Genomic DNA, 57,671 nt, shown 5'->3' with positions numbered 1-57,671 from the left:
CACCTACCTCGTCCGCGTCGCCGCGGGCGACCGCGTCTCGCACGGCCGACTCGTCGTGACCCGATGATCCGACCCCTCGCCCTCGCAGCGCTCGCGCTCCTCGCCGTCCCCGGCAGAGGCCAGACCGCCGGCACGGCTCTGGCGCCCGACGTGCGCGCGGCGCTCGCAGAGGAGATGACGTTTTCGCTCCAGAGCGAGGTTCTGGACGCGTGGTATCCACGCGCCGTCGACCGCGAGGCGGGCGGCTTCCTCAGCCGGTTCGACTACGCGTGGAATCCGGTCGGCGACCAACAGAAGATGATCGTCACGCAGTCGCGCCACGTCTGGACGACGGCGCAGGCCGCGATGTGGACCGACGACGAGGCCTACCGCGAGATGGCACTCCACGGCGTCGCCTTCCTGCGGGATGAGATGTGGGACGCCGAGAACGGCGGCTTTTACTGGCTCGTCCAGCGCGACGGCACGCCGATCCCCGAGGCCGACGGGCGCCTCGTCAAGCAGGCCTACGGCAACGCCTTCGCCATCTACGGCCTCGCCGCCGCTCACGCGGCCACAGGCCACCCGGAGCCTCTGGCGATGGCGCAAGAGGCTTTCCGTTGGCTCGATGCCCACGCCCACGACGCCGAGCACGGTGGCTACTTCAACTACCTCACGCGCGAGGGCGAGCCGCTCCGCCAGGGGCTCGGGCGCACGCCGCCGAAGGACCAGAACTCATCCATCCACATCCTGGAAGCGTTCACCGAGCTCTACCACGTCTGGCCCGATGCGACGCTCCGCCAGAGGATCGACGAGATGCTGACGCTCATCCGCGATACCATCACCGTCGAGCCCGGCACGCTCACCCTGTTCTCGCTCGCGGACTGGACGCCCGTCTCCTACCGCGACTCCACCGAAGACGTGCGAGAGGCCAACCGGTACTACGACCACGTCTCGTTCGGGCACGACGTGGAGACGGCCTTCCTCATGCTCGAAGCCGCCGAGGCGATCGGACTGGACTCCGGGCCAACGCTTCTGGCGGGCAAGAAAATGGTCGATCACAGCCTTCGCACGGGCTGGGACGCCGCCAACGCGGGCTTCGTCGAGGCGGGCTACTACTTCGCCGACGGCGAGCCTCTGTCGGTCACCGACCCGACCAAGAACTGGTGGGCGCAGGCCGAGGGCCTGAACACGCTCCTGCTCATGGGCGACCACTTCCCGGACGACCCGATGCGCTACCACGACCGCTTCTTGCAGATATGGGGCACCATCCAGGCCTACCTCGTGGACCACGAGCACGGCGGCTGGTACATGGGGACCCTCGACCGCCAGCCCGGGCTTCGCCGCGCGGACAAGGGCGGGATCTGGAAAGGGCCGTACCACAACGCCCGCGCGCTCATGAACGTCGCCCGCCGTTTGCAGAGCGTCCCCGCCGCCGATCCGCGTGTTCAGATCATGGGACGCCACCTCGCGCACCCGGACGGTTCGGTCTCGTTTGCTGCCTCTGGCGTCACGTTCGTCGTTCGCTTCCGAGGCACGCGCCTCGCCGCCCACATCGAAGACGAGTTCCGCTACGGGACGGAGCACAACTGGTTCACCGTGGTCGTGGACGGCGGGGAGCCGGTCCGATTCCAGACGCGGCCCGGCCAGCGCGAGACGGTGCTCGCAGAAGGCCTCGCCTCTGGCGAGCACACGCTCTGGTTGAGCAAAGCGACCGAAGGCCAGAACGGCCACAACCGGCTCGTCTCGTTCTCGGGCGCTGAGCTCTTGCCTGCCGAACCGCTTCCCGCCCGCCGCATCGAGTTCATCGGCGACTCCATCACGAGCGGCTTCGGCGCCGACTCGGAGCCCATCGCCTGCGGAGCGGGGACGTGGTACGACGCGACTCACGCGTGGATCGCGTACGGCCCGCGCCTCGCGAGGCGCCTGGACGCGCAGTGGATGCTGTCGTCCGTCTCCGGGATGGGCCTGCACCGCAACTGGAACACGCTCGCGCCGGTGATGCCGGACGTGTACGACGGCGTGTACATGGAGTACGCCACGGACAATCCGCCGTGGGACAGCACGCTGTACCGCCCCGACCTTGTCGTCGTCGCCCTCGGCACCAACGACTTCTCCGCAGGCGACGGCGAGACTACTCGCGAGGCTCTGGACGGCGCCGCCTTCGTCGCAGACTATGCGCGCTTCCTTGCCCGCCTCCGCGAGCGCTACCCCGACGCCCCGGTCCTGCTCCTCAACAGCCCCGTTTTCGAGGGCGCGCAGAAGGCGCAACTCGCAGGCTACCTCCGCGAGGTCGCCGCCCGCCGCGCGGCCTCTGGCGACCCGGCGGTCTCGGTGTTCACCTACGACGGCCGCTACGTCGCGGGATGCGACGGCCACCCCGGCGGCGCCGAGCACGTCCGCATGGCCGATGAGCTGGAGCCGGTCGTCCGCGAGATCACCGGCTGGTAGGCCGGCGCTAGAGGCGCAGCCCGCCAGAGGCCTCGGGCGCCTAGCCCGCCTCGGTTCGCTCGAATGCGGACACGGCCTCAGACCCGTTGTTCTGTCCCGTTGCCGAGTCGGCGCGGCGCAGCGATGTTCGCTGGAGCGGCGCGAAGGCGTGGTAAAGCGGGAGGGAGGCGACGCCCAGCGCGCCGGCGTCGGCGCCAGCGGTCGCGAGGCGGAGTTCGGGCGCGTCCAGGCCGCCGGGGACCACTCTGTCAGTGAGATGCACGCGGGCGCGCTCCAGCAAATCTCCTAGCAGGCGGTCCGGCCACCGGCCGCCCACGAACGTCGCCTCGGGGTCGAGGATAGCGCGGACGGTGAACAGGAGGTTTGCGAGCTGCTCCCCCGCTTCGTCGAACCACGCCTCGAAGGCGTCGTCCCCGGCCTCGTGGAGCGTGAGCAGATCGTCGGGGGTCGCGGCCTCGACGCCCGCTTCGCCCAGGCGCGCGTACAGGTTCGCGAGGTTGAACAGCTCGCCGACGTGCGTCGGCCCGCCAGAGGCGCGTTGAGGCGCGAGGTAGCCGATCTCGCCCGCGTTCCCCGTGTGGCCCTCGAACGGCGTCCCCTGCACCACGAGCCCGCCGCCGAGCCCGCTCCCGAGGTACACGTAGAAAAACGTCGAGAGGTGGCGCCCGGCGCCATACCAGTGCTCGCCCACGGCCGCGGCCGTCGCGTTGTTCTCGATAAAGACCGGCAGGCCCAGCCGGGCGTGGAGCTGCTCCGCCAGAGGCACGTCGTGCCACTGCGGGAACGCGATGGGGTTCACGAGATAGGTCCCGTCCGGTCCTGGCCGCATCGGCCCTGGGATCCCGACCCCGATGCCCCAGATCTGGCCATGACGCAGGTCGAGCTCTTTCGCGAGGGCTTCGGTCGTCTCGACACAGAGGTCGAGCGCGGCCTCTGGCGCCGCGAGCCACACCTCGTGGTGGATGCGCGCGCGCACGGCACCCGAAAGGTCCACGAGAACGGCGGTGAGGTGGTCCGTGTCCAGGTCCAGCCCGACAGAGAAGGCGGCGTCGGGGTTGACCTCCAGCTGGATCGGCGGTGCGCCGCGGCCCCCCGTCGCCCGAGCCGTCTCGATCACGAGCCCTGTATCGATCAGCTGGCGGACGAGGTTCGAGATCGTCTGCGCGGTCAGCCCCGTGCGTCTGGCTACGTCCGCCCGCGAGATCGGCGCATACAGCCGGATCGTCTCATGCACAATCTGGAGATTGTGGCGCTTGGCGTGAGAGAGGTTCGTTCCGGTGAGCATGTGTGGAAGGGGGGGGCAAAATCTAGCGCCCTCTCGCTCTGTAAATCGAGGGAGGGAGGGATTCTATTGATCAATCGTTTTGATTTATTGGTGCCGGCGCGCTAGCTTCGCCGGAAGCGCTTTCGCCACTCGTCCACCGCGTCCTCGCCGATGAACCTTCACCCCATCGATCTGACCATCATCGCCGCGTACATCGTGGTCACGGTGTTTATCGGCTTCTGGATCTCGCGGAGGGCCTCCAAGAGCATCCAGAACTACTTCCTCGGCGGAAACGAGATTCCCTGGTACGCCCTCGGTCTCTCGAACGCGTCTGGGATGTTCGACATCTCGGGCACGATGTGGCTCGTCTACCTCCTCTTCGTCTATGGGATGAAGAGCATCTGGATCCCCTGGCTGTGGCCGGTCTTCAACCAGATCTTCCTGATGGTGTACCTCTCGGTCTGGCTCAGGCGTTCCGGGGTGATGACGGGGGCGGAGTGGATCCGATTCCGGTTTGGGGATGGGCAAGGCGCGAAGCTGTCGCACCTCGTCGTGGTGCTCTTCGCGCTCATCAACGTCGTCGGGTTCCTGGCCTACGGGTTCATCGGGATCGGGCAGTTCGCGTCTGCCTTCCTCCCGTTCGAGCTGTCGGCCGACCCGACGTGGAACGCCAACCTCTACGGCCTCATCATCACCGCCATCGCGACGCTCTATGTGGTCAAGGGCGGGATGTTCAGCGTGGTCTTTACCGAGGTGCTCCAGTTCTGCATCATGACCGTGGCCTGCCTCTGGGTCGGCGCAATCGCGATGCAGCAGGTCGCGCCAGAGGCCCTCAGCGCGGCGGTGCCCGATGGCTGGGGGAACCTCTGGTTCGGCTGGAACCTGGACCTCGATTGGGCCGCCATCCTGCCCTCCGCGAACGAGAAGATCGCCGCGGACGGGTACACCCTCTTTGGGGCCTTCTTCATGATGATGCTTTTCAAGGGCGTCCTCGGGAGCATGGCCGGCCCTGCTCCCAACTACGACATGCAGCGCGTCCTCTCGGCCAAGACGCCAAAGGAGGCGGCCAAAATGAGCGGGCTTGTGAGCCTCGTCCTGATGGTGCCTCGCTACATGCTCATCACCGGCCTGACGGTCCTCGCGCTCGTCTTCTTCCGCGACGAGCTGGGCGCGATGGGCTCCGACGTCAACTTCGAACTCATCCTGCCCTTCACGCTCCGCGAGTTCATCCCGACCGGCCTGCTCGGCCTCCTCATCGCGGCGCTTCTGGCGGCGTTCATGAGCACCTACGCCGCCACGGTCAACGCCGCGCCTGCCTACATCGTCAACGACGTGTACAAGCGGTACATCAACCCGGACGCGTCCGAGAAGACGTATGTGCGGATGAGCTATCTCGTCTCGATCATCGTTGTCGTTATCGGGACTGGGTTCGGGTTCGTGGCGCAGAACCTGAACGAGATCGTGCAGTGGCTCGTGGGTGCGCTCTATGGCGGCTACGCGGCCTCCAACCTGCTGAAATGGCACTGGTGGCGGTTCAACAGCTACGGCTACTTCTGGGGCATGCTCGCCGGCATCGTCGCCGCGGGCATCGCCGCCCCGACGATGGGCCTGCTCGGGCTCGACTTCGGCGCCGCAACCCCGCTCTACGCCTTTCCGCTCATCCTCGCGCTCTCGCTCGTAGGCTGCATCGCGGGGAGCCTGCTCACCGAGCCCGACCCCCCAGGGGTGCTGAAGAACTTCTACCTCAAGGTGCGGCCGTGGGGCTTCTGGAGCCCCGTCCACGAAGCCGTCGTGGCGGAGCATCCTGAGATCCAGGCCAACGGCGGCTTCAAGCGCGACGCCGTCAACGTCGTCGTCGGCATCGTGTGGCAGACGGCGCTCGTCGCCACCGGCATTCTCATCGTGCTGGAGGACTGGAGCGGGCTCGCCACCTCGGTCACCGTCGTGATCGTGACGAGCGCCTTCCTCAAGGTCAACTGGTACGACAAGCTGGAGGACTACCCCGAGCAGCCCGGCCTCGACGACGCCTCCACCTCGGGCACGCCCGTCTCGGCCTCTGGCGGCCCGCAGCAGGCTCCGTTCGAGTCGCCCGTTCCCGCCTAACTCATCTTTGTATCCGCCCTCTCCAATGGCTTTCGGCTCTTCCTTCTCCTCTGGGGGTGACGGCGCCCCCTCACCCTCGCCCTCGCCAGAGGCCCGTCTCCGCGCGCTCCGCGACGCCCACGAGGCGCTCCTCGCGCGGCCCAACGAGCCCGAAGCGCTCGGCAACGGGATCTACACCCGCTACCGCTACCCCGTCCTCACCGCCGAGCACGCGCCTCTGGCGTGGCGCTATGACCTCGACCCCGAGACGAACCCGTTCATGATGGAGCGGCTCGGCGTCAACGCCGTGTTCAACGCGGGCGCCATCAAGCACGAGGGGCGCTACCTCGTCGTGGCGCGCGTCGAAGGCGACGACCGGAAGTCGTTCTTCGCAGTCGCCGAGAGCCCCAACGGCGTCGACGGCTTCCGCTTCTGGGACGAGCCTCTGGCGATGCCGGAGACCGACGACCCGGACACGAACGTCTACGACATGCGCCTGACCGCGCACGAGGACGGCTGGATTTACGGCCTCTTCTGCACCGAACGCGCCGACCTGGAGGCCCACGCCAGAGGTGACCTCTCGGACGCCATTGCGCAGTGCGGGATCGCGCGGACACGCGACCTGAGGACATGGGAGCGTCTCCCGGATCTGGTAACGCCGTCGCCGCAGCAGCGCAACGTGGTCTTGCACCCGGAGTTCGTCGGGGGAGAGTATGGGCTCTACACGCGGCCCCAGGACGGGTTCATCTCGGCAGGCTCGGGCGGCGGCATCGGCTGGGGCACTTCGCCGACGATGGACGGCGCGCGTGTGGACGCCGAGCGCGTGATCGACCCTCGCGTCTACCACACCATTAAAGAGGTCAAGAACGGGCAGGGTCCACCGCCGCTCAAGACCGACGCCGGGTGGCTCCACCTGGCGCACGGCGTCCGCAACACGGCCGCGGGGCTGCGCTACGTGACCTACCTGTTCATGACCGCGCTCGACGAGCCGTGGCGGATCACGCACGCCCCAGGCGGTCACCTCATCGAGCCGCAGGGCGAGGAGCGCGTCGGCGACGTCTCCAACGTCACGTTTGCCAACGGCTGGATTCTGGACGACGACGGGGCCGTGCTCATCTACTACGCCTCGTCGGACTCCCGCCTGCACGTCGCCACCAGTACTCTAGGCCGGCTGGTGGACTACGCGCAGCACACGCCGGAGGACGCGCTCCGCTCGGCGGCCTCGGTCGAGCAGCGCCTCGACCTCATCCGGCGCAACCGCGCCGTCCTCGACCGCTCGGAATGATGGACGCCCTCGCCCGACTCGCCTCTGGCGCTCGCGCCGAACTCGTCGACCACATCCTGCCGTATTGGGCCGACCGGACCATCGACCCCGTGCGCGGCGGCTTCATCGGGCGCATCGACGGCCACGACCGCCCCGAGCCCGGCGCCGCCAGAGGCGCCGTCCTCAACGCCCGCATCCTGTGGACCTTCTCTGCGGCGTGCCGCACGCTCCAGACGGACCAATGGTGTGACGAAGCCGACGAGGCCTACCACGCCCTCCGCGACCGCTTCCGCGACCCCGACCACGGCGGCATCTATTGGATGGTCAGCGCCTCTGGCGAGCCGACGGAGACCAAGAAGCAGGTTTACGCGCAGGCGTTCGCCATCTACGGCCTCGCGGAGTACGTCCGGCATTCAAAGGACGCGGAGGCGCTGGCCTGGGCTCAGGACCTGTACCGATTGATCGAGCGGCGGGCCGTCGACCCCGTGCGCGGCGGCTACCTGGAGGCGTTCTCTCGCGAGTGGGGACCTCTGGCGGACGTCCGCCTCAGCGAGAAAGACACCGACGCGCCGAAGACGATGAACACGCACCTCCACGTCCTGGAGGCCTACACCACGCTCTACCACGTCTGGCCCGACGCGGGCCTCGCCGCCCGCATCCGCGCGCTCCTCGACCTGTTCCTCGACCGCGTGATCGACCCCGTGACGGGCCACCTCGGGAGCTTTTTCGGCATGGACTGGACGCCGGCCTCTGGCGTCGTCTCTTACGGGCACGACATCGAAGCGAGTTGGCTGATGGACGAAGCGGCCGATGTGCTCGGCGACGACGAGCTCAGCACCCGCGTGCGCACCGCCTCGCTCCGTCTGGCTCGTCTCGCGTGCACCGAAGGCCTCGACGAAGACGGTGGCCTCTTCAACGAACGGGACGCCAGCGGCCACCTCGACGCCGACAAACATTGGTGGCCACAGGCCGAGGCCGTCGTCGGCTTCCTCAACGCGTACGCGCACACAGACGATCCCGCCTTTGCGCGCGCTGCGGCCCAGGCCTGGGCCTTTATCCAGCAGCACATCATCGACCGCGAGGGCGGGGAGTGGTTCTTCCGCGTTTCCCGCGACGGCACGCCCTACCGCGAGGAGGACAAGGTGGGCCCCTGGAAATGCCCCTACCACAACGCCCGTGCGTGCATGGAAATCATGCACCGGGTCCCGACGCCCGAGCCACTGGCGGCTCGCGCGCACCCTGCCTGATCCGATGGGCACGCCGCGACGATCCAAGCTCGTCTCCCCCCACGAACTCAGCGCGGAGGTCCGCCGCTGTCGCCAGCGGCAGGGCCTCTCTCGCGCCGATGTCGCGTCTCGATTGGACCTAGACGAGGCCGACGTGGTCCGCGCTGAGAGCCACCGCTGGGGCTCGATGATCCGCGTTCGCAAGGCCATCCTCGAACGCCTCGCGGGCTGCACGCTCGAAGGCCCGTATTACCGCGTCCGACCTCTCGATCCCGACGCCTCTTGATCCCCGCCTCTATGCTCCGCCCGCCCCTGGCGCTCGCCGCCCTCGCCGTCCTCCTGTCCGTGGCGCCAGCGGCCCAACCCGACGCGTTCGTCCGCGTCAAGGACGCCCACTTCGTCCGCGACGGCCAGCCGTACTACTTCGTCGGCGCGAACCTGTGGTTCGGCATGAACCTGGGCTCGCCAGAGGCCGGGGGCGACCGTGAGCGGCTCGTGCGTGAACTAGACCGGTTACAGGCGCTCGGCGTGACCAACCTCCGCGTGATGGCCGCCAGCGAAGGACCCGCAGGCGAGCCGTGGCGCGTGCATCCCGCCGTGCAGAACGCCCCCGGCGAGTACGACGAGAGCCTCTTGCGCGGGCTGGACTTCCTGCTCGCCGAGATGGGCAAGCGAGACATGACGGCCGTTCTCGTGCTCAACAACTTCTTCCACTGGTCGGGCGGGATGGCGCAGTACCACAGCTGGGCCTCCGGCGAGCCCGTCCCGTATCCCAACGCCGGCGAGCACACCTGGGACGAGTTCCAGATGTTCGCCGCCGAGTTCTACGTCGATGCCGAGGCTCAGGCGATGTTTGAAGCCTACCTGCGCCACGTCGTCCTCCGCGAGAACACCATCACCGGAGCCGACTACCGCGACGACCCGACGATCATGGCGTGGCAACTCGGCAACGAGCCGCGCGGCTTCCAGAACTCCGACGCTTACGTCCTCTGGGCCGACCGCACCGCCGCGCTGCTCCAGACGCTCGACCCCAATCACCTCGTCTCGCTCGGCGGCGAAGGCAAGCTCCAGAACGGCTACGAAGTGCCGCGGACCCAGTTCGAACGCGTCAGCTCGTCCCCCCACCTGGACTACCTCACCGTCCACATTTGGATCGAGAACTGGCAGTGGTTTCAGCCCAGGACCGACCCCGAAGGCACGTTCGTAGAAGCGCTCGGCAACGCGCTCGCCTACCTCGGGGACCACGCCGCCATCGCAGACCGGCTCGGCAAGCCTCTCGTCGTGGAAGAGTTCGGCGCCTCCCGCGATGGGCTCGATTACCGGCCCGAAGCCGCCACGACGTATCGCGATCGCTACTACCGCGCCCTGTACCAGGCCATTTACTCCCTCGCCGTCGCTGGGCGCCCCGTTGCTGGCAGCAACGTGTGGTCATGGTCTGGAGAAGGCAAGCCTCTGGCGCCAGGCGGGACGTGGGAGCCCGGCAACCCGCTCACCGGGGATCCGCCGCACGAGAACCAGGGGTGGTATTCCATCTACGCCGAGGATGACAGTACGCAGGCCGTTCTCAAACGCTATGCAGCTCTAATGCGGGCACTTGGAGCCTCTGATGAGAACCCCGCGACAGACCCTTCGGGACGGAATTAAACAGATCGCTTGCATTCGTCAATTTGATTGACATACTTTCTCGGAACCGCTTCCGGGTCCCGAGGCCCTGCATGCCCTAATGACTGCGACACTCTCCCGCACCCTCCTCGTCTCCGTGCTCATGCTTGCTTCTGCGCAAGCCTTCGCTGCGGTGCCCCTAGACGCCGCCGGTCGAGTCGTGGGAACCGTCTCCGATGCCGTATCGGGCGAGACTCTCATCGGTGCCAACGTCCTCGTGGTGGGCACCTCCCTCGGCGCCGCGACAGATCTCGACGGGCGCTTCTCGATCCCCAGCGTCCCTTCGGGTGAGCAGCGGCTCGTGGTGTCCTACGTTGGCTATCAAAGCGACACGCTCACCGTAAGCGTGCCCGACCGGGGTACCATCGAGGTAGAGGTCTTTCTACAGAGCGCCACGTTCGAGGGGGTGACGGTCACTGCCCAAGTTGCTGGCCAACTCGCGGCCATCAACGAGCAGTACCGGAGCCGGACGGTCGTCAACGTCGTCTCGGCAGACCGAATCCAGGAGCTCCCAGACAACAACGCCGCAGAATCCATCGGGCGCCTACCGGGCGTTGCAATTCAGCGCTCGGGCGGAGAGGCCAACTCCGTCTCCATCCGTGGGCTCTCGCCGGAGTTCAACAACGTTACCGTTAATGGTGTCCGCCTAGCAGGAACGGACGGCGGTAACCGGTCCGTCGACCTCTCGCTCGTATCGAGCAACATTCTCGACGGCATTGAGGTCCGCAAGGCGATCACTCCTGACATGGATGCCGACGCCGTGGGCGGAACGATCAACCTCCGTCTCAAAAATGCGCCCTCCCGCCCGGCGCTGGACCTCCTCGCCCAGGGTGGGTACACCGGTCTCCAGGGCTACCTCGGCAACTACAAGTTTGTGGGGACCGCTAGCAATCGGTTCTTTCAAGACCGGCTGGGAGCCATCGTCACGTTCAACGCTGAGGAGTATGATCGGAGCGCGGACAAGCTGAACGTGGGATATGGGCTCGGCTCGCTCACGGATGGGTCGGGGGAATCCGCACTCTACGTAAACGACCTCTCGACCCGTGAGGAGACGGTCCGGCGCGGGCGCACAGGAGGCAGCGTACTCCTCGACTACACCCTCCCGGGTGGACGAGCGACGGCCAACGCGTTCTACAACTCACGCAACGACGACGCGCGCTTTCGCTACCAAAACGTGGCAGACCGCCTCGCTTACAACCTCGAACGGCAGCAGAACGAGACGTCCCTCCTGTCTAGCGCGCTCGGCGTCGAGCAGGACTTCGGATGGATCCAGTACGACGCGACGGCCACGCTCAGCACATCACGCGCGAAGAGCCCGGAGAACTTCACGTGGGTGTTCAACAAGGAGGGGACGGGCTTCGGACAAGGAACCGAGGCGCGCTACAACGTCTTTCCAGAGGACGTCACGGTCCTCGTAGACTCGACCACTGAGCTCTCCCAGCTCTGGGTTGACGATAGCCGCCTGGACGAAGACCAGATGGGCGTTCAGGCAAACCTGCAGGCGCCATTCCGGCTAGGAGACTTCATCTCGGGATACGTCAAGACCGGAGGCAAGCTCCGTTGGCTGGATCGGACCTTTGACACCAACCGGTTCGGTCGTCAAGGGCTCCAGTATCCAGACGCGCAGCTCTATGAGTGCCTCGCGCAGGGGGTCCCTGACTTCGCCGATCAGTTCCGGAACGGGGATCGCCTACCCATCGGCTCTGTCCTGACGGACTACGATCGGGGTACCGATTTCTTCGACGGGGTGTACGGGCTCGGGCTGGTTCCTGACGAGGACAGGCTCATGGAGCTGACGCGAGCCCTGCAAAACCCCGACTTCTGCTCGGACCCGCGCGACGTACCCGGCGCTGAGGTCTACTTCGGCGAGTACATCCCGGAGTCGATTGGATCGCTAGGGCGCGACTACGAGGGCTCGGAAAACTACCAGGCAGGGTACGTGATGGCTGAACTCAATCTCGGCCCCTACCTCACGGTGATCCCGGGCATCCGCTACGAGAGAGACAACACCTCGTACACCGGGCAGGTCTTCCGCGCCGTCGCGACCGGGCAAGCTGGTCAGCCGCCGAGAGACTACGAGCGGATCACTCGGGATCGCACGTTCGACTACTGGCTGCCGATGGTCCATGCCGACATCCGGCCGACCGACTGGTTCTCGCTCCGACTGGCCCGCACCGAGACGCTCATCCGGCCCAGCTTCAGCCAGTACGCGCCGATCACGTCCATCGACATCTACAGTTCGTCTGTCGTCGCTGCGAACTCGCGCCTGAGCCCTGCTTCAGCGGTGAACTACGACGCGTCCGCGCAGGTCATCCGAGGCAACCTGGGCCTTGTCGGTGTCTCCGGCTTCTACAAGGAGATTGACAACCTGGTTGTTGGGGTCGGCATCCCGATCACGAGCACGCTTCCGCCGCCGGAGGGTACCAACGTGCCGGAGGCGTGGTACCAGACCGCACGCCCGACGCTCTACACGCAGATCAACAGCCCTGAGCCGACCACGTTTTACGGCTACGAGCTCGAATGGCAAACCAACTTCTCGTACCTACCCGGCCTGTTGAAAGGGATCGTCCTCAACCTCAACTACACGCGGGGTTTCTCAGAGACGACCTACTTCAGCTACCTCTTGGAGAGTGAGACGGTCTGCAACCCCCGACCATGCTCGCAGACGTTTTCGGTGAGCGACACCTCGCGGGTAGGACGGATGCCCGGTCAGGCCGCGCACATCGCGAATGTGACGCTGGGCTACGACTACAAGGGGTTCTCAACGCGGGTGTCCTACCTCTTCCAGAGCAACACGACGTCGTCCGTTTCCACGAACGACCCGCTGAATGATCGCTTCGTAGGGGACTACTCCCGCTTTGACTTGTCCGTCCGCCAGAAGCTTGACCTGGGTGTCGAGGTCTTCGTCAACCTGAACAACCTGAATAACAGGCCGGACGTCGCGTACACGAACCAGAACTCCACGACAGGTGAGTACTCGTTTACGGATCGAGGCCTCGCCAACCGAGAGCTCTATGGCTACACCGTAGATGTCGGCGCTCGATACCGGTTCTAACACCCCTCTCCCGTCGGCCCTCGGTCGGCTCCTCACTCAAACCCTCCACGGATCGACATGAGAAATCTCTACTCCTACGCCTTCGGGACCATCGTGATGATGGCTCTTGGGCTGACCCAAACGGCGAACGCGCAGTTTACGACGTGCCCGGCCAGCCCCGCAGAGTGCGTGGTCGAATGGGACGGCGATGGCGATTTTCTTCCTGACATCAACGCGCTACGCAACACGGTCGCAAACGACACCGACCGACCCGAAGACCGCGTTTACGTTCTCCGTCGCGGCGGGCTCTACTACAACGAGGATCGCATCGTCAACGACGGATTCGACCTTCGCCTCGATGGACAGACGGCGGACCAAGCCCGCCCAGAGGACAACGTTTGCGGGGCCTCCGGTACCGAAGACTGCGGACCTGCTACGCTGCAGCGATTCGTCCGAGATGACGGAACCGTTGACGCCGTCATGATCGAGAGCAGCAACGGCGGCGGACACGAGTTCTCAAACCTGTGGATCATGGGTCAGGACAACACGGGCATCACCGCCAACTATGAACCCATCGTTGTCAACTCTTCGGGCGCCATGCTTTCGTACGACGGCGTCATCTTCGATCGCAACGATTGGCATCACCTCGGCGTGAAGGGCGCGGATAACATCGTTCTGATGCAGAATTCCAGCTTCCGCAACCTTACTGAGAACACGCAGCGCTACGGCGGACGTGGGATCCGGTTCGAGGCGGGAGCAGACTCGGTTGTGTTCGAGAACAATACGTTCTTCAATATCACGTCGTTTCCTTTCCAGTCAGAGGCTGCGCCGATACGATCGTTCACGTTCAACCATAACACATTGGTTAACTTCGGTCTGGCATTTAACGCGGGCGGAATTTGGATTCGTTCCTTCGTGTCGAACAACATCATGGTCAACCCCTTCTGGCAAGGGGAGAGCGCGGACTTGTACAATGAGCCAAACCGCGCAGATCCATTCTCGGGCGTGTTCGGCGTAGCCGCGCTACCCCCTCGTTTTGGGTTCGAAGAAAACCGACGCATTGCTCTCGTAAACAATGCGCACTGGAGAAGCCCAGAGCTTGAAAACTACTACACGACATTTGACCCTGTCGTTCGGGCTCAGCCGTTGGTGAATGACTCGACCCAGAGCTTCTTCAACCTCTACCCTGGAATGGTTCGGCAGGGCAACATCAACGTTTCACCAAACCTCGCGGTGGCGCCTCTAACGAACGAGGTGTATACCACGATGCAGTCTTTTATCGAGAGCGTGACGAATGCGGGGCCCACTCCGTTCGCGATTCTCGATTGGGATCCAGGTCGTCTAGACAACCCATTGGCGATCAACTGGCCACTGCCGGAGGACTTCTCGTACACAACGCCAGCCCTCCTGACGGCAGGGACAGACGGCTTGCCGCTCGGAGATCTCAACTGGTTTCCCGCAGCGAAGGCCACTTACCTCGCTAACCGCACGCAGTACCTCACGGACATCGTCGACCTGACGGGTCCGCCTCCGGAAAACGAGATCGACGGCCTGATCGTACAGGCAGAGGCCGGTACGATCGGCGACAACGCGGCTGTGAACTCCGTAGAGGGCTTCACAAGCATTTTCGTCACCTCTGGCGGATTCATCGAGCACACCTTCACCGTTCCGACCGACGGCACGTATGGCCTGAACATCAACACGGATCTTCGGGGGAGCGACCCTCGAGGCGAGCGGTTCCTCCTCGACGGCCTGAACCTGGAGAATGACGACAACGCAGGTGAGCTCTTCTTCTGCACCTCGGCATGGACCGGTGGCACGTGTGATCATCCGATCGCCACGGCCGATGGGTTCACGGTGTACGAACTCCGCAACGATCATCTCATCAACGATGCCGTAGATGGGCTCGTCCTGACGGCTGGTACGCACACGCTGCGGATTGAGCCGGTCTGGGGCTACCAAGCCTTCGCCGAGATTGAGGTGGTGGATGCTGGTGGGACGGTGGTGGACACGATGACCCCGCCAGAGGCGATCACCGAAGGCGTCGAGGAAGTGTGCGAGGACGACACGCAGTACTGCCCGCAGGGCTTCAAGTCGGTAAACCTCGACATGGATGGATCGGTGACGCTGGCCTACCCCATCATCGAAGGGGGACAGAGCGTCACGGTGGTGTTCTTCTATGAGTCCGAGTCCGGAGCCTCTGGCGAATTGCTGATCGACGGGGCGAGCGCGGCCAACCTGACGTTCACGCCGAGCCCCGAGGGCAGCCGCGGGACGGTGACGGCCTCGCGGATCAACATCACGCCTGGCACGCATACGTTCACGCTCTCGACGACCACGGGTGATATCGACCTGGACTACGTTCAGTTCGCGGTCTTCGCCAACCCGAACTCCACGGGACTGGAGCCTCTCCCAGAGGGCTGGTCGCTGGGCAACTCGTTCCCGAACCCCGCCTCTGGCGCGGCCTCAATCCAGTTCCAACTGGGAGAGAGTGCTGACGTCCAACTCGCCGTCTTCGACGTGTTGGGCCGGAAGGTGGCGACGCTCGTGGACGGTCCCATGTCCGCAGGTCCGCATCAGCTCCGCGTCAACACCGCAGAGCTAGCGAGCGGCACGTATGTCTACCGCCTGACCACACCGGTCGGCGTGCAGACGCGCCGGATGACGGTCGTGCGGTAACCCGTGAGGAGTGGGGGGGCACGCCCCCTGCTTCCGTTGAACCTGGGACCCCCGCTCGGTGCGGGCGAGCGGCAACTGCCGCGACCGCCCTTTACCGGGCGGGGGTCTCTCTCTTTGCCTCTGGCGATGCGACTTCGTTCCTCCCTGTTCATTCTCGCGACCGCTCTTCTGGCTATCGCTGGGTGCGCCTCTGGCGGAGCCGCCCGAGGCGGCGCGGATGGCCCGCGCCCTGCAGACCCTGACGCGCTACCCCAAACGCAGGCGCTGTTTGCGAACCTGCTTCAGATCTCGCCCGACCACGTACTCTTCGGGCACCACGATGACCTCGCGTACGGCACGACGTGGCGTGGCGAGCCCGGACGCTCCGACGTGAAGGAGACCGCCGGATCCTATCCGGCCGTATACGGCTGGGACGTGAGCCGCCTCTTCCGCCGCAACCGGCTGGACCAGCCCGACCCCGAGCGCCAGGCTGAACTCCGCACCTGGATTCTGGACGGCCACGCCAGAGGCGGCGTCGTGGAGTTGTGCTGGCACATGGAGAACCCCGTCGCGCGGACCAACTCCTGGGACACGACGCGCGCCGTCTACGCCATTCTGCCCGGCGGCGAGCGCCACGACCTGTACCGGGGCGCACTGGACGAACTCGCGGCGTTCCTGAAAACGCTGACGCCAGAGGGTTCCGATGAGCCCGTTCCCGTCATCTTCCGCCCGTTCCACGAGCACACCGGCGACTGGTTCTGGTGGGGGCGCGCCCACAGCACGGTCGAGGAGTTCACCGGCCTTTGGCGCTTCACGGCCGAGTACCTCCGCGACGAAAAGGAGGTCCACAACCTGCTGTACGCCTACTCCACTGATGTTTTCGACAGCCGCGAGGAGTACCTGGAGCGGTATCCCGGCGATAACATCATCGACATCTTAGGCTTCGACGACTACCACAGCGTCAAGACCGTCGCCTCGCGCGACACGTTCGCGATGCGTCTGCGGACGGTCGGCGAGCTGGCAACGGAGCGCGGCAAGCTGGCCGCGCTGACCGAGACCGGCGTGGAGACCGTACCGGATTCCATGTGGTGGACGAACGTGCTCTTGCCCGCCATCAAGACCGACGCGATGACGCGCAGGATCGCCTACGCGCTCGTCTGGCGCAACGCCAACCCGGACGGCGACCGCGCGGACCACTTCTACGCGCCGTTCCCCGGCCACCCCAGCGCGCCCGACTTCGTCCGCTTCTACCAGGACGACTTCGTGCTCTTCGAGGACGAACTGCCTGACCTGTACACGCTCCCCGGGAGCACGCCCTAGCCCGCCGATGTTGCCTCGTTCCTTCTCTCGTGCTCTGGCGGTCCTCGCGCTCGCCGCGAGCCTCGCTGCCTGCGCCTCTACGCCGCCTCTGGCGCCAGAGGCCGAGGGCCCAGACCTCGTGGACCCGAATGCGACGGCAGAGACGCGCGCGCTCTATGCCAACCTCCAGCGGATCGCGCCCGACCGCGTCCTCTTCGGACACCAGGACGACCTCGCGTACGGCGTGGAGTGGGTGAACGAGCCGGGCCGCTCGGACGTGAAAGAGACCGCAGGCGACTACCCCGCCGTCTACGGCTGGGAGCTCGGCGACCTCGAACTCGGCAACGCTGCCAACCTCGACGGCGTGGATTTCCAGAACATGCAGCGGTGGATCCGCGAGGGCCACGCAAGAGGTGGCGTCATCACGCTCGCGTGGCACATGGCGAACCCCGTCTCGGGCGGCAACACCTGGGACACCACGCGCGCCGTCTACGCGGCTCTGCCAGGGGGGGAGAAGCATGAGGAATTCCGATCCTGGCTCGACACGTTCGCGTCCTTCGTGGACGGCCTCCGCGATGCCAACGGCCGACCCATTCCCATCCTCTTCCGCCCCTACCACGAGCACACCGGAAGCTGGTTCTGGTGGGGCCGCGACCTCTCGACCGTGGAGGAGTACACGGGCCTCTGGCGCTTCACCGTCGAGTACCTCCGCGACGAGAAAGGGCTGCACAACCTGCTCTACGTGTACTCGCCCGACGTCTTCCAGACTGAGGCGGAGTACCTGGAGCGCTACCCCGGCGACGACTACGTGGACGTGCTCGGCTCGGACGATTACCAGGCGCTCCGCTCCGATTCAACCGTCGCCGACATGACGCGCCGCCTCGGGATGGTCGTCCGCATGGCCGACGCCAGAGGCAAGCTCGCTGTGCTCAGCGAAACGGGCCTGGAAGGCGTGCCCGACGCGGATTGGTGGACGAACCGCCTCTTGCGCGCCATCGAGTCCGACCCCGACGCGCGGCGCATCGCCTACGCGCTCGTCTGGCGCAACGCCAACGCCGAAGCCCGCGCCGCCAGCGGCCAGAGCACGACGCACTACTTCGGCCCACACCCCGCCGGCGCCGACGCCGAGGACTTCCGGCGCTTCGCCTCACGCGACTTCGTCTGGCTCGAAGGCGACCTGCCCGATCTCTACGAGCAGTAGGTCCACCCCGCTGCTCTCGCCCGTACTCCCGCCCATCATGTTCCGCCGGATCCTCGCTTCTTTCTTCCTGACGCTTCTCGCCGCTGGCGCCGCGCCAGCGGCGGCGCAGAGCACCATCGCGTTCAACGACCAGGACTTCTGGCTAAGCGGCGGCAACGTGGCCTGGGTAGACTTCTCGCGCGACATCGGCCCAGGAAACACCGACCTCGCGCAGTTCGAGACCATCTTCCAAGAGCTTCACGCGAGCGGCGGCAACGCGATGCGCCTTTGGCTCCACACGACGGGGGACGCGTCGCCAGCGTACAGCGCTACCGAGACGGGCGTGATCACCGGGCCGGGCGAGGGGACCATCGAGGATCTGCAGGCCATCCTGGACCTCGCGTGGGAGAACGAGATCGGGCTCAAGCTCTGCCTCTGGTCCTTCGACATGCTCCAGTCCGGGCGCTCAGCGACCAAGCTGGCGCAGAACCGCGCGCTGCTCGAGAGCGCGGCCCTGACGCAGACGTACATCGACAACGCCCTCGTACCGATGGTGGACGCGCTGGAGGACCACCCGGCCATCATCGCCTGGGAGATCTTCAACGAGCCCGAGGGGATGACGCGCGAGTTCGGCTGGACGCCCGAGCGCGTCGGCATGGCCGACGTCCAGCGGTTCGTGAACCAGACCGTCGGCGCGATCCACCGCGCGGCCCCTGGAGTGCTCGTCACCAACGGCTCGTGGAGCTTCCGCGCTTCGTCTGACCGGCTCTCGCAGGAGGGCCAGCCGGACATGAACTACTACGCCGACGCCCGCCTCGTTGCCGCTGGAGGCGACCCCGACGGCACGCTCGACTTCTACAGCGTCCACTATTACGAGTGGGGGGGGACGGCGCTGTCGCCGTTCCACCACCCGGCCAACTACTGGGGGCTGGACAAGCCCATCGTGATGGCAGAGTTCTACCTCGGCGGGAGCAACGGAGGCGGTGACGGCAACAACGACGCCGTCTATGGGGTGCCGTACGGGGACCTCTACACGACGCTCTACGACACCGGCTACGCGGGAGCGCTTGGGTGGCAGTGGTTCAACTACCCCGTCAGCGCCGAAGGCGTCGTCAACTGGCCGCGCATCCTGGAATCCACCCAGACGATGTTCGATCTCCACCCCGAGGACGTGGACATCGACCCCGGCTTCCGCCTCCTGAGCTTCACGGCCTCTCCCGAGGGCATCGAAGCAAGACAAACGAGCACGCTGGAATGGTCCACGAGCAACGCGACGGTCACGCTCGACGGCAGCCCGGTCGACGCCTCTGGCGTACTCGCCGTCTCGCCAGAGGCCACAACGACCTACACCCTCGTCGCGACGGACGTGGACGACGCCACGAATACGGAGACAGCTTCCGTCACCGTCAGCGTGCTGGAGCCGAGCGAGGTCAACCGCGCCCTGAACGGTCCCGTCACGGCCTCCACCTACGAGACCTGCTGCGGCGTAGACCGCGTGCCTGAGGGCGCCGTGGACGGCGACCCCACCACGCGCTGGGCCAGCGCCTGGAACGACGGCGCCTCTGGCGGGACCGCCGACGAGCAACTCGACGACGACCCCAACGACGAGTGGATCGCCGTCGACCTCGGCCAGGCCTACGACATCGCGCGCGTGGTCCTCTCCTGGGAAGCCGCCTACGGCGCGTCGTACGACATCGAGGTGTCTTACGACGGCCACCTCTGGCGCTCGGTCTATGAGGAGCGCAGCGGCGACGGCGGGACGGATGAGATCACGTTCGCCACGCCCGCCAGCGGCCGCTTCGTGCGGATGCACGGGCTGGACCGCGTGACCATCAGCGGCCAGCGCTACGGGTTCTCGCTCTTCGAGATGGAGGTCTACGGGCTCGAATCCGCGCTCCAGCCGCCAGAGGTCGCGTTCGCCAACCCCGGCCTCCAGGCCATCTACGTGCCGGGCGTGAACCTTACCCTCACCGCCGAGGCGACGGACTCCGACGGAACCGTCGCGAGCGTCCAGTTCGTCCTCGACGGCGAGCCTCTGGCGACCGACGCCGCGGCGCCGTTCACCGCGGCGTGGAGCGGTGCCGAAGCGGGCGAGCACGTCCTCACCGCCATCGCCACCGACAGCGACGGGCTCGTCGTCTCGACGGGGGACTACCCCGTCCTCATCGCACCAGCGGCATCGTTCCAGCGCTACGAGGCCGAGGCCGCCCAGGCCTCTGGCGACATCGCGACCGTCAGCGAGTCCAGCGCCAGCGGCGGGAGCTACGCCGAGATGAACGGCGAGAACGGCGGCACGCTCGTCTGGACCGTGGACGCCGTCCGCGCAGGCCCTGCGACCGTGACAGTCGGCTACCGGCTGCCCTTCGGGGAGAAGACGCAGTACCTCGTCGTAGACGGCGATTCTACATCCGTCCGCTTTACCGGCCCGGACAACCAGTGGCTCCAGCGCCGCGTCACGCTCGACCTGGAGGCGGGCGCCAACACCATCCGCATGGAGCGCTTCTGGGGCTACATGCACGTGGACTATCTCGGCGTCGAACTGGCCGCTGTCGTCGGGACGGACGACGCGCCAGAGGCCTCTGGCGCTCCGCGCCTCGGCCCCGCTGCGCCCAACCCCTTCTCGGACGCCACGACGCTCACCTACCGCCTCGCAACGCCAGGGGCCGTCCGCCTCGACGTGCTCGACGTGACCGGCCGCCGCGTGGCCACTCTCGCCGACGGCCCGCAGGACGCGGGCGCCCACACCGTCCGCTTCGACGCCAGCGGCCTCAGTAGCGGCGTCTACCTCGTCCGCCTCCAGGCAGGCGACGCCGTCCAGGTCCGCCGCGTGCTCCTCACCCGCTAGCCTCTGGCGCCCCCGATCCCTCCTTCATGCATCGCTTCGCACCTCTCCTCATGACCCTGGCCGTGGCCGCCGCTCAGGCGCAACCCGCTGACTTCACCCCGTCCGACCGCGTCGAGTCGCTCCTCTCGCAGATGACGTTGGCGGAGAAGGTCGGCCAGATGACGCAGCTCACGCTTACGCCTCTCGCGGTGGCCCCGTCGCAAGGGAGCGGCCGGGTCGAGATGGACGCCGCCAAACTCCGCGAGGCCGTCGTCGACCGCGGCATTGGCTCCATCATCAACGTCCACGATGACGCGCTGCCCGTCGAGGGGTGGCACGCGCTGCTGCGAGAGATCCAGACCGTCGCGCTCGAAGAAGGGCGCCTCGGTATTCCCGTCCTGTACGGCATCGACAACGTCCACGGCGCCAACTACGTCGTCGGCGGGACCATCTTTCCGCACGGCGTCGGCATGGGCGCGACGTTCGACCGCGACCTCGCCGAGCAGGCGGGCATCGTGACCGCCTCGGAGAGCGCCGCCGCCGGGTTGACGTGGAATTTCGCACCCGTCATGGACGTAGGTCGCCAGCCGCTCTGGCCGCGTTTCTACGAGACGTTCGGCGAGGACCCCTTTCTCGCGGGCGAACTGGGCGCCGCGACGATCCGCGGTCTCCAGGCCTCTGGCGAGATCGCGGCCACGATGAAGCACTACCTGGGCTACGGCGGCCCGATCTCCGGCAAAGACCGGACGCCTATCGAGGGCTCCATGCGCGTCGTCCGCGAGCGGCACCTCCCGCCATTCGCCGCCGCCGTGGAGGCGGGCGCAATGACGGTGATGATCAACTCCGGCGAGATCGACGGCGTGCCCGTCCACGCCAGTCAGTACTGGCTGACCGACGTGCTGCGCGGCGAACTTGGCTTCGAGGGCGTGGCCGTCACGGACTGGGAAGACATCATCTTCCTCCACACCCGCCACCGCGTCGCTCCGACGATGAAGGACGCCGTGCGGATGGCTGTGGAGGCGGGCATCGACATCAGCATGACGCCCTACGACTACGACTTCACCGACCTGCTGGTCGAACTCGTGGAGGAGGGCACGATCCCTGAAAGCCGCGTCGACGAGTCCGTGCGGCGCATCCTCACGCTCAAGGAGAAGCTCCACCTCTTCGACGAGCCGCACCCCAACCCCGCCCTCGCGGGCGACGTGGGGACGGACGCGCATACCGAAGCGGCCCGCCAAGCCGCGCGCCAGTCCATCACGCTGCTCAAGAACGAGGGCGCCATTTTGCCTCTGGCGCCAGAGGCAAAGGTCGCCGTTATCGGCCCCGCTGCCGACGACCTGACGGCGCTCCACGGCGGCTGGAGCTACACCTGGCAGGGGACCGACGACCAGTTCTTCCCCGAGGGCTCGCCGACGCTGCTCGACGCCATCCGCACCCGGGCCGCTGGCGCGAGCTACGCCAGAGGCGCGACGTGGACCGACGCGGACGACGTGGAGGCCGCCGTCGCCGCCGCGCAAGAGGCCGACGTGGTCGTTCTCGCACTCGGCGAAACCGGCTACGCCGAGTGGGTCGGTGACATCGAGGACCTCGCGCTGCCCGACGCCCAGCTCGACCTCGCGCAGGCCGTCATCGCGACGGGCACGCCAGTCGTGCTCGTCCTTCTCGAAGGGCGCCCGCGGCTCATCAACCGCATCGCCAGCGGCGTGCAGGCGGTCGTGATGGGCTACTGGCCCGGCAGCGAGGGCGCCGAAGCGCTCGCCGAGACGCTCTTCGGCGAGGTCAACCCGAGCGGCCGCCTCTCGATGACCTACCCCGATGGCCCCAACGGCATCACTGCCTACGACCACAAGTACCCCGAGGCGCTTGGCGTCGGCTTCACCCGCATCCCCGACGGCTTCGTGCCGCAGTTCGAGTTTGGCGATGGACTCAGCTACACGACGTTCGCCGCCAGCGGCCTGAGCACGAGCGAGGCCGAGATCGGGACGGACGGCGAGGTGGACGTGGAGGTGACGATCACGAATACGGGCGACCGCGCGGGACGCCACGCCGTTCTCCTCTTCTCGCGCCAACACTTCGCGAGCCTCACGCCCCACGTTCGCCGCTTGCGCGACTTCTCAGACGTGGACCTGGAGCCGGGCGAGTCCGAAACCGTCCGCTTCACGCTCACGCCAGAGGACCTCGCCTTTATCGGACTGGACGGCCGGCCGGTCGTGGAGCCGGGCACGTTCAGCGTCATGATCGATGACCAAGAGGCCACGTTCGAGGTGATCGGCCCCGTCCGGTTCCTCGCCGACGTCCCGCGCCGATGAGCACGACCTCGCCCTCGCAGCCACAGAGCGCGCCAGAGGCCCCCGGCGCCACGCCCGCCGCCCGCTACCGGACGCCGTTTATCGTCGTCACGAGCCTCTTCTTTATCTGGGGGTTCATCACCGTGATGGTGGACGCGCTCGTGCCCCGGCTGAAAGCGGTCTTCGAGCTGAGCTACTTCGAGGCGGCGCTGGTGCAGTTCGCGTTTTTCGCGGCGTACTTCATCGTCTCCATCCCGAGCGGCAACCTCATCGCGCGGATCGGCTACAAGCGCGGCGTGGTCGTGGGGCTGCTCGCGATGGGGGCGGGGTGCCTGCTGTTCGTGCCGGCGGCGGGGATCCGGGTGTACCCGCTGTTCTTGCTCGCGATGTTCGTGCTCGCGGGCGGCATCACGGTTCTGCAGGTGGCCGCGAACCCGTACGTGGCCGCGCTCGGACCGGCGCGCACCGCCTCGTCCCGGCTCAACCTCGCGCAGGCGTTTAACTCGCTCGGGACCACCATCGCGCCGCTCGTAGGCGCGGCGTTCATCCTGGGCAACACGGTCCTCACCTCGGACGAGATCGGCGCGATGTCACCCCAGGCCAAGGCGGCCTACTTCGCGGCGGAGGCGGGGACGGTGCAGACGCCGTTCATCGTCCTCGCGGTCATCCTCGCCGCTATCGCCGTCGGCTTCGCGCTGTTCAAGCTGCCGACGATCCTGGAGGGCGACGGGCACATCGCGGGCAGCTACCGCGCCGCGCGGGCCTCTGGCGCGCTGATGTGGGGCGCCCTCGGCATCTTCGTCTACGTCGGCGCCGAGGTCGCGATTGGCAGCTACCTCGTCAACTACTTCCTAGAGTTGGACGTGGCCGCGCTGGTGCGGGAGAGCCCGGGACTCGCGGGTATCGCGGGCTTCCTCTCCGGCGGCGACTTCGAGACGTTCAACGTGGAGCGGCTGGCGGGCACGTTCGTGGCGCTCTACTGGGGCGGCGCGATGATCGGCCGGTTCGTGGGCTCGGCGCTCCTCCAGTTCGTCTCGCCCGGACGGCTTCTGGCGCTGTTCTCCGGCGCGGCCATCGCCCTGATCGCGCTCAGCGTCTCGTCCTCTGGCGCCGTCGCGATGGTGGCGATCCTGGCCGTCGGGCTGTGCAACTCCATCCAGTTCGCGACCATCTTTACGCTCGCCATCGACGGGCTGGGCGAGAACACCGCGCAGGGCTCGGGCATCCTCTGCACGGCCATCGTGGGCGGCGCGATCATCCCGCCGCTCTACGGGCTCCTGGCGGACTCGGCCGGCGTGCAGCCCGCGTTCCTGCTCCTCACGCTCTGCTACGGATACATCGCGGCCTACGGCCTCTGGCGCGCCCGCGCCACGCCCGAGGCGCCCATTCCAGAGGCGCATCTGGTAGCCACCACCGTCTGACCCATGCGCTACCTCGTTCTCCTGCTCTGCCTCTCCGCTGCCACCGCGGCGGATGCCCAGACCGACATCCGCCTCAACCAAGTCGGCTTCTACCCCGACGCGCCCAAAGTCGCCGTCGTGACGGCCTCTGGCGCCAGCGGCGCGTTCTCGGTTGTTCGTGAGGGTGACGGCGCGACGGTCTACACCGGCACGCTCGGCACGGCGCGGACGTGGTCGGCCTCGGGCGAGACGGTCCGGCAGGCCGACTTCAGCGCGGTGACGGCGCCGGGCAGCTACACGCTCTCGGTCGAGGGCGTCGGGTCGTCCTACGCCTTCGAGATCGCGCCAGCGGCGCTGGAGGGCGTGGCGCGAGCGGCTCTCAAGGGCTTCTACTACCAGCGCGCGTCGACGGCGCTGGACGCGCAGTACGCCGGGCCGTGGGCACGCGCGGCGGGCCATCCCGATACGTCCGTCCGGGTCCACGCCTCCGCCTCCACCGCAAGCCGCCCCACGAACACGTTCATCTCCGCACCGAAAGGCTGGTACGACGCGGGCGACTACAACAAGTACGTCGTCAACTCCGGCATCTCGGTCGGCACGCTGCTCTCGCTCTACGAGTGGGAGCCGGTGTACGTCGAGGCGTTCGAGACGGGCATTCCCGAGAGCGGCGACGCGGTCCCGGACCTCCTCGATGAGGTGCTCTGGAACGTTCGCTGGATGCTCGCGATGCAGGATGAAGACGGCGGCGTTTACCACAAGCTGACGACCGCCAACTTCAGCGGCGAGGTCATGCCCGCAAACGCCACCGCCCCGCGCTACGTCGTCCAGAAAGGCACGGCCGCCACTCTCGACTTCGCCGCGACGACGGCGCAGGCGTCCCGCATCGCCAGAGGCTTCGAAGACGACCTGCCCGGCCTCGCCGACTCGCTTCTGACGGCCTCGCTGGATGCATGGGCGTGGGCTCGCGCGAACCCGAACGTCCGCTACGATCAAGGCGCGCTCAACGCGGCCTTCGACCCCAACATCAACACCGGCGAGTACGGCGACGGCTCCTTCGAGGACGAGTTCGACTGGGCCGGGATGGAACTCTACGTCGCGACCCGCGCCGACAGCTTCCTCACGATCACGCGGCCCTTCGACCCGATCCAGCTCGGGCTTCCCTACTGGGGAGGCGTGCGCGAACTCGGCTACCACTCGCTTCTGGCGCACCGCGCCGAGATCGCGGCCGACGTGGACACGACGTCTCTTCGAAACGCACTCCTCGCCACCGCTGGGCCTCTGGCGTCGGCCGTCGCGAGCACGCCCTACGGCGTGCCGATGGGGCGGGACAGCTGGAACTGGGGCTGGGGCAGCAACTCCGTTGCGGCCAACCAGGGCGTCGCGCTGATGGTGGCCTACCGGCTCACCGGCGAGGCGCGCTACCTCCACGCCGCGGGTGCCAACCTCGACTACCTCCTCGGCCGCAACGCGACGGGCTATTCGTTCGTGACCGGCATCGGCGACAAGTCGCCTCGGAACCCGCACCATCGACCCTCGCGCGCCGATGGCGTGGCCGATCCCGTGCCGGGGCTTCTGGCGGGCGGCCCCAACCCGGGCCAGCAGGACGGCTGCACGACCTACCCCTCGGCTCTGCCCGCGCGCTCGTACACCGACGTCTGGTGCAGCTACGCCTCCAACGAGATCGCGATCAACTGGAACGCGCCGCTCGTCTTCCTCGCGGTCTCCGTCGAGGCCGCCCGCTCGGCCACGGGCGTGCCGGCGGCCTCGGAGCCCGTCCGACCGAGGCCGTCGCTCGACCTCGGCGTGGCGCCCAACCCCTTCGGCCGCGCTGCGTCCGTCCGCTTCTCGCTCGCCACCCCGGAGGTCACCACCCTCCGCGTGCTCGACGCGCGCGGACGCGAAGTCCTCCGCCTGCTCGACGGCGTCGCCCTCGGCTCTGGTGACCACACCCTCGACCTCGACGCCAGCGGCCTCGCCCCTGGGCTCTACGTCCTCCGTCTGCAGAGCGGGTCCCGCTCAGAGGCGACCTCCGTTTCCATCCTCCGCTAGCAGCGGACCCACCGTCCGGGCCTCTCGCGCCTGGTCACCCCACACGTCTCACCTCCATGCGTCTCGCGACTCTCTTTTCCTTCTTTCTCGCCCTCGCCTTTCTGGCTCCGCCAGAGGCCCACGCGCAGACCTACGCCTTCGAGGCGGAGGACGCCACGCTCTCCGATTCTGACCCCGACGACGCCGACCCCGGCGCCGAGGTCCGCGATGCCTCGACCGACACCAACGTCTCCGGCACGTTCACAGGCACGGGCTTCGTCGCGCTCCAGAAGGGCGTGATCACCGTCGACATCTCCAGCGTCCCCGCAGGCGAGTACGACCTCTCCGTCAACTACGCCTCGCCCTTCGGGCTCAAGTACGAGTACGTGGACGTGGACGGCGTGCGCTACGGCGATAGCGCCGAGTGCACCGAGTCCTTTACGTTCGCCGACACGGCCGTCTGGACGCCTCTGGCGCTGGCCGACGCGACGACCGGGACGGTCACCGTCGATGGTACGACGGGCACGCTCGTCATCACGGCGTGCTACGGCTACACCTACTTCGACTCCGTCACGCTGACCGCTCCCGGCAGCGGGGGCATGACCATCGCCGAGGCCCGCGCCGCTGGCGTCGACGCCGAGGTCACCGTCTCGGGCACGGTCACGCGAGCGGCGGGCGCTTTCAGCTACTTCCAGGATGAGACGGGCGGCCTCGCGATTCGCCAGACCTCTGGCGCGTTTTTCGATGACATCGCCAGCGGCACCATCACGCCGGGCACCGTCATCGAGGTGACGGGCACGATCTCGCAGTTCCCCAGCGATCCTCGCGGCGGCATCCTGCAGCTCAACGGACCAGACCTCACCAGCTACACGGTCGTCAGCCAGGGCGACGCACCGGACGCGCAAGAGGTCACGCTCCAGGAGCTTATCGACAACGGCGAGCAGTACGAGTCCGAACTCGTTCAGGTCAGCGGCCTCACGACCGCATCCACGGGCACGTTCGCAGCCGGGACGAGCTACGAGGTGACGGACGTGTCGGCGACCCTCACGGACGGCCTCCGCATCCCCAACGCGGACGACACGGCCATCGACGGGACGGACATCCCCTCTGGCGCGTTCACGGCCACAGGGATCGTCGGGCAGTTCACGCCCTCCAGCAACCCGGATCCTGCGGCGGGCTACCAGGTGCTCGTCATCGCCTCTGGCGACGTCGAGGCGGACACGCCACCCGTCGGCGGCTTCACGTTCGAGGCCGAAGACGGCGCGGTCTCCGACCCGCTCCCCGACGACACCGAGCCCGGCGCCGAGGTCCGCGACGCCACGACCGACACCAACGTCCCCGCCGATTACACCGGGACCGGATTCGTCGCGCTTCAGAAGGGCGCCCTCACCATCGACATCTCCGGCCTTGAGCCGGGGGAGTACAACCTCTCGGTCCGCTACGCCGCTCCGTTCGGCGACACGAAGTACGAGTACGTCGACGTGGACGGCGTGCGCTACGGCGACAGCGCCGAGTGCACCGAGTCCTTCGCGTTCCCCGAGGCGACGGCGTGGACCAACCTCGCGCTGACCGACGCGTCGTCCGGTACGGTAACGGTGGACGGCTCAACAGGTACGCTCGTCATCACGGCGTGCTACGGTTACACCTACTACGATTCCGTGACGCTCACGCCGCTCGTGGCGCCGGGTACGGAGACGCCAGCGGCCTCTGGCGGCATCGCGCTCGGCCGCGCCGCGCCGAACCCCTTCGGCACGTCGGCCCGCATTCCGTTCTCGCTGGAGCAGGCGGAGACCGTTCGCCTGACCGTCTACGACGTGCTCGGCCGCGAGGTCGCCGTCCTGGCAAATGGCCCGATGGCCTCTGGCGACCACGAGGCCGTTCTCTCGGGCGCGAGCCTGCGCAGCGGCGTCTACATCGTCCGCCTGACCGCGGGTGACGCGTCGGTCGTCACGCGCGTGACGCTCCAGAAGTAGCTCGATGACCCATTCCCCGACCGCTCCAGGATGCGATTGATCGTCCCCATGGGCGGTCGGGGCACACGCCTGCGTCCGTTCAGCCACACGACGCCAAAGCCTCTTCTGCCCCTGCTCGGGCGCCCCGCGATCGTCCACATCCTGGACGCCTTCGCGGGAGCGCTCGGGCGGCCGGTGGACGAGGCTGTTTTCGTGCTCGGCCCCGACGCTGCCTCTGGCGTCCGCGACGCGCTCGCGGCGGCCTGCGACGCCCACGGGCTCCGCGCCGCCTTCGCGGTCCAGCCCGAGCCGCTCGGCACCGCCCACGCCATCGCGTGCGCGGGCGACGCGATGGACGGCGAGATCCTCACATGCTGGGCCGACACGCTCTTCACCCCCGACAGAGGCGCCGCACCGCTCGCCTCTGGCGACGTGGACCTCGTGGCGTGGACCGTCCACGTGGACGACCCGCGCCGCTTCGGCGTCGTCGCGCGCGATGAGAACGGCCGCATCGTGCGGCTCATTGAGAAGCCGACGACCGCCGAGTGGACCGAGACGCTCATCGGTGCCTACTACGTCCGCGAGGGCGCCGCGCTGCGCACCGCCGTAGACGACATGCTCGCCTCTGGCGCGACGGGCGCGGGCGGCGAGTTCCAACTGACCGACGCCTACGACCGCCTCGTACAAAACGGCGCGCGCATGGCGACGGCGCCCGCGGCGCGCTGGCTCGACACCGGCACGCTGGCGTCCTACCGCCAGACCGTCCGCGCCCTTCTCGACGCGGGCGAGCACGAAACCGCTGCCTCTGGCGCCAGAGGCGAGTCCGTGATCGTTGCGCCGAGCTACGTCCACCCCGACGCCGACGTGCGGCGGTCCGTTATCGGGCCGTACGCCGTCGTCGAGGCCGGGGCGGTGATCAGAGACGCCGTCGTGCGAGACAGCGTGGTGATGCGCGAGGCCATCGTACGCCATTCGGCACTCTCCGGCGCCCTTCTCGGCGACCGGGCCTCCGCCTCTGGCGCGAATGGAGCGCTCGTCCTGGGCGACGATTCCGAGGTGCACGCCGATGGATAGCGCTCGCATCCAGCACGCCTTCCGCCAGAAGTTCGGCACCGAGCCCACGCACGTCGCCCGCGCGCCGGGCCGCGTCAACCTCATCGGCGAGCACACCGACTACAACGACGGGTGGGTGATGCCTCTGGCGCTGGCCCAGTCCGTCTGGCTCGCCTTCCGCCCCCGCGCCGATCGCCGCGTCGTACTCCACAGCCTGGATGTGGACCCGCCCGTCGACTTCTACCTCGCGGGCTTCTCGCGCGCCAGAGGTTGGGGCGAGTACGCGAAGGGCGTCGCCTGGGCGCTTCAGGAGGGCGGGCACGACCTCGGCGGCTTCGAGGGCGTGCTCGCGTCCGACGTGCCGCGCGGCGCCGGGCTCTCCTCCTCGGCGGCGCTCGAACTGGCGCTCGCGCGCGCCTTCTCCGTCGCCAGCGGCTTCGCGTGGGACGCGCGCCGGATGGCGCTCGCGGGCCAGAAAGCCGAGAACGGCTGGGTCGGCGTGGGCTGCGGCATCATGGATCAGATGGCCAGCGCGATGGGGGAGAGCGACCACGCCCTCCTCATCGACTGCCGCTCGCTGGACGCCACGCCGACGCCGCTCCCGCCTCGGACGGCCGTCGTCGTGCTCGACACCGGCACGCGCCGCGCCCTCGTGGACAGCGCCTACAACGAGCGCAGGGACACGTGCGCCCGCGCCTCTGGCGTCCTCGGCGTTCCCGCCCTCCGCGACGCCACCCTCGCCGACCTCGACGCCGCTAGGGGCCAGATGGACGCGACGACGTTCCGCCGCGCCCACCACGTGATCTCCGAGAGCGCCCGCGTGCTCGCCGCCGCGGGCGCCATGCGCGGCGGCGACGCCGACCGCCTCGGCGCGCTCATGCAGGAGAGCCACGCCAGCCTCCGAGACGACTACGAGGTCTCCAGCCCGGCGCTCGACGCCTTCGTCGAGGCCGCGGTGGCGCACGGTGCCTGCTACGGCGCCCGCATGACCGGCGCCGGATTCGGCGGCTGCGCCGTCGCCCTCGTGGACGCCGCCTCCGCCTGCACCTTCGCCGACGCTGTCTCTGACGCCTACCGCCAGAGGACCGGGCACGAGCCCGCCACCCTCGTCGCACGCGCCGCCCCTGGCGCGTCCGTCGAGCCCCTCCACACCCTCACGCCCGACCCCTCATGACCTTCGGACTGGTCGACACCCTCGTCTTCGTCGCCTTCGTGGCCGTCGTCGTCACCGTCGGTCTGCTGCGCAGCCGCAACGCCGACGGCTCGGGCGAGGACTACTTCCTCGCCGGGCGCGACCTGAAGTGGTGGCTCATCGGGTTCTCCCTCATCGCTGCCAACATCTCGACCGAGCAGTTCGTCGGGATGAGCGGCAACGCCGCAAGCCACGTCGGCCTCGCGATTGCGTCGTACGAGTGGATGGCCGCGATCACGCTTGTCGTCGTCGCCTTCGCGTTCCTGCCGTACTTCCTGCGTGCGGGCATCTACACGATGCCGCAGTTCCTCGAAGTCCGCTTCAACGGCGCCGCGCGCACCGTCATGGCCGTCGCCACGCTCGGCATCTACCTGCTGCTGTTGGGCGCGGTCACCTACTCCGGAGCGCTCACCATCCGGACGCTCGCGGGTGACGCGGGCTACGCGATAGGGCTCTTCACCCCGGCCCTCGTGATCGGCCTCATCGCGATGCTGTACGTGGCCGCTGGCGGCCTCAAGGCGGCCGTCTGGGCCGACCTCATCCAGGGCAGCGCGCTCCTCCTCGGCGGCCTGCTCATCACGTACTTCGCTTTCCAGGCCCTAGGCAACGCCGGCGCCGCGACGACCGTCACCGACGTGGCCACGGGCGCCATCGAGAGCCGGCCTCTGGCGAGCGGCGCAGGTGCGATGGAGCGGTTTTTGGACCTCAATGGCAACCGGCTCAACATGTTCTTGCCCGCGACCGACAGCGTGCTGCCGTGGACGGCGCTGCTGCTCGGGCTCTGGATCCCCAACTTCTACTACTGGGGCCTCAACCAGTACATCACCCAACGGACGCTGGGCTCGGAGTCGCTCGCCGAAGGCCAGCGCGGCATCGTCTTCGCCGCCGCGATGAAGCTTCTGCTCCCGCTCGGCATCGTCATCCCGGGGATGATCGCCTTCAACCTCTACGCCGACGGGATGGCCGCCGACGCCGGGCCGGACAACGCGAGCGTCCTCGTGCAATACGTCAAGGCCAACCCGGAGACCGGCTTCGTGGACGTGGACGAAAGCCCCACGCCAGAGGCCGTCGCCGCGCACGAGGGCGACCAATACCTCCTCGCGATCTACCCGACCGAGGACGCCATCCCGTCGGAGGCCAGGCGGAGACCCAACGTGATCCCCCTCACGCGCGCGACCTTCGACGCGACAGAGCCCGGGCCCTACGCCACGTTCGCCTCTGGCGACCTCGCCTTCGCGCACGTCAACGCGGGCATGGCGCAGGAGATCGCGGCCTTCAACGCGGCGCAGGAGGCGACCGCCAGAGGCATCGGCGCCGCCACGTCGTCCTCGACGCTCATCGCCTACAAGTACGACACGGCGCTGGCGCGGCTGCTGGGCGGCGTGCTGCCGCAGGGCGTCGGCATCGTCGGGTTCATCCTCGCGGCGCTGCTCGGCGCCGTCGTCTCGTCGCTCGCGGCGATGCTCAACGCGGCCTCGACCATCTTCACCATCGACATCTACCAGACGTACATCCAGCCGCAGGCGACGCAGAAACAGATCGTCCGCATCGGGCGGATCTGCGTGTTCGCCTTCGCGGCCGTGGCCGTACTTCTGGCGCCTCAACTCGGGAATCCGGCCGTCAGCAACTCCATCTTTACGATTATCCAGGAGGGCCAGGGCTTCATCTCGCCGGGCATCCTGGCCGTCTTCGTCGTCGGCCTGCTCGTCAAAAAGGCGCCGCGCGCCTCTGGCGTGGCCGGGTTGCTGACCAACATCGTGGCGTACGGACTGCTCAAGGTGGCCGTCCCCGAGGTGCAGTTCCTCAACCGCATGGCGATCTGCTTCGCTCTATGCGTCGCCGTGATGGGCGTCATGACGGTCGCGAAGCCTCTGGCGGAGCCGGTGCGGTTCGAGTCCAACGCGGGCATCGCGCTGGTCCAATCGCGTGGCGCGCTGTGGGCGGGCCTCGCCGTGTGCGCCGTCACCGTTGTGCTCTACGTCGTCTTCAGCCCCCTCGGCGTCGCGCGATAGGTCTCGCTCGATGCGGACGTTCGCCCCCAACTCCACCCGCTTCTCGTCTCTCCATCCTCATGAACCGACTCCTCTGCGCCCTCGCGCTCACCCTCGTGGCCTCTGGCGCCAGCGCCCAGGACAACGCCCCCAAGGCCGTTGGCCTGGCCCTCACGCCCCCGATGGGCTGGAACTCGTGGAACACCTTCGCCTGCGACATCGACGAAGACCTCATTCGTGAGACCGCCGACGCGATGGTCTCGTCCGGCATGCGCGACGCGGGCTACACCTACGTCAATATCGACGACTGCTGGCACGGCGAGCGCGACGAGAACGGCTTTATCCAGCCCGACCCCCAGCGCTTCCCCTCGGGCATGAAAGCGCTCGCCGATTATGTTCACAGCCAGGGCCTCAAGATTGGGATCTACTCCGACGCCGGGATCAAGACCTGCGCGGGGCGCCCTGGGAGCCAGGGATACGAATACCAGGACGCCCTCCAGTACGCCCGCTGGGGCATCGACTACCTCAAGTACGACTGGTGCAACACGGAAAGCCGCAACGCGCCCGAGGCCTACCGCACCATGCGCAACGCGCTCGCCGCCAGCGGCCGCGACATCTTCTTCTCCATCTGCGAGTGGGGCGACAACCAGCCGTGGACCTGGGGCAAGGACATCGGCCACATGTGGCGGACCAGCGGCGACATCATCAACTGCTGGGACTGCGTGGTCAGCCACGGCAACTGGAACTCGCACGGCGTCATGCGGATCGTCGACATGCAGGTCGAGCGTGGCCTCCGCGTCCACGCCGCGCCCGGCCACTGGAACGACCCCGACATGATGGAGGTCGGCAACATGCCGACCACGAACGAGGACCGGGCGCACTTCGCGATGTGGGCCATGCTCCACGCGCCGCTCATCGCGGGCAACGACGTCCGCACGATGACCGACGCCACACGCGACATCCTCACCAACGAGGAGGTCATCGCCGTGGATCAGGACCCTCTCGGCGTCGAGGGCTTCCCGCACAAGCGCGCGGGCGGCGTCGAGATCTGGTTCAAGCCTTTGGCGGACGGCGAGTGGGCCATGGCGATCCTCAACCGCAACGACGAGCCGGAGGCGGTGACGTTCGACTGGGTCGAGGAGGACGTGGAGGACGCGTTTTCGCAGAACCGCCCGCACTTCGACCAGAACACCTACGCCATCCGTGACCTCTTCCGCCACGCCGACGCGGGCACGACCGCCCAGCCTCTGGCGGTGACCGTCCCGGCTCGCGACGTGATGATGGTCCGTCTCACACGTCCCTGACCTCACGCGATGGCCCGCCTCCTCTTCGCGCTCGCGCTGCTGCTGCCTCTGGCGCCGCCCGCCAGAGGCCAGCATTCGGGTGCTCCGCACTCGGTCGCGCGCGAGTGGAACGAGGCGCTCTTGGAGGGCATCCGCGGCGACCTCGCACGCCCGACGGTCCACGCCCGCAACCTCTTCCACGTCTCCGCCGTGATGTACGACGCGTGGGCGGCCTACGACGCCACGGCGCAGCCGTACTTCCTGAACCAGCCGCGCGGCGGAACGGCCTGCAGGATTGGCGAGCCGCCCGTCGTTGGCGACGTGGAGGCCGCCCGCGAAGAGGCCATCAGTTACGCCGCCTACCGCGTGCTCACGCACCGCTTTCTCAACTCGCCCGGCGCGCTCGACACGCTCCCGTTGCTCGACTCGTTGCTCGTCGCCAGAGGCTACGATCCCGGCGTGGTGACCACCGATGCCGCCAGCGGCGCGGCCGGGCTCGGCAACGCCATCGCAGCGTGCGTCATCGCCTTTGGCATGGGCGACGGTGCGAACGAGGCGCTGGGGTATGGCTACGTGGACTACGCGCCCGTCAACCCGCCGATGGACGTGGCTCAGCCGGGCAACCCGACCCTACTCGACCCCAACCGGTGGCAGCCGCTCCGCTTCGAGACGTTCATCGACCAGAGTGGCAACGAGGTGCCGGGCGGGACGCCCGCGTTCGTCGGGCCGGAGTGGGGGCGCGTGCGGCCGTTCGCGTTGCGCGCAGACGACCGGACCGTCTTCGTCCGCAACGGCGCCGACTTCCCGGTCTACAACGACCCTGGCCCGCCGCCGCCGCTGGACACCCTGAACTGGCAGGGCACCACGCAGGCTTACCTCGACGGCTTCGCGCTCGTCGCGCGGTGGAGCGGCCACCTCGATCCTGCCTCTGGCGTGACGTGGGACGCCTCGCCCGGCGCGACGGGCGGGCTGACGGATGCGGACCTGCCCGACGGGTTCCCCGAGTACGCCGCATTCTACGATCCCGAGGGGCGAGGTCCGCTGGGACCCGGCCGGAGCCTCAACCCGCGCACGGGCCAGCCGTACGCGCCCAACCCCGTCCTGCGCGGCGACCTCACCCGCGTCCTCGCCGAGTTCTGGGCCGACGGCCCCGACTCCGAGACGCCGCCCGGCCACTGGTTCACGATCCTCAACACGGTCAACGACGACCCGCGCCTCGTCAAGCGCTTCGGGGGAAACGGGCCGGTGTTGGGCGAACTGGAGTGGGACGTGAAGGCCTACTTCGCGCTCGGCGGCGCCATGCACGATGTCGCCATCGCGGCCTGGGGAATCAAGGGCCGCTACGATTCCATCCGCTCCATCTCCGCGCTCCGCGCGATGGCCGACCGCGGCCAGAGCAGTGATCCCGACGCGCCGAGCTACCACCCCGCCGGGATGCCTCTGGCGCCCGGCGTCGCCGAGATCATCCCGCCAGAGGATCCTCTGGCGGGCGACAGCGCCCAGCACGTCGGCAAGGTGAAGGTGTGGGCGTGGCGGGGACCGGAGGCCGTAGAAGACCCCGAGACCGACGTGGCGGGCGTGGGCTGGATCCGCCTCGAAGACTGGTGGCCGTACCAGCGGCCGACGTTCGTGACGCCGCCCTTCGCGGGCTACATCTCGGGGCACTCTACCTACTCGCGCGCCGCCGCCGAAGTGCTAACGCGGCTCACCGGCGACCCGTTTTTTCCCGGCGGAATGGGCGAGTTCATCGCGCCAGAAGACAGCTTCCTCGTCTTCGAGGACGGCCCCAGCCAGACCGTCCGCCTCCAGTGGGCCACCTACCGCGACGCCGCCGACCAGTGCAGCCTCTCGCGCATCTGGGGCGGCATCCACCCGCCCGCCGACGACATCCCCGGCCGCCGCCTCGGCGCCGTCCTCGGGCCGCAGTCGTTCGACCTCGCCGCGTCGCTGTTCACGGGCACCGCTACCTCTGGCGAGCCGACGCCAGAGGCAGTCTCGCGGCTTCGCGCCTTCCCGAGTCCGATCCTCGCCGGGCGTGAGTTGACCATCGAGGCGGATGCCTCTGGCGCCCGCGTGGAGGTGTTCGACGTGCAGGGGCGCCGTGTGTTGGAGGCGTGGCTCGACGTCAGAGGCCGCGCGAGCTTCTCGACCGAGCCGCTGGCGGCGGGCGCCTACGTCGTCCGCATCGTGACCGCCAGAGGCGCCGAGTCGGCGCTGGTCCACGTGGTCCGATGATGCGCCGGACGCTCCTGTTCGTGGCGCTCGTCCTTCTCGCCAGAGGCGCGACGGGGCAGGGCTTCGAGTACCGGACGTTTCTTTCCGGGCTGGGCTCCGTTACGGGCGCGAACGGCGTCGCCGTGGCGGACTACGACCGTGACGGCGACCTCGACGTGTACATCGTCGTGCGCGAGGCGTATGACGCCGCCAACACGACGACGTGGAGCCGCCTCTTCGCCAACCGCGGCGATGGCACGTTTGTCGACCAGACGCGGGCCTCTGGCGTCGCGGGGAGCGCGGGCGTCGGGCTACCCAACACGGCAGGCAACGGTGCCAAGCTGGGCGCCGCCTGGGGCGACTACGACGGCGACGGCTGGCCCGACCTCTACCTCACGCACGCCGGTCCCAACCAACTCTACCGCAACAACGGCAACGGCACGTTCACCGACGTCACGGCTACGGCTGGCGTCGCGGGCGGCGCCACCCAACTCTCCACGAGCGCGCTCTGGTTTGACACCGATGGCGACGGCGACCTCGACCTCCATGTCGGCGTGTGGGAAGACTATCCCGGTGATGGGGCGCCGCGCGATCTCGCCAACCCGTACTTCGTCAACAACGGCGACGGCACGTTCACCGAGGCGGGCGCCGCCAGAGGCCTGGGCGATGTGGGCAAGACGTACACCACGCTACCCGTAGACGTAGACCACGACGGCGACGTGGACCTCTACGACGCCAACGACTTCGGCGCCAACCGGCTTTTCCTCAACGACGGAACAGGCACCTTCGACGAGGCGACAGCCGCATTCGGCCTGGAGAACACTGGCGAAGGCATGGGCCTCGCGCTGGGCGATCTGGACGGCGACGGTCGCGAGGACATCTTCCTCACCAACCGCGCGGACTCGCCCGTACAAACCAACGCGCTCTTCGTCGCGCAAGAGGCGGGCGGCTACGCCGGGCAGGCCGAGGCCGCTGGCGTCGCCGAAACCGGATGGGGCTGGGGCGCCGAGTTCTTCGACTTGGAGAACGACGGCGACCAAGACCTCTTCGTCGCCAACGGATACTTCGCCTCCGACACGCCGAACGCGCTCTTCGAGAACACCGGCACCTTCCCGCTTGCCGACATCGCCCCGGATCTGAGCGTGGATGACCTCCACCCCGCCAGGGGCCTCGTCATCTTCGACGCCGATGGGGACGGTCGCCTAGACGTGCTAATCGCCAACGTCTCGCGGGCGCCGCACTTCTACGCCAACCGCGCCTCTGGCGGCGCGTGGCTCTCCATTGCGCTGGAAGGCGACGTGCCCAACGTCGACGCTCTGGGCGCGGTGGTGGAGGTCGAAGCGGGAGGCCAGCGCTGGGTGCGGTCCCACCATGGCGCGCAGTTCCTCGGCCAGAGTCTGGCTCCGGTTCATGTCGGGTTGGGCGAGGCGGAGATCGTAGACCGACTCGTCGTGCGCTGGCCGGGCGGGGGAGAGGAGGCCGTGACTCAGCTAAGGACGAACCAGCGCGTCCGCATCCGGCAGGGCTACGGGCTGCTGGAAGGCGAGACGGTCGCCTCTGGCGAGGCGCCAGAAGCAGGCACAGGCTTGCGCATCGTCAACGCTTCGCCCAACCCCAGCGCGGGGTCTGTCTCTTTTGTCGTCAGCATACCAGCGGGCCTCTCTGCCGACTTTACAATCACGGACCTCCTCGGAAGGCAAATTCACACTTCTACCTCAGTCGGCAGGGGCTCTGGCGTCGTCACATGGGATGGCCGCGACGCTCGAGGCATGCTTGTGGCTGCAGGTGCATATGTGGCGAGCCTCTCTACGGCGGGGTTCCGACCATCGAGCATCCAGATTATTCGTAGCTCGAATTAGACCCATCCACCGGCCTGGTCTCGCCGCGCCCTTTGCTAAGCGTTCGAATGTGCGAGTGTTCGCCTTTGATAACCCATCGTGGTTGGCAGGGAGCGGCAGTCCTAAAGCCGTGGAGGCGGCCCGCCAGCAGGGCGAGGCCGAAGGGTTCTGTGTTGACCACAACGAGGACGCGCTATGTTCGCAGGCCGGGTACGCCGTGGTCGCGTTCCTGCAGGCCTTGAAGGCATACTGAGCGCCGAACTAGAGGCGGGGCTCGTCCAGGCCGGAGGTGGCTACGTGGGTCCCACTCCACGGCCAGCACCGAGTACAACGGGCCTTCTAGTCCGGCTCGTCGGGGAGGCGGAGCTTACCCGAAGGGGACCTCCGATCTTGTCGTCAATGTCGTGGACCGGGTTACCCGTGAACAGCGCACCTCCCGGCGCGGTGAGCGCGGACCGACGAGGGATACAACTACCGGGGGGCGACCGAGGGGGAAGAGGACGTGCTCGCGACACTTGACGAGACGACGGCAGGACGATGGGAAATGCAGCCCCGCCAGCGTCTCAGTCAAGCGCTCGTACTCCCGTGCCAGCGGACGGAACCGCGCCGGTTGGCCTCGGTGTGGTTCGAGGCGGTCAGCCGACTCCTGTGCTCCACCACAGCATCGCGTGGTGTGGACTCAGGAGATCTCGCGCCGCTTCGCGCCGTCGAATCCTGCCCGCGTGCTGTTGGGGGCGGGGTCTGACATTCATTGGGACGGTACTGTACGGTAGAGGCGGCGTGAGCCTCGGTTAGGCTGAGCCATCGGTCTCCGCCCGCTCGGTCTCGATCCGCCGGAGGTGACCCTTGACCGTGTTGTAGGCGAGCCCCGTCCGCCGCGCCATCTCCGCCTTCGCCACGCCCCCGTCGAGCATCTCTTCGAGTGTGCCCCGGTGCTCGTCGAACGTCGACGGCCGCCCGAGCACCTTTCCCTCGGCCCGCGCCCGCTCTAATCCGGCGATGGTGCGTCGGCTGATCTTCTGGGCCTCGTACTCGGCGAAGTAACTCAGCACCCCGAGGAGCACGTGGGACACCAACTCGTTCTCAGTCGAGAGGTACGGCTCGGTGTAAGACCGAAACCGGACGCCGAGCGCTTCGAGCTGCTGGAGGTAGGCGACCGTCTTGCGGATGCCCTCGCGGCTGAACCGGTCGAGGCTCCAGAACACGAGCGTATCGAACTCCCGCCGCTCGGCGGCCTCGAACACGTCGGCGAACGCCGAGCGCTCGCGGCGCCCTTTCCGTCCGGACTCGCGGTCGACAAACTCCCGGAGCGTCCCGTCGCGGCGGGCGAGGTCGTATCCCTCCTGCTCCAGGAAGCGGTGGAGTTGGAGACGCTGGTTCTCCTCGGTCTGGTCCCCGTCGCGCTTCGAGACGCGGAGGTAGAGAGCGGCCCGCTTCTTCGGCGGGGTCGGGTCCGGGGGCATCGAGGGTTCGGCAGTGGCGGCCACATTATATATGGGCCGCGCGCGGGGGTGTCAACAACCGAACGTTTCTTGCTGCCCCCGGCGACGCTGGCCGAACCGGCCCGCACGGCGCGTAGAGCGGCACGGCTGGGGTACCCCTTTCCTGATACCCCCGCCCCGTTGGGGCCATGCCATGCCCGTCGAGTTCCTCACCGACGACCAAGCCGCTCGCTACGGCCACTTCAACGGGCCGCCGATGGCCGACCAACTCGCCCGATACTTCTACCTCTCCGACGCGGACCGCTCGGTCGTCGACGAGCGCCGGACTCTACATAGCCGACTCGGGCTCGCGGTCCAACTCGGGACCGTCCGGTTCCTCGGCACCTTCCTCTCGGACCTCACCGAGGTCCCGCCCGTCGTCGTCCGCACGGTCGGGGCAAGCCTCGGGGTCTCAAACCCGGAGGCCGCCTTCGCTCGCTACCTCGGCCGCGACGAGACCCGGCGGGAGCACGCGGCCGAGATCCAGGACCGCTTCGGGTACCGGCCGCTCACCGACCCGTCGGAGTCGTTCCGGCTCACCCGCTGGCTCTACGCCCGGGCGTGGCTGGCGTCCGAGCGCCCGTCGGTGCTCTTCGGCCTCGCGACGGCCCGGCTCGTCGAGCGAAAGGTGCTCTTGCCCGGCGTGACCACCCTGGCACGTCTCGTCGCCCGCGTGCGGAGCCGTGCCGCCGACCGGCTCTACGACGCCCTCGCACGGCTCCCGACGGACGAGCAGCGTGCGGAGCTCGAAGGCCTGCTCGACATCCCGGAGGGCGACCGCGTGAGCCGACTCGAACGGCTCCGCCGCGCGCCCGTCCGTGTGAGCAGCCCCGAGCTCGTGCTTGCCCTGTCGAGGGTGGAGCAGACGAGGGCGTTCGGGGATCTCCGCGCGGCCCTCGGCGCCTCGGGTGTCCCCGCGGCCCGTCTGGGGCTGCGGGCCCGTCGGCCAGTTCGCGATCCAGAGTGCCTGGATGATGGGTGCCGGCCGTGTGATCGCGATCGACCGAGAGCCGGAGCGGCTGCGCATGGCGAAGGAGAACTCGAAGGCGGAGGTCGTCAACTTCGAGGAGATCGACGGCCCCGTTCACAAGCACCTGATCGATATGACCGACGGGCGTGGCCCGGACCGCTGCATCGACGCGGTCGGCGCGGAGGCCCACGCGGCCAACGACGCCAAGGCGCTCGTGGACCAGGCCGCGCAGGCGGTCCACCTCCAGAGCGACCGCGGCTACGCGCTCCAGCAGGCCATCATGGCGTGCCGCAAGGGCGGCACGATCTCCGTCCCCGGCGTCTACGCCAAGACGCTCACGCTGCCCTTCGGCGCGGCGATGAACAAGGGGATCACGTTCAAGATGGGCCAAACGCATGTCCAGCGCTATCTCGAGCCGCTGATGAAGAAGATCCAGGACGGGGACATCGACCCGTCGTTCATCATCACGCACACAGCGCCGCTCGACGACGCGCCCGAGATGTACGAGACGTTCCGTGACAAGAAGGACGACTGCATCAAGGTGGTCCTCAAACCATAATGCAGAGGGGCCGGCGTGGCCCCGTGTATCCGGCTCTTCCACCTACGGCCCTGCCTGCCTCCGCCCCCGGCGGGGTGGGGCCGGACAGGCATGCCCCGTCCCCGTTCTGTTCGACCTACGGAGGAGGTTGACCTCTGGATCGACACGCCTCGGGTTCCGAGACGGCTTGGTGAAGGGGTTATGCGCGGGAAGTGAGACCCATACAACACCGTGTAGAGGCAGGCGGCTCTTTGTGCTCGTCCCCGGTCCGTCAGCAGCCTCCCAGACGATCGGGACCGCGGGCCGGTCGTGGCGGCCGCTCCGCCTGAACTCGTAGTCGACGACTTCGCACGGCAACCGGCTCAGGCCGCACAGGGGCATACCCATCCTGCTCCAGAAAGCGGCGGAGCTGGCCACTCTGCGTCTCTACGGATGGGTCGCCGTTGTGTGTGGGGAGACTCGGCCGCTCCGGGACGCTGTGCTCCTCGGCGTAGGATGGGCTGAGGCAGCCTCGCACAACCAAGCTGCCTACCGGACAATCCTGTGCCATTACTTGTCGGAGGCCTATCAAGCCCGTCATCGACCGCGTCTTCCCCTTCTCCGAGGCCGATCACATCTACAAGGTCGTCGTCTCCATCTAGCCCCCCACGCTATGTCTCCCCACGGGATCCACCACCTCACAGCCGTCTCGGCCGCCATCCGCGACAACTACCGGTTCTACACCGAGACGATAGGCATGCGCCTCGTCAAGCGGAGTGTGAACCAGGACGACGTCTCAGCCTACCACCTCTTCTACTCCGACGCCGTCGGGACGCCGGGCCACGACCTGACGTTCTTCGACTGGCCCGTCCCGCCCGAGCAGCGCGGCACGCGGTCCGTCGTCCGGACCGGCCTACGCGTCCCGGCCGCAAGTCTAGACTACTGGACCGACCGACTGGCGGCGGCCGGCGTCGAGGCCGAGCCGGTGCGCGTGATCGACGGCCGCCTGACGCTCCGATTCGAGGACCCCGAGGGCCAGCGCCTCGCCCTCCTCGCCGACGGTGGCGCGGGCGACCCGCCGACCCCGTGGGACCGGAGCCCGGTCCCGGCCGAGCACCAGATCCGCGGCCTTGGGCCGATCACGATGAGCGTGCCCGACCTCGAGAACACAGACCTCGCGCTGCGGACGGTCCTCGGAATGCGCCTCGTCCGGACGTATCCGCTGCCGGACCGTCCGGCCGACACGGTCCACGTCTACGAGATGGGCGAGGGCGGTGGCCCCCATGCCGAGCTCCACGTAGCGGTCCAACCTCGCCTCCCGGTGGCGCGGCAGGGTGCCGGCGCCGTTCACCACGTCGCCTTCCGCGTGCCCGATGACGCCTACGACGACTGGTCCGAGCGGCTCCAGCGGTTTGGCGTCCCGTCGAGCGGCCCCGTCGACCGGTACTACTTCCGGAGCCTGTACTTCCGCGAGCCCGGCGGCGTGCTGTTCGAGCTGGCGACGGACGGCCCCGGCTTCGCCGTCGACGAGGACGCGGCGACGTTGGGAGAGACGGTCGTGCTGCCGCCCATCCTGGAGTCGCGCCGCACGCAGATCGTCGCGGGCCTCAAACCTCTGGACTGACGAACGGCCCGACATCACCGACCGTCCCCCCCGAACGATCGGCGTAACGTCGGGCGGGAACGTACGGATGGTCTCGGCACCGCGCCGGTCGAGGCCGTCGAGGAACTCGGGCAGCCGGCCGAGGCAGACCCCCGGGATGTCATGGAGCGCGAAGACGGGCCACCGCTGGCGGTCAATGTCGGCGAGTGCGTAGATCGTGAACGGGGTCGGACGCGACCCCCGCGATGCCGGGCCGGTGGGCGAGCCCGTCAACGCGGCGGGCCGGAGCCCACCTGGGAGTGTCCCGGGTCGTGGCTCCGCACTCCGTGCCAGCCAGAAATCCCGTGGCCCCCTTCGCTTCCCATGTCGCAACGAGCGCGACGACATCACCGGCCGAGCAACTTGACCTCTTCGCCCTCCTCGCGCCCCGCGCCGCCGTTCTCGCTCCGGACCCTCCTCGCCAGAGGCCTCTGGCGAACCCGAGCCCCCAGCTGAACGCCCGAGCGACCTGGCCCTTCGAGGATGCCCGGCCTCTGGCGGTCGACGTCGCAGCGGAGACCGCGGCCTCGGGCGCGCTCACCGCCAGCGTCTTCGACGCCTACCGCCCGAGTGTCCGCGTGCTCGGCGCCCAGCCCCACCCGACGCGCCTCGTCGAGTCGGCGGCGATGGCGGCGGCCACGGCGCCCGAATGCGACTACAGCCCGCTGCTTCCTGGGCACCTCGTGGCCCGTGGCATCCTCTCCGACGCCCAACTCGAGACCGTGTGCCGCGCGGGCGCTGCCCACGCCGAGCACCTGCCCGGAGAAGGCGGGGCCTCTGGCGCGAGGCAGGGCTTCTTCGTCGGTGACGGGACCGGAGTGGGTGGGTGTCAAGACGTCTGGTATGGCCCAGATGTCCGAATTTGTGCCCGCGCCACGGGGCGCCGTGCAGAGCTACGCCCTCGGCGTGGTCCTCGCGAGCCCGTTGATCGTTGTAGTTGCCGCCAGCGCGCGTCGATTGGGTGGCCGAAGGGTAGCGCTACCCTTCGGCCACCCGCGCTCATCGCCATGTGTCCTCCGTAAGAGCCGCATCCCGGTCGTACCGCTCGGCGTCACGGAGATAGGAATCCGCGATTCGCTTCAACATGGCTGCAGTCCGCGGGTACATCGCGCCCACGTGCGCAGCGTACTGGCGATACGTCCGAACCAAAGCGCGCTCCTGGTCGCCGCCGTCGGTCATCCCGCGCGAAGTGGTACCGCGACTGTTGTAAACCTCCAATGCGAATCCCGTTTCGAGGTCCTCGCTCGCGACCCTTTCGATCACGTCGCGGATCGCCTCGGCAGGCCACACGCGCTGGCGGGGGGCGTCAGTGTCCCCTTCCGGCGTTCCAGAAAAGACAGCCTCGGGCTCTGGACCGTAGCGAAGGACACGGCCGATGTACTGGTCTCCGACCTCCGAGCGGTTGGCCTCGCTCAGCAGACGCCGCGCCTCATCGACCCACGCGTCGAGCACCTGGGCGTCGATGGTGCCGTCGTCGCCCTGACCCGGAACAGTCCGCCACGACTCGAGGAGTGTGTGCGCGTTGCTTGCTCGGTTCTGCTCTGCCTCCGTCAGTTCCGTCGGCTCCTCGCCGCGTCCCCGGAATGCGAACGAGAGGATTTGGACGAAGAACTCGGGGTTCTCCGCGAGCTCGCGGTGGAGCACGCCCGACTGGCGTCGGTCGAACCTAAACAGAGGGAGGTAGGCCCATTCGAGCGCAGCCAGACGGTCGGAGTCGAAGTCGGCTTCGTCTAGCCGGTCGAGGTGCTTGCCAATGTCATGAGCCGTGGTTGCATCAACTGCACCCTCACTCGTCTGGAGGGCTGCCTCCAACGTGTCCGCCAATAGATCCAGCGGTACCGCATCCGCGTCTCGGTAAAGGATCCGTTGGAAGTGGTGCAGCGCCGCGCGAGCGCGGCCCGCTGCGGTCAGCTTGCGTGCCGCTTCGAGGGCAACCTCGCCCTCCGAAGGCAGCGCAAAGGGGTGAACCTGCTCCCAATACGCCTTGTCAATCTCGGGTCCCCAAGCCTCGGCCAGTGTCCAGACCGACGGTGATCTGGGAAGAGCCCTCAAGAAAAGTGATGTTGTTTCAGCCGGCCACTGCTCCGCTCGCTCCGCGAGAACGGACTCGGCCCATTCCGGACCGTTCAGCTGCGCCGCAGGCCAGACATAGCTCGTCCCGATCCGCCTGTCTGTTTCGTCTTCGGATGTGAGGAGGTCCAGCGCGGCGGTGTCCCGAGGTAGTACCCGGGCGAGCGCCTCACCAACCAGCCGTGCGGAGTACTCACGATCAGAAAGCGTGTCGACCCAAGCAGACAGGTCACCGACGCCGATCTCTCCCAGGACCTCCAGGAGTGCAGTGTCCTGCGCGATAGCCCAGAGCCTGTTCTGCTCGTCGTAGTCGTCCTCGTCGTCCGTCACGAATGCGTCGGCGGCCTCACGATCGAAGAGCCAGCTGTTTCGGTGTACCGCTGAGGTGGGCTCGAATTTTGGCGCGAGTGCGTTGAGACGCTGGATCCCTTCTGGGGACATCGACCATTGAGCATCCGGGTAGCGCTTATGTCGGTTCGCGATCTCTCGGAGCGTTCGGTATAGCGCCCGCCGCCCATCGTCTGTCAGAGCATCTGGGTCGAGCGCTTCCAATCCAGAGAGAACCAGGTCCCGAACGGGGTAAGCAGAGGACGCCGTCTTCTTGACCAGCGCCGCCCACCGCTCCCCATCGGTCGCCGCGTACTCGCTGGCTCGACGAACCACTCCGTCGAGCGCTCGGTCGAATTCGTCAGCCCGGACCCCACGTCTCAAGTCGTCAGGCTTCCAATCTCGGTACGCCGGCGAGGACGGCGGAGATGTACTGTCCGATCCCGACGGAATAAGCGCGAGCGAGAGAGACCACGCCACGTCCGGTTCGTATTTGCGGAGGAGGTCCAGGATCTGGACCCGGGCGTCCAACGATGCCGCCGTCCCGTTCGACCAGAGCACCAGAATGGATTGAAGACTGTTGAACGGCCGATTAAGGATCTTGACCGGTGGAGCCAGTCGTGTCAGGATCGCCAGCGCGCGCGCGGCCCGTGGGAGGTAGTCCGGATGCCACGCGAGCGTTTCGAGCGCCCACAGCAATGATGGGTGCGGCGAACTCGACGACAAGAAGCCCGTGTCCTCCTGAAAGAGGGTCAATACGGGGCCGTCGGCGTCGCGGGCGCCCGACTCCACAGCGCTCAGGAACACCTCCGGCGCGGCCTCGGCCATCAGCGGGAGCGCTGACGATGCCGCGTGCCAGAGCCTCCCCGACTCGTCCTCGTTCGCGGCGTCTAGAACGGTGCGGACGACCACCCCAGCTTCGGTCGCACCTCGCCTTCCTCCAACGAGCGGCACGTCGTCGTCAGCCACGGCCATCATCGCAAGCGTGTCGGCCAGGGCGTTCACGAACATTGGCGAGTGCGCGCGCTGCTTACCCAGGATGCTGGCACCCGCGCGCTGGTCTGGCGGGAGGTCGAGCGCCGGGTCGTCTCCCCCCAACACCGTCAGCGCGACCGTACGGAATCGGTCGAGATCGTCCGAGGTCAGCGCGTGCGCCGTCAGCGCCCACGCGTCCGCCTTGGCAGCTACGAGCCAGACCTCGCCTACCCGCCGCACCGGTGGGTTCGACGTGTTCACCCAGCGCGTCAGCGCCTGCGCGACTTCGTCGTAGCTCCGCCCGGCGATCTCGCCGACAGCCGCGCGGTCGCCCTCGGCCGCGTCGTTCCACGACCCCGCCAGCACCGCCAGCGCGATCGTCCGCGCGTGTTCGGGCTCCGCCCACTCGGGACGATCCGCGTCCGGGTTGACGGCGAGCTTTCGCCGCAGCGAGAACAGGCTTCGCCGGCCGAGCGTCGCGAGGTCCGAGGCCCGGTCACGTAGAAGGCCCGCCTCTTGGAGCGCCTTCTCGATGCCAGCCCGACGCACTCGGGGAAGCTGGATGCCCCCCGACGTTTTGGCCTCCCGTCCGAGCGGGACGATGACGTGGTGCCCAGCCTGAACGGCGCTCGCGACCGGAGGACGCTCAAACGTTGGAAGGAGAACGAGCGGAGTCGGCCACGTCGACAGCCGCCGCCATGCGGCCTGCGTCCGGACGATGAGCGAACGGTCGAGGCGCCGCGGAGCCCCGGCAAGCGCTGCTGCGAGGAACGCGAGGGCCTCATCTTGGCTATCTCCCACGACCGACGTAGACCCCTCCGTCTCGGACAAGAACGACAGCACGCGTTGCACCTCCTCGTCTCGGCCCGAGATCAGGACCGCCGCGGGGAGAGGAGGGCGCGTGGCCTCGGACCACGCATCCCACCACCGTTCCAAGCTCTCGGCCTCCCACACGTCTTTGCCGAGAAGGTCCGAGATCCACGCGTGGACCGAAGGGGCCGTCTCCAGCCAGGCTTCGAGGTCGTCTCCGTCGATCACGCGAACGTCCTTCCAGACCCCATCCGCTTTTCGGCGCTCGACCCATGCGTCTTTCTCCCTCCATCGCTTCGGTGACACAAATACGAACGTAGTCGCAGCCGGATCGATGTTCCCAGGCTCGTCAGTACGCTTCCGGTAATCCTTTTGGGCTTTGCCTTCGGGTTCCCCGACGCCCATTTCCCACACGGATAGACCCTCCGGTACGAAAGCGGACCACCCAGCGGCCTCGACAATCCCGTCCCATCCCGGTAGGCCGACGCCCTCCCCCGCACGGACGGAGACCCGAGTCAAGTCCGTCGCCGTCGCCGTCACCAACCGGCGAACGAGCTGGGGCAGTGTCGACTGCGCGTCGCGCCGGTTCGCTGCCCACGAGGCCAGGTCAGACGCCGTTGCAAGATCGCGATTCGACCCCACCTCCCCAGTTCCTGCCCGCTCCAACAACCGGCGCTGAGCTGTCACGGCCCGGTACAGATCTTTCAGGTAGGGTTCGAGGAGAGCAGGTTGATCCGAACGGAGCGCCGTCAGCTCGCCTTCGTCCCCAGGAATGAACAAGGTGTGTGAGATGTCACCGGACTGGTCGATACCCACCCGAAGTACGTAGCGCTCGTGCTCCGCCGTCGCCTCGAAGTGCTCCTTGGGCTGCACCGAGAGGTCCGTCGACAGGTCAGTGAGCGCGGGGCGAGATCGCGTCCAGATGAGATCGCCCGCTTGGGTCTGATCCAACACATCGGTTATGACCCGCGCGGCCTGTTCGGTAGTGTAGTGCGTCTTACTCATAGCGATTTGGCTTGCTCGTCTTCGATGACGAGTTCGAGGTACGTAACGATCTGACGGGTACAGCTCCTGACGGTCTGGCCACTTTTCAGGTTGATGAGTCCGGATCGCTGCTTGATTTGCTGAGACAGATCGGTGACCACGTCGAGGTGCTGGCCTCGCAGGTGGACGACCAGGAGGGAAAGCGTCTGAACGATGAGACTGGTGACCTCCTGGGCCTCCGCTTGGTTCGCTGTGAACTCGCTCAGCAGGGTGTTCAGGCGTGTCGCGTGAGCATCCAGCTTGCTCCGGTATTCCGGGAGACGTTGCTTCCGCGTGTACTGGTCACGTAGAGCCTCTGCATTAGCCAGCGTGCGGGCCGCGGCTTGCTGGGCCTTCTCGCCCTTGCGTGCTTTGTGCACACCGTAGATCGTCAGCAAGAGCCCCACGATCGACGCGAGGCCAGACCAGAACCCGAACGTGTCCGGCTCACAGTCGGCTCCCACTGAAAGGGAGTCTGCGGCCGCCTGGGTCGCCTGTGCGAGCAAGCTTGGCATGTGGGGTTCTTCGGCGGAGGATGTGATTAGGCGACAAGATGAGCACGCTTGGTGGCTTGGGCTCGGTCGACACACCGCTTCTCCTGCCCTCCGCTTCTTGCATGAAACTAGAGCCCTCGCTCTGGCTCCGCCGCCGTGTGGCTTCCGACGGTCGAACCAACTCTCTCCTTCCTGATCTCGGCGAGTAGAGAAGGGCGAGGGTGGGGAGGACGGACCGGAAAGGAGAGGCAGGTCGTGGTCGAACGCTGGCTTCCCCACCCCCCGCGATGCCGGGCCGATGGGCGAGCCCGTCAACGCGGCGGGCCGGAGCCCCTTGGAGGGTTCCGCACCAGTCGCCAACTGGAACACCCGATGGCTCCCTCCGCCTCCCATGCCGCCTCGAAGGCGGCAGCTACGTCGGTCGAACAACTCGACCTCTTTGCCCTCCTCGCACCCAGAATCGCGAGCCTGGGTACGACGCCTCCTCACCTACGGGCCAGGTCAGCTCCGTCAGCGCAGCCCACGTCATCGTGGCCCTTCGCAGACACCCAGCCTCTGGCGGTCGAGACGACGACGGAAGCAGTCCAGACCGGTGCGCTCACCGCGTCCGTGTTCGACGCCTACCGGCCGCAGGTCCGAGTCGTCGGTAGCCAGCCGCACCCGACACGGCTCGTCGAGTCGGCGGCCATGGCCGCGGCCACCGCGCCGCCGTGCTTCTACCGGCCTACCCTTCCTCGGCATCTCGTGGAGCGCGGCACGATCTCTGACGCCCAACTGGAGGCCGTCTGCCGAACGGGCGACGCGCACAGATCGCACCTGCCTGGGACCAGCACCGACGAGAAGGGGCCACGGCAAGGCTTTTTCATCGGCGACGCGACGGGCGTTGGAAAAGGCCGTGCTCAACCCCTCCACGCCCGCGTCCTCACGCCGACAGGTTGGCGGTTCATGGGGGAAATCCAGGTTGGCGACCTCGTCGTCTCCGACGACGGCCGCCCGACGCGCGTGACCGGCGTCTTCCCGCAGGGCGAGATGGCCGTCTACCGCGTGACGTTCTCGGACGGCTCCGCGACCGAGTGCACGGACGACCACCTCTGGCTCACACAGACGAAGCGCCAGCGGTACTACCAGAAGAAGGGGTGGGGCATCAATTACCCCAAGCCCGATGTCCGGACGCTCCGCGAGATCCGCGAGTCGCTCCACCTCTGCCACTCGGTCCCTCTCGTGGCCCCGGTCGCGTTCGAGGCCCGCGAGGTCCCGGTCGACCCGTACCTCCTGGGCGTCATGATCGGCGACGGGTGCATCCGCCAGAGCAGCATCCAACTCACGCTCGGCGAGGCCGAGATGGTCGAACGGACCCGGGCGGCTCTTCCAAAGGGCGCGATGCTCCGGAAGGTCCCGTCGCGGGAGTACCACTACGATGTAACCGGGGGGACTCGGACGACGCGAGGGCTCCCGAAGCACCGGAACCCAGTTCTGAACGGCGTCCGTGCGCTCGGGCTCTGCGGAAAGCGGGCGTGGGAGAAGTGGGTCCCCGAGGACTACCTCTTCAACACCGTCGCCGTCCGGCTCGCCGTGCTCCGTGGGCTCATGGACTCCGACGGGTACGCGGACCCTCGTGGGGTCACTATCCACTACACGACCTCCGAGCGTCTCGCCGATGACGTGGTCTTCCTTGTCCAGTCCCTCGGCGGCGTGGCCCGGAAGCGGGTCAAGAAGACGCCCAAGCGCGACTGCTTCGCGACGACGATCACACTCACCCACCGGCTGGCGCCGTTCCGTCTCCGCCGGAAGGCTGAGCGGTGCGGCCCGCGCGAGAAGTACCCGGCCCGGCGCTACATCCAGTCAGTCGAGTACGTGGGTGATATGGAGGCCCAATGCATCGCGGTCGAGGCCGAATCCCGGCTTTACGTCACGGACGACTTCATCGTGACCCACAACACCTCAGCCGCCATCCTCCTCGACAACATCCTCCAGGGGCGCCGCCGCGCCCTCTGGGTGTCCGAGAACTGCAACCTCATGCGCGACGCCATCCGCGACTGGACCGCGCTCGGCGGCCCGGAGGACTTCGTCTTCGACCTCGGCGCGTGCAAGGGACCCATTCAGCAGGCCGAGGGCGTCTGCTTCGCGAGCTACGACACGCTCAAAGGCAAGCCCCGCGAACGCGACGGCGCGGCCGGCAGCGGCCGCCGGCAGACCGGCATCGACCGGCTCGAGCAGGTCGTGGCCTGGCTCGCCGGTGGGGGAGAGGATGGTGGGCCATCCTCCGAGGCCGAGTTCGAGGGCGTCGTAGTCTTCGACGAATCGCACAACATGGCCTCCGCCCTCGACCGTCAGGGCAGCCGAGGCATCCAGAAGGCGTCCCAGCGGGCGCTCGTCGGTGTGGAGTTGCAAGAGCGGCTCCCCAATGCCCGCATCGTCTACGCCAGCGCCACAGGCGCCACCGAGGTCGCCAACCTTGCCTACGCCGCCCGCCTTGGCCTCTGGGGCCGGGGCACCCCTTTCCCGACCGTCGAGGCGTTCGTCGAGAAAGTCAGTGCCGGTGGCATCGCCGCGATGGAGCTGGTGGCGAAGGACCTGAAGTCGATGGGGCTCTACCTCGCCCGGTCCGTTTCTTACGACGGCGTCGACTACCGCACGCTCGTCCACGACCTCGAATCCCACCAGGCTCAGACCTATGACCGCTGCGCCGAGGCGTGGCAGGTCGTGCTCCGCAACATCCAGGACGCGCTCGAAGTCACGAAGGCGGACAAGTGCGGGCGCGCCCGGGCCGCAGCCTACAGCCAGTTCTGGGGCGCCCATCAGCGGTTCTTCCTGCACGTGCTGGTAGCCATGAGCGCGCCGAGCCTGATCCGGGACATGGAGGCGCGCTTGGACGCGGGCGAGAGCTGCGTCGTGCAGTTGGTGTCCACGATGGAGGCGGCCACCGAGCGAGCCTACGCGAAGGCCGTTGCGAACGGGGAGGACCTCCGGGACCTCGATGTGACGCCACGCGACCAACTCTTGCAGTTCGTCGAGGCCAGCTTCCCGACCACGCTCTACGAGGAGTACCTCGACGACGAGGGCCGAGTCCGTTCGCGGCCCGTCAAGAACGCAGCGGGAGACTTCGTCCAGTCGCCTGCGGCCGTGGCCGCGAGGGACCGGCTGATGCTGGAGGTGGGGGCGGTGTCCGTGCCCCACGGCGTGCTCGACCAGGTCGTCGCCCACTTCGGACCCGACGCCGTGGCCGAGGTGACGGGCAGATCGCGGCGGTTCGTCACCAAGACCGTCGATGGCATCGAGCAGGTCGTCGAGGAGCGCCGGACGAGGCGGACGTGCAACGCCGAGGCCGACGAGTTCATGGCGGGCAAGCGCCGGGTGCTCGTCTTCAGCCAGGCCGGCGGCACCGGCCGGAGCTACCACGCCGATCTCGCGGCCGAGAACCAGCAGCGCCGGGTCCTCTACTGCGTCGAGCCCGGCTGGAGCAGCGCGCGGTGCGTGCAGGGCATGGGCCGGGTCCACCGGGCCAACCAGGCGTGCCCGCCTGAGCTCGTGCTCGTGACCACCAACCTCAAAGCCCAGCGCCGCTTCCTCTCCACCATCGCGCGGCGGCTCGACCAACTCGGCGCGCTCACGAAGGGCCAGCGGCAGACGGCGAGCCAGGGCCTCTTGTCGAGCGAGTTCAACCTGGAGACCCCGCTCTCCCGCGCCAGCCTGCACAACTGGTTCGTCGACCTCTACCGGGGCGAGGGTCGGGCGGTCGCCTCGGGCGTCACGCCGGCGCTCGTCGAGGAGCAGATGGGCATCAAGGTTCTGGACCAGGACGGGCAGCTCAACGTGAGCGCCGTCCCCGAGGTGCCGAAGTTCTTGAACCGCTTGCTCTCGCTCCAAACCGGCGCCATGGACGCCGTCTTCGATTCATGGTACGGCTACCTCCTTGAGGCCACCGAGGCGGCTCGGGAGGCAGGGACGCTCGACCTCGGCGTCGAGACGATTCGGGCCGAGCGCGTGGTCAAGACCGACGAGCGGCTCGTCTACACGCACGAGCGGTCCGGCGCGACGACGCAGGTCGTGACGCTGGAGCTCACGCGGCGGACGGAGATCGTGGACTGGGACGAAATCTGGCGCTGGGCCAAAGACTCTCAGGCGATGGGCTCGTGGCTCGGGTTCGTCCAGAACCGCCGGAGCGGACAGCCCTACGCGCTCTTCCGCGCCGGGAGCCGGACGACCGAGACCGGACGCATCGTCCAACGCGTGCGCCGGGTCGGCGTGCGCTCGAACCGGCTGATGGACGAGACCGAGATCAACAGGGCAGGGGAGGAGGGAGGCCACCGGCCCGTACCCACGGACGACGCCAAGGCGCTCTGGGCCGCTGGCGTCGACGCCGCGCCTGAGTTCACGACCGAGCCCATCCATCTCGTGACCGGGACCATCCTGCCCATCTGGGACCGGATCGCGGGGCACCCGAGGATCTACCGCGCCCAGACGGACGCGGGCGAGCGCATGATCGGCCGGGCCGTCATGCCGGAGCACCTGAGCGCGACGCTCAAGGCTCTCGGGGCCTCTGGCGACCGCGTCAAGATCACGCCCGACGCGCTGGCTGAGCGCCTGGTAGCCGGAGCTGAGGCCGATCTCGCCAACGGCTGGCAACTCCGCCGCCGACGTGTGGCGAACGAGCCCCGGATCGAACTCGTGGGGCCGGACCTGGCCGCGATGCGCGAGCTGGAGGCCGACGGGGTCTTCGCCGAGGTCCATGCCTTCCGCACCCGGTTCTTCGTCCCGACAGGGGGGAGGACGACGGGCGTCCTCCGGGCGGTGACGGAGCACCGGCCTGTGGTCGAGATCCGAGGCGGTGAGGGGCGGGGCGCGCTGCGCCGGGCAGCCTAGCGGCGCCGGAGGGCCGCTCCCCTCGGGCGAGGAGCGGCCCCGGCACTCGGCTGGAGTTCGTTCTGCGACTCTCCTCTTCGAGACCCATGTCGAGATCCATGCCCGGCCCCGGCGACTTCTGCCACGGCTGCAACCGCCTGCTCTGCCGGTGTCTCCCTGAACCGGACCGCGACGCCCACGATGAAGCGTCCTATCAGGCGGGCTACGAGGCCTGCCTCGCCGACGGCTACGCCGAGCGCCCGCTGACCGAGTGGATCTACCAAACGGGCTCGCGGGCCGTGTGGGATACCGAGGCGAAGTGCCTCCGTCACCACATGACGCCGCTCCGGTTCGCCGAACTCACCTGGCGGCACCGCCACGCGAGCGCGTGGGCCTACAGCCGGTGGTTCGAGCGGCTCTACGGATTTGGCCTGGAGGCCTACCTCGCGGGCTTCGACGACGCGGGCGCGGGTCTGCCGTCGGCCGTCTGCGACGAGAGAGCCCACGCGCGAGCCGAGGCCGCGCTCGACGCCTACGGCCCTGTTCCTGAGCCTGACCCGGAGCCGGTCCAGCCGTCGACCGAGGCGGTCGAGGTCGACGACTGGATGCCCTTCTAGTCGCTCTCGCTAACCCGGCGCTGCGGTCCGCGAGTCCGCTCGCGCCGCATCCGACACGAGGCCCAGTTTCGATGCCGGGCCTCACTCCCCGCGCCAGAGGCCCCGCCGCTGGCGCCACCACCCAAACCAGACCGGGGGAGGCCCCGATCCCGATGGCACACCCCGCCCACACCCGTTCAAGCCCCAGAGCCTCTGGCGGCATTCGCACCGCTACGGACGTCTGGACGTCCGCTGGGACGCACATCCCCGAGTCCGACATCCGCACCCGTCAGATCGCGCGTCAGGCCCGCTCCTGGCGCGCGTTCGCGAGCGACCATTCCCGAATGCAGCCGGATACGCTGGACACCAAGGCCTTCGACGCCTGCGCCTTCAGCGTCCACCACCGCGCCTCGTCCTTCGCCGTCCCCTCGAAGCTCGTCGGCACCTCGCGCCATCAGCCGTTTCTCCGGTCGCTCTCCCAGGATCCGAAAGCGGCCTGGCTCGCCCTCGACCTCGACGCCAGAGGCGATCACCTCGTCGCCTCGCATGGCGGTCGCGTGCTCGGCCGCGTCCAGCCCAAGCACCTCGGCTGGGTCCGGCCGCTCGTGCCGTTCGGATTCCGGGTCTACCTCTCCCGCGTGACGGGACGGGGCGAGCGCGGCTACCGACTCGGGTGCAACGTCGCCTTCGGCCACGTCGGTGATGCCCTGGCGGGGCTCGCGAACGCGTCCCACGGTGGCGACGGCGCGCCATCCGTGCCCAGCCGCAGCCCGCTCCGGCTCGTCGTGCCGGGCGAGTCTCGCGTCCGAACGGCCCCGGCCCGAGTCCCCGTTCTCCCCGAGCACGAGTCGCTGGACGGTAGCCGGTCCTCGGGGGAGCCCGACGACATCGTCTTGTGGCGCACGCCGGAAGGAGAGGCCCGCGCCTCGGTCCCCCACGTCGCTCGGCACTCACCGACCGGCATCGAGTGGGGATACGGCGGGTCCGGCCCAGCCGACCTCGCGCGGAGCGTGCTGCTCGCGCTCGTGGACGAGCGGGCGGCAGACATGCTCTACCAGCGGTTCAAGCATGAGGTCGTGGCGGCCGTCCCCAAGTCAGGCGGTGTCCTGCGAGCAGCCGAAGTCCGAGCCTGGGTTGAGCAAGTACGGAGGCCAATGCAACGCGCGGCGGAGCAGTAGTGATGCCGCCGATCCGCTACCTACAGTTAAGTAGACCTCCCACTCGACGGGACCGCGCTCGGGCGCTCGACGGCGTGAGCCCACAGAACTGCTTTCTCCGGATCAAGTGCGCTCGTCGGAGCCGCGACCGCGTCCTGCTCGGGTCGGTCTCCCATCGCCTCCGAAGGACCGCTACCGAGGTTCGCGACAAGGACAGCGATCCAACCGACTAGCATGACGAAGTAGTAAAGCTGGAAAACCTTGCGGTTGGAGAATGTGCCGGCGGTGTCCGCCCGCTCTTTGCCCTTCGTGATGAGCGATACCCCACTTCCGCGTTCGATCTCGATCGCTCGCTTTCGGTACCCCTCCATGTAGGCACCGATCCTCCGCTCGTTGTTCCAAGCCACGAGGCACACAATGAGCCCAAAGATCGCCAGGGCGTACCCCCTGAGATCCAAGGCCACCAATTGGTCCCCGATTACGGTGAGGATGGCCCCCTGGACTCCTGTGAAGAACGCTAGCCCCGCACGCCGTTGAACGACCCCGTTCTGCCACCGGTCGTTAAATGCTTGGTACTCCAGTCGTAGCCATTCGTCGGTCGGCGTGGGCGATGAAGGCCTTGGAGCGGGCAGCGGGGGCGGTGCTCCTTCCTCAGGCGGCGGCGGAAGGGGAGGGGTAGTTTCCATCACTCGCGGAAAAGCGAGACTTGTACAAATACAGAGCAATGAGTTCAAACGGTCAACTCGACGCCGACCCCGCTATGTTCTGGTGGCGTGCAGGGCTTGACCCCGAGCGGTACGTCTGGGCTACATACGTCGTTGAGACCTCGCACGATCCCGAACGGGTCGCGACCATGCTCGCCCAAGAGCAGAGCGCTGTGAGCCCCAACATCCCCCATACCGGGCGGCCCGTTGACGCGGACGCGTTCGCCGCCCGGGTCGTGTCTGTCGAGTCCCTCCCAGACGCACCCCCCTCCGGCATTGAGCACTACGCGCTGACTCCCCACGAGTCAGCACCCAGCCAAGAGACGAGGTGGGCGCGGGTCGAAATCGCGTACCCGTTTCCCGGCAGTCCTGCCAGCCTCACGCACGTTTGGACCATCATCGGCGCAGAGGTGCATCGATTCGGGTTCGTGAGGGCGCTGCAGATTGAGGACTTCCGCATCCCGTCCAGTGCTGCGATCCGGGGGCCGCGATTTGGGGTCCGCGGCCTACGGGACGTAGCCGGCGTCTTCGGTCGGCCGCTGCTCTGCCGGTCCGCCCGACCCGCAGTGGGCGCGACCGACGATGAGATGGCCGAAATGGCAGAGCTCGTCCTGTTAGCAGGGTTCGATGCCGTGAAGGACGACGAGCTCACGCTCGCTCGCGGCGCCGACGCCGCCGCAAGGCGGGCGAGAACCGTCGCTAAGGCTGTGCGAAATGCCGAGGACCAGACCGGGGAGCGGAAGCTCTACGTCGCCAACGCGATCGGATCGCGCTCCCAGACGCTCGCCATCGCCAATGCAGCCGTCGCCAATGGGGCGGACGCTCTTCTTGTCAGTTCCGCCCTCCAGGGTCTTGAGGTGTGTGGTGAGCTAGCCGACGAGTTTGGGGTCCCCATCCTTTGCCACAACACGTGGTCGGATGTCCTCTCGCGACATCCTCGATTCGGGGTCTCAGACGCCGCCCTCGCGAGTCTTCATCGGCTCAGCGGTGCCGACCTTGTGATGGCACCTGGCCCCTTTGCAACTCAGACCGCCCCCTCTGAAGCACCCTTCCTTGACGCCGTTCGAGGTCCTGTGGAGGGCGTGAGATCGGCAATGCCAATCTTAGCGGGAGGAAAAATCCCAGAGGGGGTTGCGCAGTATCTAGAGGCGGTCGGGTCCCCGGACTTCATGCTCATCGTCGCGACGGCGGTCGACACCCACCCCGAAGGCATGGCCGTAGGCGCGCGTGAGTTTCGGGACGCCGTTGAAGCCGTCCGATTGCCTGCGCCTCGGTGACAGAAAGACGGGTCCTTGGCGGCGTTGGATCACGATGCGCACCGCGGCGGATACATCCCGGCCAATGTTGAACGCGGGCCGAATCCTATGACGAGGTGGGACATCCGAGCCTCAAGATGCTCCTTGGGTCGAGAGATTCGACCGAGCGGCGCATCGCATCGACTGCGTCAGCCACCCGCTGATGAGATCCGGTCGGGCGGAGTTGACCCATCGCCCGGAGCACGAACTCAACCCGATCATCTGGAGCCAGAGCTGGGACCAGGATTGGATCGTACCCGAGGGCCTCGCTGTATTTGAGGATGAGGTCGTGGAGGCGACGCCGTCTCTCAGGGTCCTCCGTTCGGATCCCATCGGGCACGAACTGGAGCGGCTCTAACACGAAGACGTGTTGATACCTAACGGTCGTCGCCTCCCGCACAATCCTGGAGGAATCGGCAATGCCGGAAATGCCAAAAAAGGCAAACTGATCAATCAGCCCCCGATCGAAAAAGATCGTCGCGCTGGACGCAGCTGCGAGTCTCTCGTGTAAGAGAAGCACGTGGTCGAGGACGAGATTGCGAACCTCATGATCGTTCGCCTCCAGGCGCTCGCGGGTGACTCCCCTTTCCATCAGCGATGAGAACAAGA

Annotated in this window: 34 protein-coding genes and 2 pseudogenes (2 of these 36 cut by a window edge); 30 read left to right on the top strand and 6 right to left on the bottom strand. The window is 67.8% G+C overall.

Features of this window, described 5'->3' with window-relative positions:
* Positions 1–67, top strand: the end of a protein-coding gene (locus BSZ36_RS17880) for a glycosyl hydrolase (RefSeq protein ID WP_094551845.1). The gene continues 1,661 nt to the left of window position 1, outside the view; the window shows 67 of its 1,728 coding nt (coding positions 1,662–1,728); the start codon falls outside the window, past its left edge; its stop codon occupies positions 65–67.
* Complete coding sequence (locus BSZ36_RS17875; RefSeq protein ID WP_094551843.1) at positions 64–2,427, top strand: AGE family epimerase/isomerase; 2,364 nt, start codon at positions 64–66, stop codon at positions 2,425–2,427. The genes BSZ36_RS17880 and BSZ36_RS17875 overlap by 4 nt, the downstream gene beginning before the upstream one ends.
* Before the next feature lie 40 nt (positions 2,428–2,467).
* Here BSZ36_RS17875 and BSZ36_RS17870 read toward each other — a convergent pair whose 3' ends face one another.
* Positions 2,468–3,712, bottom strand: a complete 1,245-nt coding sequence (locus tag BSZ36_RS17870; protein ID WP_094551841.1) for an ROK family transcriptional regulator — start codon at positions 3,710–3,712, stop codon at positions 2,468–2,470.
* Positions 3,713–3,862: 150 nt separating this feature from the next.
* On the opposite strand from BSZ36_RS17870, the gene BSZ36_RS17865 reads away from it, so the two are divergent.
* The 20 genes from BSZ36_RS17865 to BSZ36_RS17770 all read left to right on the top strand — a co-directional run bounded on the left by BSZ36_RS17865 (position 3,863) and on the right by BSZ36_RS17770 (position 38,180).
* Positions 3,863–5,794: a sodium:solute symporter family protein gene (locus BSZ36_RS17865; protein ID WP_094551838.1), complete on the top strand. Its 1,932-nt coding sequence runs from the start codon at positions 3,863–3,865 to the stop codon at positions 5,792–5,794.
* 25 nt (positions 5,795–5,819) lie between these two features.
* On the top strand, positions 5,820–7,058 hold the full coding sequence (locus BSZ36_RS17860; protein ID WP_094551836.1) for a glycoside hydrolase family 130 protein: 1,239 nt from the start codon (positions 5,820–5,822) through the stop codon (positions 7,056–7,058).
* Positions 7,055–8,284 carry an AGE family epimerase/isomerase gene (locus BSZ36_RS17855; RefSeq protein WP_218827755.1) on the top strand — a complete coding sequence of 410 codons (1,230 nt, stop codon included), beginning with the start codon at positions 7,055–7,057 and terminating at the stop codon, positions 8,282–8,284. The genes BSZ36_RS17860 and BSZ36_RS17855 overlap by 4 nt, the downstream gene beginning before the upstream one ends.
* Before the next feature lie 4 nt (positions 8,285–8,288).
* The gene (locus tag BSZ36_RS17850; protein ID WP_094551832.1) at positions 8,289–8,549 is read left to right on the top strand and encodes a helix-turn-helix domain-containing protein; all 261 of its coding nucleotides are present in this window, start codon (positions 8,289–8,291) and stop codon (positions 8,547–8,549) included.
* 11 nt (positions 8,550–8,560) lie between these two features.
* The gene (locus BSZ36_RS17845; protein WP_094551830.1) at positions 8,561–9,907 is read left to right on the top strand and encodes a glycoside hydrolase 5 family protein; all 1,347 of its coding nucleotides are present in this window, start codon (positions 8,561–8,563) and stop codon (positions 9,905–9,907) included.
* Positions 9,908–9,986: 79 nt separating this feature from the next.
* Positions 9,987–12,980 (top strand): TonB-dependent receptor, encoded by a 2,994-nt coding sequence (locus BSZ36_RS17840; protein WP_094551828.1) that lies wholly within the window; start codon positions 9,987–9,989, stop codon positions 12,978–12,980.
* A 57-nt stretch (positions 12,981–13,037) separates the two neighbouring features.
* Positions 13,038–15,638: a T9SS type A sorting domain-containing protein gene (locus BSZ36_RS17835; RefSeq protein ID WP_094551825.1), complete on the top strand. Its 2,601-nt coding sequence runs from the start codon at positions 13,038–13,040 to the stop codon at positions 15,636–15,638.
* Positions 15,639–15,764: 126 nt separating this feature from the next.
* Positions 15,765–16,937 carry a glycoside hydrolase family 26 protein gene (locus BSZ36_RS17830; RefSeq protein WP_094551823.1) on the top strand — a complete coding sequence of 391 codons (1,173 nt, stop codon included), beginning with the start codon at positions 15,765–15,767 and terminating at the stop codon, positions 16,935–16,937.
* A 7-nt stretch (positions 16,938–16,944) separates the two neighbouring features.
* Positions 16,945–18,117 (top strand): glycosyl hydrolase, encoded by a 1,173-nt coding sequence (locus tag BSZ36_RS17825; protein WP_094551821.1) that lies wholly within the window; start codon positions 16,945–16,947, stop codon positions 18,115–18,117.
* 37 nt (positions 18,118–18,154) lie between these two features.
* Positions 18,155–20,941, top strand: a complete 2,787-nt coding sequence (locus BSZ36_RS17820) for a discoidin domain-containing protein (RefSeq protein WP_094551819.1) — start codon at positions 18,155–18,157, stop codon at positions 20,939–20,941.
* Between the two features lie 26 nt (positions 20,942–20,967).
* On the top strand, positions 20,968–23,229 hold the full coding sequence (locus tag BSZ36_RS17815; protein ID WP_094551817.1) for a glycoside hydrolase family 3 N-terminal domain-containing protein: 2,262 nt from the start codon (positions 20,968–20,970) through the stop codon (positions 23,227–23,229).
* Positions 23,226–24,629, top strand: coding sequence for a sugar MFS transporter (locus tag BSZ36_RS17810; protein WP_094551815.1), 1,404 nt, complete (start codon positions 23,226–23,228; stop codon positions 24,627–24,629). The genes BSZ36_RS17815 and BSZ36_RS17810 overlap by 4 nt, the downstream gene beginning before the upstream one ends.
* A 3-nt stretch (positions 24,630–24,632) precedes the next feature.
* Positions 24,633–26,657: a glycoside hydrolase family 9 protein gene (locus tag BSZ36_RS17805; RefSeq protein WP_094551813.1), complete on the top strand. Its 2,025-nt coding sequence runs from the start codon at positions 24,633–24,635 to the stop codon at positions 26,655–26,657.
* A 56-nt stretch (positions 26,658–26,713) separates the two neighbouring features.
* On the top strand, positions 26,714–28,609 hold the full coding sequence (locus BSZ36_RS17800) for a T9SS type A sorting domain-containing protein (RefSeq protein WP_094551811.1): 1,896 nt from the start codon (positions 26,714–26,716) through the stop codon (positions 28,607–28,609).
* Between the two features lie 30 nt (positions 28,610–28,639).
* On the top strand, positions 28,640–29,662 hold the full coding sequence (locus BSZ36_RS17795) for a sugar phosphate nucleotidyltransferase (RefSeq protein WP_094551809.1): 1,023 nt from the start codon (positions 28,640–28,642) through the stop codon (positions 29,660–29,662).
* Positions 29,613–30,815 carry a galactokinase gene (gene galK, locus BSZ36_RS17790; protein ID WP_218827754.1) on the top strand — a complete coding sequence of 401 codons (1,203 nt, stop codon included), beginning with the start codon at positions 29,613–29,615 and terminating at the stop codon, positions 30,813–30,815. The genes BSZ36_RS17795 and galK overlap by 50 nt, the downstream gene beginning before the upstream one ends.
* Positions 30,812–32,845, top strand: a complete 2,034-nt coding sequence (locus BSZ36_RS17785; protein WP_094551805.1) for a sodium:solute symporter family transporter — start codon at positions 30,812–30,814, stop codon at positions 32,843–32,845. The genes galK and BSZ36_RS17785 overlap by 4 nt, the downstream gene beginning before the upstream one ends.
* A gap of 59 nt (positions 32,846–32,904) precedes the next feature.
* Positions 32,905–34,128, top strand: a complete 1,224-nt coding sequence (locus tag BSZ36_RS17780; protein WP_094551803.1) for a glycoside hydrolase family 27 protein — start codon at positions 32,905–32,907, stop codon at positions 34,126–34,128.
* A gap of 9 nt (positions 34,129–34,137) precedes the next feature.
* Positions 34,138–36,342: a DUF6851 domain-containing protein gene (locus tag BSZ36_RS17775; protein WP_094551801.1), complete on the top strand. Its 2,205-nt coding sequence runs from the start codon at positions 34,138–34,140 to the stop codon at positions 36,340–36,342.
* Complete coding sequence (locus tag BSZ36_RS17770; protein WP_094551799.1) at positions 36,339–38,180, top strand: CRTAC1 family protein; 1,842 nt, start codon at positions 36,339–36,341, stop codon at positions 38,178–38,180. Before BSZ36_RS17775 ends, BSZ36_RS17770 begins: the two co-directional genes overlap by 4 nt.
* Positions 38,181–38,950: 770 nt before the next feature.
* Here the strand turns inward: BSZ36_RS17770 and BSZ36_RS17765 are convergent.
* The gene (locus BSZ36_RS17765) at positions 38,951–39,622 is read right to left on the bottom strand and encodes a recombinase family protein (protein WP_094551797.1); all 672 of its coding nucleotides are present in this window, start codon (positions 39,620–39,622) and stop codon (positions 38,951–38,953) included.
* A 31-nt stretch (positions 39,623–39,653) separates the two neighbouring features.
* Here BSZ36_RS17765 and BSZ36_RS20190 point away from each other — a divergent pair.
* From BSZ36_RS20190 to BSZ36_RS20185, 4 genes and pseudogenes are all read left to right on the top strand, one after another.
* Positions 39,654–40,256: pseudogene (locus BSZ36_RS20190) on the top strand (DUF4158 domain-containing protein); the annotation flags it as partial.
* A gap of 307 nt (positions 40,257–40,563) precedes the next feature.
* A pseudogene (locus BSZ36_RS17755) lies at positions 40,564–41,169 on the top strand (zinc-binding dehydrogenase); the annotation flags it as partial.
* Positions 41,170–41,800: 631 nt separating this feature from the next.
* On the top strand, positions 41,801–42,751 hold the full coding sequence (locus BSZ36_RS17750) for a ring-cleaving dioxygenase (protein ID WP_094551793.1): 951 nt from the start codon (positions 41,801–41,803) through the stop codon (positions 42,749–42,751).
* A gap of 224 nt (positions 42,752–42,975) precedes the next feature.
* Positions 42,976–43,791, top strand: coding sequence for a strawberry notch-like NTP hydrolase domain-containing protein (locus BSZ36_RS20185; RefSeq protein ID WP_094551790.1), 816 nt, complete (start codon positions 42,976–42,978; stop codon positions 43,789–43,791).
* On the opposite strand, the gene BSZ36_RS17740 is transcribed toward BSZ36_RS20185, so the two are convergent.
* The gene (locus BSZ36_RS17740) at positions 43,769–47,956 is read right to left on the bottom strand and encodes a hypothetical protein (protein ID WP_094551788.1); all 4,188 of its coding nucleotides are present in this window, start codon (positions 47,954–47,956) and stop codon (positions 43,769–43,771) included. The genes BSZ36_RS20185 and BSZ36_RS17740 overlap by 23 nt on opposite strands.
* Positions 47,953–48,489 carry a hypothetical protein gene (locus BSZ36_RS17735; protein ID WP_094551786.1) on the bottom strand — a complete coding sequence of 179 codons (537 nt, stop codon included), beginning with the start codon at positions 48,487–48,489 and terminating at the stop codon, positions 47,953–47,955. Before BSZ36_RS17735 ends, BSZ36_RS17740 begins: the two co-directional genes overlap by 4 nt.
* Before the next feature lie 588 nt (positions 48,490–49,077).
* Here BSZ36_RS17735 and BSZ36_RS17730 point away from each other — a divergent pair.
* The 3 genes from BSZ36_RS17730 to BSZ36_RS17720 all read left to right on the top strand — a co-directional run bounded on the left by BSZ36_RS17730 (position 49,078) and on the right by BSZ36_RS17720 (position 55,084).
* A complete protein-coding gene (locus BSZ36_RS17730; protein WP_179271282.1) occupies positions 49,078–53,331 on the top strand; it encodes a strawberry notch-like NTP hydrolase domain-containing protein in 4,254 nt (1,417 codons plus the stop codon).
* A gap of 98 nt (positions 53,332–53,429) precedes the next feature.
* On the top strand, positions 53,430–53,927 hold the full coding sequence (locus BSZ36_RS17725; protein WP_094551782.1) for a hypothetical protein: 498 nt from the start codon (positions 53,430–53,432) through the stop codon (positions 53,925–53,927).
* A gap of 152 nt (positions 53,928–54,079) precedes the next feature.
* A complete protein-coding gene (locus BSZ36_RS17720; RefSeq protein WP_143536986.1) occupies positions 54,080–55,084 on the top strand; it encodes a DUF6166 domain-containing protein in 1,005 nt (334 codons plus the stop codon).
* Positions 55,085–55,110: 26 nt separating this feature from the next.
* Here the strand turns inward: BSZ36_RS17720 and BSZ36_RS17715 are convergent, their stop codons facing one another.
* On the bottom strand, positions 55,111–55,527 hold the full coding sequence (locus BSZ36_RS17715) for a hypothetical protein (protein ID WP_094551778.1): 417 nt from the start codon (positions 55,525–55,527) through the stop codon (positions 55,111–55,113).
* Between the two features lie 242 nt (positions 55,528–55,769).
* On the opposite strand from BSZ36_RS17715, the gene BSZ36_RS17710 reads away from it, so the two are divergent.
* Complete coding sequence (locus BSZ36_RS17710) at positions 55,770–57,044, top strand: RuBisCO large subunit C-terminal-like domain-containing protein (protein ID WP_143536985.1); 1,275 nt, start codon at positions 55,770–55,772, stop codon at positions 57,042–57,044.
* An 85-nt stretch (positions 57,045–57,129) separates the two neighbouring features.
* On the opposite strand, the gene BSZ36_RS17705 is transcribed toward BSZ36_RS17710, so the two are convergent.
* Positions 57,130–57,671, bottom strand: the 3' portion of a protein-coding gene (locus tag BSZ36_RS17705) for an ATP/GTP-binding protein (RefSeq protein WP_218827752.1). It continues 118 nt past the right edge of the window; the window shows 542 of its 660 coding nt (coding positions 119–660); the start codon falls outside the window, past its right edge; its stop codon occupies positions 57,130–57,132.

The organism is Rubricoccus marinus (genome assembly GCF_002257665.1).
Classification (GTDB): Bacteria; Bacteroidota; Rhodothermia; order Rhodothermales; family Rubricoccaceae; genus Rubricoccus; species Rubricoccus marinus.
The sequence above is the reverse complement of the archived record's forward strand: the minus strand, read 5'-3'. Positions and strand labels throughout refer to the sequence as shown.

Coding starts and splice junctions, on each gene's coding strand:
- BSZ36_RS17875 (WP_094551843.1), top strand. CDS start 64: ATGATCCGACCCCTCGCCCTCGCAGCGCTCGCGCTCCTCGCCGTCCCC.
- BSZ36_RS17870 (WP_094551841.1), bottom strand. CDS start 3,712: ATGCTCACCGGAACGAACCTCTCTCACGCCAAGCGCCACAATCTCCAG.
- BSZ36_RS17865 (WP_094551838.1), top strand. CDS start 3,863: ATGAACCTTCACCCCATCGATCTGACCATCATCGCCGCGTACATCGTG.
- BSZ36_RS17860 (WP_094551836.1), top strand. CDS start 5,820: ATGGCTTTCGGCTCTTCCTTCTCCTCTGGGGGTGACGGCGCCCCCTCA.
- BSZ36_RS17855 (WP_218827755.1), top strand. CDS start 7,055: ATGATGGACGCCCTCGCCCGACTCGCCTCTGGCGCTCGCGCCGAACTC.
- BSZ36_RS17850 (WP_094551832.1), top strand. CDS start 8,289: ATGGGCACGCCGCGACGATCCAAGCTCGTCTCCCCCCACGAACTCAGC.
- BSZ36_RS17845 (WP_094551830.1), top strand. CDS start 8,561: ATGCTCCGCCCGCCCCTGGCGCTCGCCGCCCTCGCCGTCCTCCTGTCC.
- BSZ36_RS17840 (WP_094551828.1), top strand. CDS start 9,987: ATGACTGCGACACTCTCCCGCACCCTCCTCGTCTCCGTGCTCATGCTT.
- BSZ36_RS17835 (WP_094551825.1), top strand. CDS start 13,038: ATGAGAAATCTCTACTCCTACGCCTTCGGGACCATCGTGATGATGGCT.
- BSZ36_RS17830 (WP_094551823.1), top strand. CDS start 15,765: ATGCGACTTCGTTCCTCCCTGTTCATTCTCGCGACCGCTCTTCTGGCT.
- BSZ36_RS17825 (WP_094551821.1), top strand. CDS start 16,945: ATGTTGCCTCGTTCCTTCTCTCGTGCTCTGGCGGTCCTCGCGCTCGCC.
- BSZ36_RS17820 (WP_094551819.1), top strand. CDS start 18,155: ATGTTCCGCCGGATCCTCGCTTCTTTCTTCCTGACGCTTCTCGCCGCT.
- BSZ36_RS17815 (WP_094551817.1), top strand. CDS start 20,968: ATGCATCGCTTCGCACCTCTCCTCATGACCCTGGCCGTGGCCGCCGCT.
- BSZ36_RS17810 (WP_094551815.1), top strand. CDS start 23,226: ATGAGCACGACCTCGCCCTCGCAGCCACAGAGCGCGCCAGAGGCCCCC.
- BSZ36_RS17805 (WP_094551813.1), top strand. CDS start 24,633: ATGCGCTACCTCGTTCTCCTGCTCTGCCTCTCCGCTGCCACCGCGGCG.
- BSZ36_RS17800 (WP_094551811.1), top strand. CDS start 26,714: ATGCGTCTCGCGACTCTCTTTTCCTTCTTTCTCGCCCTCGCCTTTCTG.
- BSZ36_RS17795 (WP_094551809.1), top strand. CDS start 28,640: ATGCGATTGATCGTCCCCATGGGCGGTCGGGGCACACGCCTGCGTCCG.
- galK (WP_218827754.1), top strand. CDS start 29,613: ATGGAGCGCTCGTCCTGGGCGACGATTCCGAGGTGCACGCCGATGGAT.
- BSZ36_RS17785 (WP_094551805.1), top strand. CDS start 30,812: ATGACCTTCGGACTGGTCGACACCCTCGTCTTCGTCGCCTTCGTGGCC.
- BSZ36_RS17780 (WP_094551803.1), top strand. CDS start 32,905: ATGAACCGACTCCTCTGCGCCCTCGCGCTCACCCTCGTGGCCTCTGGC.
- BSZ36_RS17775 (WP_094551801.1), top strand. CDS start 34,138: ATGGCCCGCCTCCTCTTCGCGCTCGCGCTGCTGCTGCCTCTGGCGCCG.
- BSZ36_RS17770 (WP_094551799.1), top strand. CDS start 36,339: ATGATGCGCCGGACGCTCCTGTTCGTGGCGCTCGTCCTTCTCGCCAGA.
- BSZ36_RS17765 (WP_094551797.1), bottom strand. CDS start 39,622: ATGCCCCCGGACCCGACCCCGCCGAAGAAGCGGGCCGCTCTCTACCTC.
- BSZ36_RS17750 (WP_094551793.1), top strand. CDS start 41,801: ATGTCTCCCCACGGGATCCACCACCTCACAGCCGTCTCGGCCGCCATC.
- BSZ36_RS20185 (WP_094551790.1), top strand. CDS start 42,976: ATGCCGGGCCGGTGGGCGAGCCCGTCAACGCGGCGGGCCGGAGCCCAC.
- BSZ36_RS17740 (WP_094551788.1), bottom strand. CDS start 47,956: ATGAGTAAGACGCACTACACTACCGAACAGGCCGCGCGGGTCATAACC.
- BSZ36_RS17735 (WP_094551786.1), bottom strand. CDS start 48,489: ATGCCAAGCTTGCTCGCACAGGCGACCCAGGCGGCCGCAGACTCCCTT.
- BSZ36_RS17725 (WP_094551782.1), top strand. CDS start 53,430: ATGCCCGGCCCCGGCGACTTCTGCCACGGCTGCAACCGCCTGCTCTGC.
- BSZ36_RS17720 (WP_143536986.1), top strand. CDS start 54,080: ATGGCACACCCCGCCCACACCCGTTCAAGCCCCAGAGCCTCTGGCGGC.